Below are 49,248 nucleotides of genomic sequence, written 5' to 3'. Positions count from 1 at the left end.
GGGTGGTCCACCCGGAGGATGCCCATGTTGGCGCCCCGGCGGGTGCCGCCCTGCTTCACCGCCTCGGTGGCGGCGTTGAACACCTTCATGAAGGAGATGGGACCGCTGGCCACGCCGCCGGTGGAGTTGACGGTGGAGCCACGGGGACGCAGCCGGGAGAAGGAGAAGCCGGTGCCGCCGCCGGACTTGTGGATGAGGGCGGCGTTCTTGATGGCGTCAAAGATCTCCTCCATGGAGTCCCCCACGGGGAGGACAAAGCAGGCGGACAGCTGGCCCAGAGGGCGGCCGGCGTTCATCAGGGTGGGGGAGTTGGGCAGGAAATCCAGCCCGGTCATCATGTCGTAGAAGCACCGGGCGGTGGCGGCCACGTCGGCCTTGGGGTCAAAGGATGCGTCCGCCGCCGCGATGGCGTTGGCCACCCGGTGGAACAGCTCCTCCACCGTCTCGGTGGGCTCCCCCTTCTCGTCGCGGATCAGATATCGCTTCTCCAGCACGGCTCTTGCGTTCTCGGAAATCGCCATGTCGTTCTTCCTTTCTTCCGGTAGGTTTATAGGCCGCCGGGGCGTGGGCCCCTGTTTCCGGCCAAAGCAAGACCCGCTCTCACAGTGAGGCGGGTCGGATCGGTCACGCAATATATTGTATCATGATGACGGCTTCTGTCAACATGTTGTTCTTCCCATTCCGCGTAGAATTTTGGCCCTCATTCTTGTGGAAAAAAAGCGATTGACAGCCAACTGTCCGGAAGGGCGCGGGAATTTCGCCTTGACAGCATTGCCTCCCTGTCATACAATTTAGGATACCCATTGCCCCCTTTTTTCAACAGATGGGCAAAATCCGTCTTCACAGGAGGGATACAGTCATGCTTTTTCTGGGGTGCTCAGGCCGTTTTCCCTCCGGGGAGCGAATGTGAAGGGCCTCCCACCGGAGCGACGGCTCCCATCATACAAGCGGAAGGAGACTTCACCATGATCGAGATTCAGCATCTGCAAAAGACCTTCCCCACGCCGGACGGCACGTTCACCGCTCTGGAGGACGTGAACCTGACCATTCGGGACGGGGATATATTCGGCATTGTGGGCATGAGCGGCGCGGGCAAATCCACGCTGGTGCGCTGCATCAACCTGCTGGAGCGGCCCACCTCCGGCCATGTGATCATTGACGGGGAGGACATGACCGCCCTCTCCCCCAAGGCGCTGCGGGAAAAGCGGCGCTCCATCAGCATGATCTTCCAGCAGTTCAACCTGCTCATGCAGCGCACCTGTCTGGACAACATCTGCTTCCCCATGGAGATTGCGGGCGTGCCCAAGGCCAAGGCCCGGCTCAAGGCCAGGGAGCTGCTGGAGACCGTGGGCCTGCCCGACAAGGCCGACTCCTACCCCGCCCAGCTCTCCGGCGGCCAGAAGCAGCGCATCGCCATCGCCCGGGCCCTGGCCAGCAACCCCAAAATGCTCCTGTGCGACGAGGCCACCTCCGCCCTGGACCCCACCACCACCCGCTCCATCCTGCGGCTCATTCAGGACATCAACAGGCGGCTGGGCATCACGGTCATCGTCATCACCCACGAGATGGCGGTGGTGGAGGAGATCTGCTCCCATGTGGCGGTGCTGGAGCACGGCCATGTGATGGAGACCGGCACGGTGGAGGAGGTCTTCTCCAACCCCAAGAGCGAGGCCGGCCGGCGGCTGGTGTTCCCCGACGGGGTGGCCCTGGACCAGTTCCCCGTGGCCAAGGTGGTGCGGGTGGTGTTCAACGGCGGCTCCTCCTACGAGCCCCTGATCGCCTCCCTGGCCATCGACTGCGGCGTGAAGGTGAACATCCTGGGCGCCGACACCCGGAACATCGACGGCAAGGCCTTCGGCTCCATGCTGCTGGGCCTGCCCCAGGACAGCACCGAGGCCGCCAAGGCCATGAACTATCTGAAGAGTCAGCGTGATGTCACCGTAGAGGAGGTGCAGGACTACCATGGATAAGTTTCTTGCGGATCTGACCGACGCTTTCTCCAATCCTGCCCTGTGGGAGGAGTTCCGGGCGGGCACCTGGGAGACTCTGTACTCCACCGTCATCGCCACCTTCTTGGCCTGCGTCCTGGGCCTGGTGCTGGGCGTGCTGCTGGTGGTGGGCGAGAAGGACGGCGTCCGCCCCCTGCCCGCCCCGGTGATGAGCGCCCTCAATTTTGTCATCAATATCCTCCGCTCCGTGCCCTTCCTCATCCTGATGCTCATGGTGCTCCCCCTGAGCAAGGTGCTGCTGGGCACCCGCATCGGCACCCTGGCCTCCATCCCGCCCCTCATCATCGCCGCAGCGCCCTTTGTGGCCCGGCTGGTGGAGACCTCCCTGCGGGAGGTGGACAAGGGCGTCATTGAGGCCGCCCAGTCCATGGGCTGCTCCCCTTTCCAGATCATCTGGAAGGTCATCCTGCCCGAGAGCAAGCCCTCTCTCATCGCTGGCGCCACCACCGCCTTTATCACCATCCTCAGCTACGGCGCCATGGCAGGCGCCATCGGCGGCGGCGGCCTGGGCAAGATCGCCATCAACTACGGCTACAACAAGTATAACTACGCCGTCATGCTTATCGCGGTCATCTTCATCGTCATCCTGGTGCAGATCTTCCAGTCCCTGGGCACCTGGCTGGCGGTGCGCAGCGACAAGCGGCTCACCCACACCCGCCGCAGAAAAAAGTCCAAGCGCAAGTAATCCATCTTGCGCCCTCCGGCAGGCCGCCCCCATGGGGCGGCCTGCCTTGTTTTGTTTTTCACAAAGTCTGGACATTTTCCGCTTGAATCCCCGTTTTTTCTCCCCTTCCTCCGGCTTGCCAAAACTTTTTCACCGTCCTTTTGTGCAGAATACACAATTGACTTTCCCGCCGGAGCGGTATACACTAATCCCAAGTTCCAAGACAACTGAACAGGCTTACCCAAAGGCAAGGAAGAGGAGAGTAAGCTGGGAGATACGTCACAGAGAGCCCGGATTGGTGGAAACGGGTACGGAAGGCCTGGCCGAACATGGTCTCGGAGCCGCGCACCGAGTGTATCTGCATTAGGCTGCGACGGGAGCGCCCGTGACAGCGCAGGAGTATCGGAGTTTCTCCCGTACTTCATAAGGCCCGCATCCGTGAGGAGCGGGTGAAGCAAGGTGGTACCACGAAGCCAAAGGCTCTCGTCCTTGATGATGCATCAAGGGCGTTTTTTGTTGCCCAAAATGCCAAAAACAGCCTGAAATCGATGTCGGCTGCTCCGGCGGTACCCCGGGACAGTTTACATAACCCTAATCAATCCAACAGAAAAGGAGAAATACATCATGAAGAAGCTCACCTCTCTGCTCCTCACCGGCGCTCTGGCTCTGGGCCTGCTGGCCGGCTGCTCCAGCGCCCCCACCGGCGGCGACACCGGCACCCCCCAGTCCTCCGCCCCCGCTCAGTCCTCCGAGTCCGCCCAGCCCTCTGCGTCCACCCCCGCCGAGGGCACCACCATCACCGTGGCCGCCTCCCCCACGCCCCACGCCGAGATCCTGAAGGTAGCCAAGGAGGTCCTGGCCCAGCAGGGCATCACCCTGGAGATCAAGGAGTTCACCGACTACATCCAGCCCAACCTGGCCACCGAGGAGGGCGAGGTGGACGCCAACTACTTCCAGCACATCACCTACCTGAACAACTTCAACGAGGAGAACGGCACCCACCTGGTGAGCGCCGCTGAGATCCACTATGAGCCCTTCGGCATCTACGCCGGCACCACCGCCTCCCTGGACGACCTGCCCGACGGCGCCAAGGTGGGCGTGCCCAACGACCCCACCAACGAGGGCCGCGCCCTGCTCCTGCTCCAGCAGGAGGGCCTCATCACCCTGAAGGAGGGCGTAGGCCTGACCGCCACCAAGCTGGACATCGCTGAGAACCCCAAGAACCTGCAGATCGAGGAGCTGGAGGCCGCCCAGCTGCCCCGCTCCCTGGACAGCCTGGACCTGGCCGTCATCAACGGCAACTACGCCCTTCAGGCCGGTCTGAACGCCGCCGACGCCCTGGCTGTCGAGTCCACCGACGGCGAGGCCGCCCAGGCCTATGTGAACGTGCTGGCCGTCAAGGAGGGCCGGGAGAACGACCCCGCCATCCAGGCTCTGGTGGCCGCCCTCCAGTCCGACGAGGTCAAGGCCTTCATGGAGGAGACCTGGCCCGGCGCCGTGGTGCCCATGTTCTAATGGTTGACAACCGGCTGTCCCTCTGCTAAAATGTTGGAAAATGTCCCGGCAGGGCCGGGACATTTTCTCAAATTAATTTCATAGTATTCATACTGAATAAGGAGGAAATAAAATGAAGATCGCACACTCCCTCATTGACCTCATCGGCAACACCCCCCTGCTCCGTCTGGAGCGGTACGAATCCGCCAACCACCTGCCCGCCGCTCTGCTGGCCAAGCTGGAGTGCTTCAACCCTCTTTCCTCCGCCAAGGACCGGGCCGCCAAGTACATGATCGAGGACGCGGAGGCCAAGGGCCTGCTCAAGCCGGGCACCGTCATCGTAGAGCCCACCAGCGGCAACACCGGCGTGGGCCTGAGCTATATCGCCGCCATCAAGGGCTATCAGGTCATCCTCACCATGCCCGAGACCATGAGCCTGGAGCGGCGGAACCTGCTCTCCGCTCTGGGGGCCAGGCTGGAGCTGACCCCCGGCGCTCAGGGCATGAAGGGCGCCATCGCCAGGGCGGAGGAGCTGCTGCGCACCCTGCCCTCCGCCTGGATGCCCGGCCAATTCGACAACCCGGCCAACGCCAAGGCCCACTACGAGACCACTGGCCCTGAGATCTGGCGGGACACCGACGGTAAGGTGGACGTGCTGGTGGCGGGCGTGGGCTCCGGCGGCACCGTCACCGGCGCGGGCCGCTACCTGAAGGAGCAGAACCCCGCCATTGAGGTCGTCGCCGTGGAGCCCGCCGAGTCCCCGGTGCTCTCCGGCGGCCAGGCCGGGCCCCACAAGATCCAGGGCATCGGCGCGGGCTTTGTGCCCGCCGTGCTGGACCGCTCTGTGGTGGACCGGGTCATCCCCGTCCCCGGTGACGACGCCTTTGCCGCCAGCCGGGCTCTGGCTCAGACCGAGGGGCTGCTGGTGGGCATCTCCTCCGGCGCGGCCCTGTCCGCCGCCGCCTCCCTGGCCAAAGAGGTGGCCTATCAGGGCAGGAACATCGTGGTGGTGCTCCCCGACACCGGCGAGCGCTACCTGTCCACCGGCCTGTTCCAGAAGAGCGAATAAACAGCCATGGCGGTCCGCCGGATTTCCGGCGGGCCGCCATGGCTGTTTGCATCATATAAAAGACCATTCATGTACCTTTGCTATTCCGCCAGGCCGATACATTGTGACGCGCAGCCCTACCTCTTCGTGAATAATATAGAATTCACAACTTGTTATGGAGTCCTCCCCCTTCAGGTAGTAAAAGACGTTCAGGCATTCCGGGTCCTCCCCCTCAAAGAGCTGGAAGGAAAACGACTGCGGATCGGATTCCCCCGTAGGCTCTCGATCCGAAATGGACGTGAGGGGCGGATAAGGCTGAGCGAAGCGGTCGTAGTGGTCAATTCTGGTTCCGTGCTGGGCGTAAATGGTCAGGACATTGCGTTCCCAGTCAAAGGTACAGTTCAGAGGGAGATCACCCCCAGCGCGCTTCCAGGCGCGGTATGCGTCGGTGGCGGTTACAACGGTAAACACAAGGACGGGGAAGAGCAGGAGGAGAAAGAGCTTCCTGCGCTCCGCCGGAATGGCCCGCAGCTTTTGAAGGAGCGATAGCGCCCCGGCGCGTATCCGCTTCATTGCGGTCTCCCCCTCTCCGGGCAGCCGTACTTCTCTTCCGCCGGCCGCACCGAGCGGAACGGACCGGCGTTATATGGACACGGTGACTGCATATTCACACCCGCTGTTGATGTTGGCAACGCCGACACACATCTGGAAATAATCCCCCACCTTTGCAAGGTTGTAGGTGGACTGAAGCGCACAGCTGTAAACATAGATACTCTCTCCGGGACTGCTCAAAGGAAGCGTGTTCGTCAAAAAACCATTGCTGCTGGGTGTCAATGTAAGCGCTGTTTGCAGGAGAGAGTAGGCTGTCGCAATGGTCAGGGGGGAAACCGAGGAGGCAATCTGCTGTACCAGATAACCCACGGAGAGCAGCTTGCTCACATCGACAGAGCTGCCCGTACCTTTCCCCTTCACATAAAATGAGGTAAAGTAAGCTTTGGCACTGCCGGCGTTTACCATTTGAAGTTTAAGATCCGGCTTTGAAATGAACAGGGCTCCAACACTATCGGGATGAATTACAGCAAAATCACTGTATGTGATGACGGAATCCTGGATTTCAACGCCGTGAAAAAGTTCACTCGACCCATGCATTCCCGTATCCACACGATAAAGCGTCATATCCACATACTGGATGCCGTCCGCGGAATAGATATGGAACTTGCAGGAATAATACCCTTTAGTAATGCCGTTATTCAGATACTCTGTGACATCCTCTGAAATAGTATTGTTGCTGGGGTACTGCCCTTGTGCGCTCGCCTGATCAAATACATCCGTTGTGACGTATACGGTGCCCTCATCCGATACAAACTGATAACACGTTTTATTTTTATAGTTTGTGACAGGGGGCCGGCCCCGCTCAGACAGGGACGTTATCATAATTTTTGCTGCGATAGAAGGCATATTGAGCGAGGTATAGGGGCCGTAACTTGTGGCCGCCAAAGACGCGGGCATCGGACGGCTGCTGACGCATTCTTCCGGCGTAATCAGTCCCATCTCGACAAGCCCGGCCTCATCTCTGGGCAGCTGCTCCAGCAGCTCCTGAAAGATTTCCTCGTCCGTCGGCTCGGAAGCGTCGGGGCTGCTGCCGGCAGCTGACGCAGGAATTGCGAGAATAGAAACAAGCATTGCAAAAACAAGAGATAATGAAACAAATTTTTTGTACATAAGGCATCTCCTTTGCAATAGACCAGATGATTCCTTCTTCTCGAATATGCCGGGATACTGCTACTACATTACTGCATTGGCGTACTCCTTTCTTAAATGGCGGCGCGGAAGAAATTGTTTGTTTTGCATAAATAATATATCATAAGAAAAGGCAATCGTCAACGATATAGATAACTTCGGCGGGCCGTCTGTTTTCCCTTATTCTTCCCTCAACCGCACCCGAATCAGCTCAGGCAGGGCGTCCCGGTTGTCCTCTGTGACGGTGACAAGCGCCACGTTGGGATGAGTAGCGATGGCCTTTGTCCACCCGGGGAAGCCCTCCCGCACCACGCCCAGCACCGGCGTGTCCCCCTCCAGCTTTTCCAGAATAGCCTGCTGAAAGGACAGGGCGTCCCGCTCCAGGCGGCCGCACTCGTCCATCACCCACAGGGTGGGTGTCCCGGCCAGGCAGGCGGTACCCAGGGCGTCAAACCGGCCTGGAATGGCCTCCGGCGCACAGCCGTCGAAGAACCTGACCACCGCGTGGTCGGCGTCGTACCGGGCGGGCTCCGCCGCGCTCCACAGGTAGAGCAGCCGCTCCGGGCAGGCCCGGTCGGGGCCGAAGCCGGTGCGGAAGCCCCCTACGGCCCCCGTCCACCCCTCCAGCACCCGGGTGACAACGGTGCTCTTGCCGCACTGGACAGCGCCGGTTAGAAAAATATGTCTCATGCAAACCTCCAAAAATATTGACAACCAACCGCAAAAATAGTATGCTTTTGACAACAGGCCGGCGGGGCACCCTGTTCCGCCGGGTTTCTTGTGGTATCATACTCCGTTTTTTTCCGCAATTCAATATTCTCCGAGCCCCCGCGCCTAAGGCTTCGCTATGGCGCCCGGGCCGTGGACGCCGCAGAGGCGGCGTCCCTTCAGGGTCTGCGCCGGAAACGGCCTGGCCTTCCGTGTTTGAAAAGGAGAGGCTCCATCTGCCGTGCCGCACGCCATGCGGCATGGTTGCGCTGTTGTCGCCTCCGCTTTTCGCGGGGGCGATTTTCTTTTATTGGCAATAAACAGAGAGGAGACCTGTCCATGCAGTCCGCTTCCCCCCACGGGGCACGCAAAAAAGTCCTTGTCATCCTAGTGCTGCTGGTCCTGCTGGTGTGCACCGCCATCCTGTCCTTCGGCCTGGGCCGATACCCCATCACCCCCGCGGAGCTGGCGGGCATCGTGCTCTCCCGCTTCCTCCCCATCGAGCAGTTCTGGGCCGACACCATGGTGAACGTGTTCTTCAATGTCCGCCTGCCCCGCATCATCATGGCCTGCCTGGTGGGCTGCTGCCTGTCCGCCGCCGGCTGCGCCTACCAGGGCATCTTCCAGAACCCCATGGCCTCCCCCGACATCCTGGGCGCCACCAAGGGCTCCGCCTTCGGCGCCTCCGTGGCCATTATCGCCGGGTTTGGCGCCCAGCTCATCATGCTGATGGCCTTCGGCTTCGGCATCCTGACCGTGGTTCTGGTGTGGCTGGTGAGCAGCAAGGCCAAGGGCAAGCGGGTCATGAGCCTGATTTTGTCCGGCATTGTCATCAGCTCCCTCTTTGAGGCGGGCACCTCCTACATCAAGCTGGTGGCCGACCCCAACGAGGCCCTGCCCAAGATCACCTACTGGCTCATGGGCAGCCTGTCGGGCACCACCCGGGACAAGGTGTCCTTTGTGTTCCTGCCCATGCTGATCGGCCTTGTCATCCTGTTTCTGCTTCGGTGGCAGCTGGGCGTGCTCACCATGGGCGACGAGGAAGCCCGCACCATGGGCGTCAACGCCAAGGTGGTGCGGCCGCTGATCATCCTGGCCTCCACCCTCATCACCGCCGCGTCGGTGTCGGTGTGCGGCGCCATCGGCTGGGTGGGCCTGGTGATCCCCCACCTGTGCCGCCGCCTGGTGGGCAGCAACACCCGGTACCTGATGCCCGCCTCCATGGTGGGCGGGGCGCTGTTCCTGCTCATCGTGGACAATATCTCCCGCAACCTCTACGCCACCGAGCTGCCCATCGGCATCCTCACCGCCTTTGTGGGCGCGCCCTTCTTCCTCTATCTGATGATGAAGGGAGGCGATGTGACGTGAGCATTGAGGTCAAACATCTCTCCTTCTCCTACGGAAAGCGGCAGGTGCTCAAGGATGTCAGCTTCTCCGTGGGCAAGGGCCGGCTCCTCTCGGTGCTGGGCCCCAACGGCGTGGGCAAGAGCACCCTGTTCCGCTGCATTCTGGGCCTGCTCCACGGCTTCCAGGGCGAGATCACCGTGGACGGCGCGTCGGTCAGCAGCCTGGGCGCCCGGGACCTGGCCCGCCGGGTGGCCTACATCCCCCAGTCCAACTACCCCGCCTTCCAGTACAGCGTGTTCGACATGGTCCTCATGGGCACCACGGCCCAGAGCAAGGGCTTCTCGCCCCCCGGCCCCAAGCAGGAGGCCGCCGCCCGGGAGGCCCTGGAGCGGCTGGACATCGGCCACCTGGCCGAGCGGAGCTACACCCGCCTGTCCGGCGGCGAGCGGCAGCTGGTGCTCATCGCCCGCGCCCTGGCCCAGCAGTCCACCGTGCTGCTGATGGACGAGCCCACCGCCAACCTGGACTACGGCAACCAGATCCGGGTGCTCACCAAGGTGCGGGCTCTGGCCGACGCGGGATACACCGTCATCCAGTCCACCCACAACCCGGAGCAGTCCTATCTCTTCTCCCACCAGATCCTGGCCATGAAGGACGGCCAGGTCCTCTCCCACGGCACCCCCGACGAGGTGATGAACGAGGACCTGATCCGGGCCCTCTACGGCATCGACGCCGAGGTGGTGCCCCTACGGGACGGACGGATGCGGGTGTGCATCCCCCGGGACCTCCCCACGTTTCCCCCCTGCGAGCAGGTGGAACATACAGCCGCTTCAACACAGTAAGGAGGATTTTTATGAAACAGAAAGCCCTGTCTCTGCTGCTGGCCCTGGCCATGGTGGTCTCCCTGGCCGCCTGCACCCAGAGCACCCCCGCTTCCAGCCCGTCGGCCTCCGGCTCCCCCGAGCCCTCCGTCTCCCAGACCCCCAGCGCCCAGCCCTCTGAGGAGAACACCGCCGACACCGTCATGTTCACCGACTCCTGCGGCCGCACGGTGGAGCTCCCCGCCCAGATCGACCGCATCGCCCCCTCCGGCCCCATGGCCCAGATCGTGCTCTTCGCCCTGTGCCCCGACAAGTTCGTGGGCCTGGCCAGCGAGTGGGACCCGGGCGCTGAGCAGTTTATCGACGCCAAGTATTACAACCTGCCCGCCCTGGGCCAGCTCTACGGCTCCATCGCCGGTGAGCTGAACCTGGAGACCCTGGCCGCCGCCGATCCCCAGGTGATCATCGATATCGGCGAGCCCAAGGACTCCATCGTGGAGGACATGGACGCCATCACCGAGCAGCTGGGCATCCCCTCCGTCCACGTCGACGCCAACACCGCCACCATGGGCGACACCTACCGCATGCTGGGCCAGCTGCTGGGCATGGAGGAGGAGGCCGCCGTCATCGCCGACTACTGCGACGAGATCTACAACAACACCGTCTCCATGATGGAGGCCATCGGCGACAACAAGGCCAACATCCTCTACTGCCTGGGCGACCAGGGCCTGAACGTCATCGCCCAGAACTCCTACCACGCCGAGGTCATCGACCTGATGACCAACAACCTGGCCGTGGTGGACTCCCCCTCCTCCAAGGGCACCGGCAACGAGGTGGACATGGAGCAGCTCCTCCTCTGGAACCCGGACATCATCCTCTTCGCCCCCGACAGCTACTATGACCAGGTGGCCGACGACCCGGTGTGGCAGGACCTGACCGCCATCCAGAACGGCGACTACTACGAGGTGCCCTTCGGGCCCTACAACTGGATGGGCTTCCCCCCCTCCGTCAACCGCTATCTGGGCATGCTGTGGATGGGCGCCCTCCTCTACCCCGACCAGATCGACTATGACCTGTACACCGAGGTGGCCCGGTACTATGACATCTTCTACCACTGCGACCTGACCCAGGAGCAGTTCGACGCCCTCACCGCCAACTCCATCGGCAAGCTGGCGGGCTGAGCCTGAGCAAACCAAAAAGAGCTGCGGCGCATCTGCGCCGCAGCTCTTTTTTACTGGATTTATACCCTCTCTTCTGGTATGCTGGTGATAAGGAAGAGCGGCTTTTCGTACACGATAAGGAGGGACCCGGCATGAAACGGTTTTTCACTCTGCTCCTGTCCCTGGGCCTTGCCCTGGCGCTGGCCGCCTGCGGCCCTGTGGAGGAATCCCCCGCCCCCAGCGGCACCGCGCCATCTCCCGTTGGGAGCGTTCAGTCCACCCCGCCGCCGGAGGAGAGCCAGCCGTCGGAGACGCCTCCTGAACCCACGCCGCCCCAGGACAGCCGGCCGCCGGAGGAGACCCCTCCCGCTGAGACGGAGGAGCCGGAGCCGGTCGTCTCGGCGGACTACGCGGACCCGGACCTGCTCGCCCAGCCGGAGGACTACGACCTGCTGGTGCTGGACGAGAGCGAGTACCGGGTGGACGTGGCCATCACCGCCACTGAGACGGTCACCGACATCCAGGTGGTATCCATCCCTATGGACGATATGGGCTTCCGGCTGGGAGCGGTTCTGGGCACCCTGGACGCCATCACCCCTGGCCGGCCCTTTGTGGTGGCCATGGCCTTCCCCGGCGACATGCCCAATACCGCCCTGGTCTTTACCGATTCGGACGGCGCCGTCCATTATTGCGCCATCTCCATGAGCGGCAAGGACGGCTCCTTGCTGCTCACGCCCTTTGAGCCTGTCCAGGACTGAGCCTCACGCCTCGGGGCACTTCTCCCGGTAGCGCTTCACCAGGTCGGCCAGGGTGATGTTGTCCACCACATTGTCCACCGCGTCCTGGATCTGCTGCCACACCTCCAGGGTGACGCAGCGGTCCGCCCGGCCGCAGCAGGCCCCGCCGGACACGCAGCTCACCGGGGCCAGGTTGCCCTCCAGCTGGCGGAGGATCTCCCCCACGGTGTACTCCTCAGGCGCCCGGGTCAGCAGATAGCCGCCCCCCGCGCCCCGGACGCTGCGGACCAGGCCGCCCCGGGCCAGCTGGGTGACGATCTGTTCCAGATATTTATCGGAGATCTCCTGCCGCTCGGCCACGTCCCGCAGGGGGACGGCGGAGTCTCCAGGCTGGACCGCCAGGTCCAGCATCAAACGAAGGGCATAGCGGCCCTTGGTGGAAATTTTCATGTCAGTGGCTCCTCTTCATCAGGTAGTTATAACTATATTACCACGGGTTTGGTAGGAATTCAAGCAAAAAAAGCTCTTGACTTTAACAACAAAAAGTGTTAAAGTCACGGTATCAACAGGAGAGGAGCTCCACCATGGCGCTGTGCTTCGGCTATGCATACGGCTATTACCGCTATTACCGTAGCGGTCATTTTGCCTGCCCATAACCGGTTTGCCAGCTGGGAGCGCTCCCTCATCGGAGAACACACCGCGGCGGTCCGTTTTGGGCCGCCGCGTTTTCTTTTGCGCGGCGGCGGGAACCGCCGGAATGAGAAAGGATGAAATTGATATGGTCGTGATTTTAAAGCCTGATTTTACCGCGGAGCAGATGGACGAGGCCATCCGCGCCATGGAGGCCGGCGGGGTCAAGGTGATGGTGTCCAAGGGCACCGAGACCACCATCCTGGGCGCCGAGGGCGACACCAGCCGTCTGGACGAGGAGAAGCTGTCCCAGCTGCCCGGCGTGGAGCGGGTCATGCGGATCAGCGAGCCCTTCAAGAAGGCCAACCGGAAGTTCCACCCCGACGACTCGGTCATCGACCTGGGCGGCGGCGTGACGGTGGGCGGCAGCAAGCTGGCCGTCATCGCCGGGCCCTGCTCGGTGGAGAGTGAGGAGCAGATCGTGGGCGTGGCCAGGGCGGTGCAGGCCGCCGGGGCCGTGGCCCTCCGGGGCGGCGCCTACAAGCCCCGCACCTCCCCCTACGCCTTCCAGGGCATGGGCTCCCGGGGCATCGAGCTGCTGCGGGAGGCCAGAGAGGCCACCGGCCTGCCCATTGTCACCGAGCTGATGAGCGCCGACCAGATCCCCCTCTTTGAGGCCTGCGTGGATGTGATCCAGGTGGGGGCCCGGAACATGCAGAACTTCGACCTGCTCAAGAAGCTGGGCAAGGTCAACAAGCCCATTCTGCTCAAGCGGGGCCTCAGCTCCACCATTGAGGAGTGGATCATGTCCGCCGAGTACATCCTGGCCGGCGGCAATCCCAACGTGATCCTCTGCGAGCGGGGCATCCGCACCTTTGAGACCTACACCCGCAACACCCTGGACCTGTCCGCCGTGCTGGCGGCCAAGCAGATGACCCACCTGCCCGTGGTGGTGGACCCGTCCCACGCCTGCGGCAAGGCCTGGATGGTGGAGCGGATGAGTCTGGCCGCCGTGGCCGCCGGCGCCGACGGTCTGCTCATCGAGGTCCACAACGACCCCAAGAACGCCCTGTGCGACGGCGCCCAGTCCATCACCCCCGACCAGTTCAAGGACCTGATGGGCAAGATCCGCAGCGTGGCCGCCTGCGTGGGCCGCAGCGTGTAAAGGGAGGTCTTTTTCATGTCAAAAACCATTGCTGTCATCGGCCTGGGCCTGATCGGGGGCTCCATGGCCCTGGCTTTGAAGGGCTTTGAGGATTTTGAGATCGTGGGTGTGGACGTGTCGGAGCCCACCCTCCGCTTCGCCGCGGAGCACGGCGTGGGCGACCGCATCACCGCCGACGCCGGAGAGGTGGTGCCCCAGGCGGACATGACCATCCTGTGCCTCCACCCCAGGGGCATCACCCGGTTCCTGGAGGAGTACAAGGACCGGTTCAAGCCAGGCAGCCTGGTCACCGACGTGTGCGGCATCAAGACCGCCATCATGGCGGCGGCGGAGGTGCTGCCACCCGAGGTGGACTTCATTGGCTGCCACCCCATGGCGGGCACCGAGTTCTCCGGCATTGAGCACGCCTTTGGGGAGATGTTTCAGAAGTCCCACCTGATTCTCACCCCCCGGGAGAGCAGCAAGGCGGAGCACATCGCCCTGATGGAGCGTCTGGCCGACTACATCGGCTGCAAGGACGTGGTGCGCACCACCCCGGAGGAGCACGACGCCATCCTGGCCTACACCAGCCAGATGATGCACATCATCGCGGTCTCGGTGTGCGACGACCCCATGCTCTTCACCTGCAAGGGTTTTGAGGGCAGCTCCTTCCGGGGATGCACCCGGGTGGCTGCCCTGGACGTGGGGCTGTGGACCCAGCTCTTCTCCATGAACGCCCCCGCCCTGCTCACCGCCCTGGACCGGCTGGAGGAGAATCTCCACGCCTACCGGGAGGCCATCGCCTCGGGGGACACCAAGCTGCTGTCCGAAAAGCTGGCCTATTCCGCCGGACGGAAGCGGAAGATGAACCTGGAGGGCCCCGACCTGCTCAGCCTGGACTAAAGATCAGCGGCGCATCCCGAATATGGGATGCGCCGCTTGCTTTTACTCTTTTTCCGGCAGGAAGAAGAAGTCCTCCAGCCGGTCGTCCCGGCTGTCGAAGATCTCGTTGTACTGGAGCATCTGGTAGTCCAGCAGGCCCTCCTGGGCCGCCTGGCTCATGTCATCCGTCTGCTCGTGCCAGGTGCCGTCGGTGTCCTGGTAGCCCACCGCGTTGACCACCGGCACCGTCTCCCGCAGCCCGCTCAGGAAGGTCTGATACCCGGTCTTGGGCAGGTTGGCCGCATCCATCAGCAGCCCGGAGAGGTAGTTGAGGGACAGCTTCACGTCCTGCTGCTCCTCAATGTCGTAGTTGGCCCAGATGAGGAAGGGCACCTCCTGCTTCTTCTGGGCCTCCTCCACGGTGGGGTCGCTGCCCAGCAGGTCGGTGTAGAAGTTGGTGGCCACCTGGGGCTGGTGGTCGCCGAAGATCAGGATCATGGTGGGCTCCTCCACCTGGGAGAAGTAGTCGATCAGGTATTCAAAGGCCTTGTCGCTCTGGTAAATCAGGTTCAGGTACTGGTTCACCGTGTTGTACTTACCCTCCATCTCTCCGGTGAGCCACACCTCCTTGGGCAGGTTGGTCCAGGCCCCCGAGTAGGCGCTGTGGTTCTGCATGGTCACGTTGAAGATGAAGAGGGGCTCCCCCTCCTCCTTCTCCTCATAGACCCGGATCAGGTTCTCATAGTCGGTCTGGTCGGAGATGTACTCCCGGATGTAGTAGGGGTCCTCAAAGTCGCTCTGGAACAGCCAGCGGTCAAAGCCGAAGTCCCGGTACACGGGGATCCGGTTCCAGCCGGAGGAGTAGTAGGGGTGCATGGCCACGCTCTCATAGCCCAGGGCGTTCATCTGGGCCACCAGGGATTCCGAGCTCTCCTTCACATAGAGGTGGTAGGGCACGGTGCCCGCCGGGAGAAAGGCGGTGGTGTTGCCGGTGAGGAACTCGTACTCCGAGTTGGCGGTGGTGCCGCCGAACACGGAGGAGTAGGCCGTGCCCCGGATGGTATTCTCCGTCAGGGAGCGGAAGAAGGGCATGGGGTCCTGGTTGGTCTCCAGGTCAAAGGTGCCCGTCAGGTCGGAGAAGGACTCGTTCATGATGACGATCAGGTTGACCGGCTGCACTTTGTCGCCGCTGCCGGTGCCCGACGCCGGCACGGACTCCCCCTCCACCCCGGCGGCGATCTGGGCCAGGGTCTCCTGGGAGTAGCCCTCCGGTTCGGACACGGAGGAGTACCGCAGGCACACGGAGAAGTTTAGCACAAAGCCGTTGCCCCGGGTGGTCCACATGGAGGGTTCGATGCCAACGGCGGAGAGAAATCCGGTGCCGAAGAACACGGCCAGGAATGCGGCGCAGAGGACGGTCACTGGCAGGGCGGAGCGGAGACGGAGCCTGGCGCGGCCCTTCTGTCTGGGCAGGTCCAGCAGCAGAAGCAGGAAGAGGGCCAGGCCCAGGGCGGTGAGGGCCTGTTTGGTGTCAAAGGCGTAGTTGTAGTTGCCCGCCACGTTGACGGCAGTGCCCAGGGTGAGCAGGTCGCCGGGGAAGATGGTGCGGCCCCGGAAGGCGATGACGTAGTGGTTGGCCATGCCGATGAGCCAGAACAGGGCGGTGGAGATGCCGCAGGCCAGGTTGCGCCGCCCCACGATGAGCCATACCGCCAGGGCGATGATGTAGTAGAAGGCCAGGTTCAGGGCCACCTGGAGGGTGGAGAAGCTGGTGAAGGGGTTGTTCCAGTTGAGGATCTCCACCAGGGAGTACCCCACCACCGGGCCGGCAGCCCAGAACAGCCGGGACAGCCACACCGCCGCCCTGCCCTCCAGCTTGAGCCGCACCGGGATGGGCAGGGCCAGCCCCAGGGCCCACAGCAGGCTCTCCCACCAGGAGAAGCCGGACAGCAGCAGGCCCGCCAGCACCCCTGCAAAGACCAGCGCCGCCACGATCAGGCCCCAGCGCCGCATCTCCACCCATGTTCTCCCGGTGTGGACCGGTATTTTTGTCTCTGTCTTCATGGTCTCGCCTTACCTCGTATTCAAACTATACAGAATAATCTCCCGCACAAAAAACAGCCGCTCCGGAATGACCGGCGCGGCATATTGAGCGATATCCTTACCGTTGCATCAAAATCTTACACGGATTTTACAGAAAGAGCAAGATGAAAACACGAAAGATTTTATGAATTTTTTGCCGTTTCAGGACACCTGAAAGATCCACTGCTCCCGGATCAAGGCCTCCCGCATCTCCCGGTCGGGTGAGAAGATGAGGATGCCGGTGCCGCCGCCGGGCAGCCGGTAGAGCAGGTAGCGCTTGCTCCTGGGGTCCAGGAACAGGCAGGCCCGCACCGTCCGGCTGGCCTGCCGGGCGGAGAGCTGGCCGGGGAGGTAGACGCCGTAGGCCAGGATGTCCTCCGTGTCGATGATCTCCAGCACCGGGGGATTTTCCCCGCTGCCCTGGGAGATGACGAGGCGGCTGCCGTCGTACTCATAGGTGTACACCGCGCTGAAGTAGGGCACCGCCAGCACCACCGCCACACAGAAGGGCAGCAGCATCGCCTGATGGTAGCCCATGGTCCGGGCCAGGGCCATCAGCGCCAGGGCGCAGCAGAGGCACAGCGCGCCATAGCGCGCCAGCGCATACTTTCGATACAGCCGCTGCTTCCGATACATGTGCACCCCTCCCCCTCCGGAACGGTCCTTCTATTGATATAGACGTTTGACAGAGAGAATTTGTTACACACCCAGGCAAAATTTTTGAAAAAATTTTTATGTGCCTCTGCCGAGGACATTTCTGTTCCAATTGTTCCCCGGGTACTTGACCTTCCACCTGGTGAAAGGTGTATGTTTTTCTCGACCAGCGGCAGATTCTTAATCTTTTTTCATTTGACAGCAGAACAGGCCGGTGGGATAATTTTCTTACAGGCTCAGGGAACGAGCCGGGAAAGGATGAAGCAGCTATGTGGAAAAAACGACTGAGCGCCCTCGCGCTGACCGCAGTCATGGCGGTCAGTATCTCCGCGCCCGCACTGGCCGTTGAGGCGGAGCCCTCCGCTACCCGCGAGGCGTCCGCCGCCATGGCCGCCCAGTTCGCCGCCCAGTACGGCGGCGCCGTCAGCGTGCAGTACGCCGTATGGCAGGACGGGGAGATCGCCCTCTCCGGCCACGCCGGCGTGTACTCCAAGTCGGAGAACCGCGTCCTGCTGGACACCGACCTGTACGGCATCGGCTCGGTGAGCAAGATGTACGTGACAGCCGCTGTCATGCAGCTGGTGGACCAGGGCAAGCTGGACCTGGACACGCCGGTGACCAAGTACCTGCCCGAGTTCAAGATGGCCGATGCGCGGTATAAGGACATTACGGTCCGCATGCTGCTCAACCACTCCTCCGGCCTGATGAGCGCCACCCACGACATGCTGCTCTTTGCCGACGACGACCGCTCCGCCACCGAGGACCTGCTGGAAACCCTGTCCACCCAGCGGCTGGTTGCCGACCCCGGCGCGTACAGCGTGTACTGCAACACCGGTTTCACCCTGGCGGAGCTGGTGGTGGAGGCGGTGAGCGGCAAGACCTTCCCCGAGTACCTCCAGGAGGCCATCCTGACCCCCAACGGCCTGGAGAACACCTTCACTCCCCAGGACGAGTTTGACACCTCCCGCCTGGTGAAGACCTACCTGGGCGAAGACCCCCGGGCCCTGCCCCAGGACTGCCTGGGCACGGTGGGCACCGGCGGCATCTACGCCGATGCCGCCGACCTGGCCTCCTTCGGCGGCCTGCTCTGCTCGGATGACCTGCTCACCTCCGCCTCTCTGGACGCCATGGCCGCCCCCGAGTACAGCAACGGCATCTGGCCCGACGACACGGACGACGCCCTGGCCTTCGGCCTGGGCTGGGACAACGTGTCCCTGGCCCCCTTCCGCTATAACAACATCCAGGCCCTTGCCAAGGGCGGCGACACCCAGTACTACCACGCCGCGCTGGTGGTCCTCCCCGAGTACGACATGGCGGCGGCGGTGCTCACCTCCGGCGGCGTGTCCACCTACAACCAGATGGCCGCGGCCCGGATGCTCATCGACGCCCTGACGGAGCAGGGCGTGACGGTGGACGAGACCATCCCCGCCCTGCCCGCCGCCAGCCCCAGCCAGACCATGCCCGCCCAGCTGATGGACTGCTCCGGCTACTACGCCTCCACCCTCCAGCAGTTCAAGGTGGACATCTCCGCCGACGGCGTGCTCACCATCCAGTCCCTCACCGTGCCCAGCGCCCCGGCCCAGACCTTCTACTACTTTGACGACGGCTCCTTCCGGGACCAGACCGGCGCCGCCGCCATGGTCAAGCCGGTGGTGGAGGACAACGGGGAGACCTACCTGTGGCAGAAGGCCTATGCCTTCCTCCCCGGCCTGACCGTGCTGCCCACCTCCAACTACGTGGGCCAGAAGGTGGAGCCCGCCCAGCTCTCCGCCGACGTCCAGGCCGCCTGGGACAAGTGGAATTCCACCAGCGTCCTGCCTCTGAATGAGAAGTACACCTCCCAGGTGTGGCTGTCCCTGGGCTCCGCCGCCGCTGCCGAGCTGCCTGAGTACATCCCCGGCTACGTAGGGGCCCAGAAGATTGTGGACGCCAATCACACCCAGTTTGCCGTGCAGCTGCCCGGCAACGGCGGCCGGGACGGCTCGGACACCACCATCACCGAGCAGGACGGCCACATCTGGATGGACGCCCAGGGCATCCTCTACGTAGACGCCTCCATCGCCCAGCCCATCTACTGCGGCGCGGGCGCCTACTCCACCATCCAGCCCGACGGCTATGCCCGGTGGTACACCGTGGGCAGCGCCGCCGGCCTGACCATCCGGGTGGACATCGAGGGCAACGGCGGGTTCTACGTCTATGACGGCACCGGCGCGCTGGCCGCCTCCTCCGTGGTGTGGGGGGACAGCACCGTCACCCTGACGGAGAACAGCGCCATCGCCTTTGCCGGCGACGCCGGCACCCGGTTCCATATCTCCGTGGTGCCCGCCGTCTGATCCCCGTAAGCGCAAAAGCCCGGACCGCCTCATTGCGGTCCGGGCTTTTGTTTTTTTACACATGTGGAGCTGGTTTTGTGGATAATTTTGATCAGTGGGTCAGCAGCCGCACCCGGAGGACGCCCTCCAGGGCCCGGATCTCGTCCACCACGTCGTCCCGGATCTTGGTGTTGATGTCCACCACGGTGTAGGCGTAGTCCTTCTTGGACTTGTTGGTCATGTTCTCCACGTTCACGTTGTCGTCGGAGAGGACCTTGGTGATGGCGGCGATGGCGCCGGGGATGTTCCGGTGGATGATGCACAGCCGGGCGATGCCGCTCCAGGGCTGCTCCAGGGCGGGCAGGTTCACGCTGTTGCGGATGTTGCCGTTCTCCAGGTAGTCCCGCAGCTGCTGGGCGGCCATGACGGCGCAGTTCTCCTCGCTCTCGGGGGTGGAGGCGCCCAGGTGGGGGATGGCCACCACGTTGCGCCCCTGGATGATCTTGTTGTTGGGGAAGTCGGTGACATAGCAGGCCACCTTGCCGCTCTCCAGGGCCTGGAGCAGGTCGTCGTCGGTGACCAGGCCGCCCCGGGCCAGGTTGATCAGCCGCACGCCGCCCTTCATCATCTGGAGGGCGCTGGCGTCAATCATGCCCTTGGTGTCCCCGTTGAGGGGCAGGTGGAGAGTAATGTAGTCGCAGTTTTTGTAGATGGTCTCCAGGTCGTTGGCCCGCTGGACCATACGGGAGAGGGACAGCGCCGCGTCCACGGACAGGAAGGGATCGTAGCCCCACACGGTCATGCCCAGCTTGGTGGCGATGTTGGCCACCTGGACGCCGATGGCGCCCAGGCCCACCACGCCCAGGGTCTTGCCCTGGATCTCCGGGCCCACAAACTGGCTCTTGCCCTTCTCCACCACTTTTTCCACGTCTTCGCCTGCGGCGGCCTGCTCCTTGACCCAGGCCGCGCCGCCCACCACATTCCGGGAGGCCAGCAGCATGGCACAGATGACCAGTTCCTTGACGGCGTTGGCGTTGGCGCCGGGGGTGTTGAACACCGCGATGCCCGCCTCGGAGCAGCGGTCGATGGGGATATTGTTGGTCCCCGCGCCCGCTCGGGCGATGGCCCGCAGGTTCTCGGGGAATACGTACTCGTGCATGTCCGCCGAGCGGACCAGGATGCCGTCCTCGTTCTCCACGTCGGGGCTGACGGCAAAGCGGCTCTGATCCAGCACGGACAGGCCGGCGGGGGAAATTTTATTCAACGCTTTGATGCGGTACATGTTTGGTTCGCCCCTTCTCAATTGTTTTTGTCGAAGGCTTTAATAAAGTCGCACAGCTTTTCCCCCCAGAAAAGGCTGCGCCTTTCCCGGGGACCCCTGATTTTACCTCCTCGGGCGGAGTGAATCCGCCCTGCGGCAAGATTTTGGCCTCCGGCCAAAATGCTTGAACGCGGCTCAGCCGCGCCCCGCCTTGCGGGACCCCGTGGAGAAGCTGTGCTCCCGGGTTCAGTTGCTCTTGTCGAAGGCTTTAATAAAGTCGCACAGCTTTCCCCCAGAAAAGGCTGCGCCTTTCCCGGGGACCCCTGATTTTACCTCCTCGGGCGGAGTGAATCCGCCCTGCGGCAAGATTTTGGCCTCCGGCCAAAATGCTTGAACGCGGCTTAGCCGCGCCCCGCCTTGCGGGACCCCGTGGAGAAGCTGTGCTCCCGGGTTCAGTTGTTCTTGTCGAAGGCCTTGATGAAGTCGCACAGCTTCTCCACGCCCTCTACCGGCATGGCGTTGTAAATGGAGGCCCGCATACCGCCCACGGAGCGATGCCCCTTCAGGTTGGTAAAGCCGGCGGCGGTGGACTCCTTGACGAACTTGGCGTCCAGCTCGTCGTTGCCGGTGCGGAAGACCACGTTCATGTCGGAGCGGGAGTCCTTTTCCACGGCGCAGGTGAACAGGCGGGAGTTGTCGATGACGTCGTAGAGCATGGCCGCCTTGCCGTGCTTGATGGCCTCCATGCCGGGCACGCCGCCCTGGCCCTCCAGCCACTCCAGCACCAGACCCAGCATGTAGATGCACCAGCAGGGGGGCGTGTTGTACATGGAGTCCTTGTCGATCATGGTCTTGTAGTTCATCATCAGCGGGGTGTAGGGCAGCTCATGGCCGGCCAGATCCTCCCGCACAATGGCCACGGTCAGGCCGGCGGGGGCCATGTTCTTCTGGGCGCCGGCGAAGATGATGCCGTACTTGCTCACGTCCACCGGGCGGGAGAGGATGTCGGAGGACATGTCGCACACCAGAGGCACGTCGCCGGTTTCAGGCACGTACTGCCACTCGGTGCCGTAGATGGTGTTGTTGGCGCAGTAGTAGAAGTAGCTGGCCTCCGGGTCCAGCTTCAGCTGGTCCTGGGCGGGGATGTAGGTGTGGTTCTTGTCGGCGGAGGAGGCGGCCAGGCTGATCTGGCCGTACTTCTGGGCCTCCTTATAGGCGATGTTGGCGAAGTTGCCGGTGACGGCATAGTCGGCCTTTCCGGTCTTGCCGATCAGGTTCAGGGGCACCATGGAGAACTGGGTGGAGGCGCCGCCCTGGAGGAAGAGGATCTTGTAGTTGTCGGGCACCTGAAACAGCTTGCGGAAGCGGGCCTGGGTGTCCTCAAAAATCTTCAGGAAAACCTTAGATCGGTGACTCATCTCCATCACTGACATGCCTGATCCCTGATAGTTGGTGATTTCGGCACCGGCGCGCTGAAGCACTTCCAGCGGCAGCATGGACGGACCTGCGGAAAAGTTGTACACGCGATCTGACATTGGACACCCTCCTAAAATGTGTTTTGCCGTCCGCCCACCGGGCACACGGCATACTCAAAGGACGAAAAACGGCCGCAGAAGACCGCGGCCCTTCTGTGGGCCACGGCACTCCGTGGCCGTTGCTTTAGTCCTGTAAAGTATTAAAACTATTATAGCCGAGTGCAGCGTCTCTGTCAATGATACAAACGTCCAAATCAGGCGGACACGCTCTGCGGCTCTTTGTGAATTTTACAACATTGCTTTCGCTTTTTTGCCCATCATGTTATAATGTTTGAAGATCATTTTCTGTCACTCTGCCTACTATGGCTTAGAACGGAGGCTCGCCTATGAAACTCAGTACCATCAGGGAGATTCTGGACGCCACAGTGCTCTCCGGTGAAGAACACCTGGACCGGGAGGTCCTGGCCGCCTGCGGAAGCGACTTTATGAGCGACGTGCTGGCCTATGTCAAGGACCAGGCCCTGCTGCTCACCGGCCTGGTGAACCCCCAGGTGGTGCGCACGGCCGAGATGCTGGACATGAAGTGCATCGTCTTTGTCCGGGGCAAGATGCCGGACGAGTCCATCCTGAGGCTGGCTCAGGCCCGGGACATTGTGGTCATGCGCTCGCCCAGGCGGATGTACGACGCCTGCGGGCTGCTCTATCTCAACGGACTGAGGGGGGACTGACGCTGTGGAGCCCATCAAACTGACCTATCACGTGGAGGGCGGCGATCTGATCAGCGCCGGCGAGGCCTCCAGCAAGATGAAAATGGCCCTCAAGAAGCTGGACCTGCCCCAGGAGACCATCCGCCGGGCGGCCATCTGCATGTACGAGGGCGAGATCAACATGGTCATCCACGCCGACGGCGGCCGGGCCGAGGTGGAGATCGCCATGGACCACATCACCATCCGTATGATCGACTCCGGCCCGGGCATCCCCGACGTGGACCAGGCCATGGAGGAGGGCTTCTCCACCGCCGGCGAGATCGCCCGGGACCTGGGCTTTGGCGCGGGCATGGGCCTGCCCAACATGAAGCGCTACTCCGACGAGATGAAGATCGACACCACCCTGGGCGTGGGCACCACCGTGACCATGCGGTTCAACCTGTAATGAGGAAACATGATGTGGAAAAAAGTATATAATTTCCTGCACATCGCCCTGTGGGCTTTTGTGGGCGTGTTCATCGGCAGCAGCCTCTGGCGCTGCTATGAGTACTACGCCTATCGCGACCTGTTCGCCGTACAGTCCGCCCCCTGGTACCTCTCCATTGTGGTGAACGGGCTGTTTACGGCGGTTATCGTTCTCGTCCTTCTCGTCCTCCGGCGGCTGGTCAAGCGGAAGCTGACATGACTGCCGCCCGCCGGGGAGCCTGTCTCCCCAACCTTCGGAGGTGAATGAATTGAAGCACTCTGTTGTCCTGGAGTACAAGCGCTGCCGTGGCTGCACCACCTGCATCAAGAGCTGCCCCACCGAGGCCATCCGGGTGCGCAACGGCAAGGCCGCCATCCTCAACGCCCGCTGCATCGACTGCGGCGTGTGCATCCAGGTGTGCCCCCACAAGGCCATCAAGTCCATCAGCGACCCGCTGGACATGCTGAAGAAATTCCGCTACTGCGTGGCCCTGCCGGAGCCGGCCCTGTACGGCCAGTTCCACAACATGGACGACATCGACATCATTCTCAACGGCCTGCTGGAGATCGGCTTTCACGACGTGTACGAGGTCTCCAAGGCCGCCGAGCTCATCAGCGACTACCAGCGCCAGTGCATCACCGGCGGCGTGGAGCGGGTCATGCCCCAGATCAGCTCCGCCTGTCCCACGGTGCTGCGCCTCATCCGCATGCGCTTCCCCAAGCTCATCCCCAACATCGCGCCGGTGATCACGCCGGTGGAGCTGGCCGCCATTCTGGCCCGCCGGGAGGCGGTGGAGAAGACCGGCCTGAAGCCGGAGGAGATCGGGGTGTTCTCCATCGTGCCCTGCTCCTCCAAGGTCACCGCCGCCCTCACCCCCGACGGGCTCAATCACCCTGTGCTGGACGGGGCCTTTGCCATCCGGGACGTGTACCTGCGCCTCCTGAGCGCTATGAAGAAGCTGCGGGGCAAGGAACTGCGGCCCCTGTCCTCCTCGGGCATCATGGGCGTGGGCTGGTCCTACTGCGGCGGCGAGTCCGCCGCCCGGATGGGCGAGCGGTATGTGGCGGTGGACGGCATCTCCAACGTGATCCGCATGTTGGAGGAGATCGAGGACGGCCGTCTGCCTGAGGCCGACTTCATCGAGCTCAACGCCTGCGTCCAGGGGTGCGTGGGGGGCTGTCTGACGGTGGAGAACCCCTACGGCGCCCGGATGCGCATCAAAAAGCTGATGAAGGGTCTGCCTGTGTCCCGCAACCGGTTCACCTTCAAGGGCGAGGACCGGGACGTGGTAAAGTTTGACTACGAGTTGCAGTATGTCCCCGTGTTCGTGCTGGACCAGGACCGGGCGGCCGCCATGGATAAGCTGGCCAAGATCGAGGCTCTGGAGCAGCAGCTGCCCGGGCTCCACTGCGGCTCCTGCGGCGCCCCCTCCTGCCGGGCCTTTGCCGAGGACGTGGTGCTGGGCCGGGCCAGCGAGGAGGACTGCATCTTCAAGATGCGGGAGCGGATGCAGTACATGGCCGGTTCCTCCGACGCCGACGAGTACCTGCCCGCCCCCTTCCGCCACAAGAAGGACTCGCCGCCCCACGGACACAAGAAGTGACCCCTCACCTATTCTATGCCAGGAAGCGAGGTTGTTCCCATGACCGTAAAAGAGCTGTCCGCTGCCCTGTCCCTGACGGAATTCGCCCTCCCCGCCCCCGACGCGCCGGTCACCGGCGGCTACGCCGGCGACCTGCTCAGCTGGGTCATGGGCCGGGCCACTGCCGGGGACTGCTGGATCACCATCATGTCCAATCAGAACGTGGCCGCCGTGGCCCTGATGGCCGACGTGGCCTGTGTCATCCTGTCTGAAGGCGTCACCCCCGACCAGGCCCTCCTGTCCCGGGCAAAAGAGCAGGAAGTCAACCTGCTGGGCTCCGACAAGGGCACCTTTGCCCTGGCCGCGGCGGTAAACGGCCTGCTGTGACGGCAGGCCACCGCTGTCCGGCTGCTGAAAGGCGGTGAGTTTTATCCCAAATCTTACCTTTGACCTCCACCTGCACTCCTGCCTCTCCCCCTGTGGCTCTGAAGATAATACCCCCGCCAATCTGGCGGGCATGTGCGCCCTGGCGGGCATTGAGGCCGCCGCCCTCACCGACCACAACACAGTGGGCAACTGCGCCGCCTTCTGTGAGGCCGCCGAGCGGTACGGCATCATCGCCCTGCCCGGCATGGAGCTGACCACTGCCGAGGAGGTCCATGTGGTGTGCGTGTTCGGCAATCTGGACGCCGCCCGGGCCTTTGAGGCGGAGGTGTTCCGCCGCCTGCCGCCGCTGGAGAACGACTCCCGGGTCTTCGGTCCCCAAATAAGGATGGACAGCGAGGACACGGTGCTGGGGGAGGAGCGTCGGATGCTCTCCACTGCCACCGGCATCGGCATCTATGAGGTGCCCGGCCTGGTGGCGGCTCTGGGCGGAGCCTGCTGGCCCGCCCACATCGACCGCCCCTCCTTTTCCCTGATCTCCAACCTGGGCCTGTGGGACCCGGGGCTGGGCTTCCCCTTTGCGGAGGTCTCCCGGGCCTGCCCCCCTGATTTCCTGGACCGGCCCGATCTGAAGGGCCTGCCGGTGATCACCGCCTCGGACGCCCACTACCTGGATCAGATCATGGACGCCTGCCAGCAGGTGGAGTTGGCCGAAAAAAATTCTTCCGCCCTGCTGGAATGGCTGAAACGCCCTGATTTCAATGCTTTCAGCCCTCTGCCATCCTAAAATTTCTACCCCTTTGCGGCATAATTTTGACATTTGTCCGCATTTCCTATTGCGCCCTTCAAAAAAGTTAGATATAATGAACAAATGTTAGGTCAGAATACAGCCTCACATTGAGAACATATACGAAAAAGGAGGACACCTACATGCCAAACTGCAAGACCGTTGTGCCTTACAACGGAACACCTGAGCAGGAGGAACGGCTGCGTCAGGTCATCGCCGAGCACAAGGGTCAGCCCGGCTCCACCATGCCCGTGCTCCAGGCCGCTCAGGAGATCTTCGGCTACCTGCCCGAAGAGGTCCAGATCATGATCGCGGAGGGGCTGGACATTCCCCTCTCCGAGGTCTACGGCGTCGCTTCGTTTTACGCGCAGTTCTCCATGAACCCCAAAGGCCGGCATCAGATCTCCGTCTGCCTGGGCACCGCCTGCTACGTCAAGGGCGCGGCGGACATCCTTGCCGCGGTGGAGAAAAAGCTGGGCATCCGTCCCGGCTCCATCACCCCCGACGGAAAATTCTCTCTGGACGCCTGCCGCTGTGTGGGCGCCTGCGGCCTGGCCCCGGTCATGATGGTGGGGTCCGACGTGTACGGCCGCCTCACCCCCGACCAGGTTGGGCCGATTCTGGACAAATACGAGTGAGAAGCGCTGAGCCGCCGAGCAGGGGAGCCTGGACCGGAGCGAGGGCGAGCAGCGGGCCGCACAGCGGCCCGGAGACCAGCCCGAGCCGCAGGGAAGGCGACCCGACCGCGAGGCGTGGGAAGCGTGACAAATAAGCCAGCCCCAGGGAGGGCGGAATTATGAAAGAGCTTTCCCTTCATATTCTGGACATTGCCCAGAACTCCATCTCCGCCGGTTGTACCCGGCTGGAGCTGTCCCTGACCGAGGGGGAGGGCCAGCTCGTTCTGGTCATCGGAGACAACGGCCGGGGCATGTCGCCCGAATTCCTGGCCTCCGTCACCGACCCCTTTACCACCACCCGTACCACCCGCAAGGTGGGGCTGGGGCTGCCCCTTCTCCGCCTGACGGCGGAACAGACCGGCGGCAGCCTGACCATTGAGAGCACGGTGGGGGTGGGTACCACGGTGACCGCCCGTTTTTGCAGCGGCCACATCGACTGTCCGCCCCTGGGCGATATGGCGGGCACGGTGGCCCTGCTGGTGCAGGGCGCGCCGGAGGTGGACACCATCTACACCCACACCACGGACCGGGGTTCCTTCACCTTTGACACCCGGGAGATCCGCTCTGTGCTGGGGGAGGGCATCTCCCTGGCCGAGCCGGAGGTGGCCATGTGGATGCGTGGCTATCTGGAGGAGCTGGAGCAGTCCGTTTGATCACAGCGCGGGAGGTTGCCTCCCGCTGACAGGGCCGCGGCGGGGTCTCCCCGTGCCGGCGGCAGCCCGGGGGATGCCCCAGGGCGGAAACCAACTTGTTTGAATGGGGGATGAATTCGTGAAAAGCCTGGAAGAACTGAAGGCCATCCGGGACCGGATGCAGAAGCAGGTCGGTCTGCGGGAGTCCGATGAAAATACCATCCGCGTCGTGGTGGGCATGGCCACCTGCGGCATCGCCGCCGGCGCCCGGCCCGTTCTGGAGGCCTTCCTGGAGGAGGTCAACAAGCGGGAGCTGAAGAACGTCACCGTCACCCAGACCGGCTGCATCGGCGTGTGCCGCCTGGAGCCCATCGCCGAGGTGTACGTCCCCGGCGAAGAGAAAGTCACCTACGTCAAGCTCAAGCCCGAGATGGTGCCCAAGATCGTGGCCGACCATCTGGTCAACCGCCAGGTGGTGACCGAGTACACCATCGGCGCTGCGGAATAAAGGAGGGTATGCGGCATGAATCTGGTTCGATCCCACATCCTGGTCTGTACCGGCACCGGCTGCACCTCCTCCAACAGTCTGAAGATCATCGAGGCCTTCGAGCGTGAGCTGGAGGCCCAGGGCATGGCCAAGGAGGCCCAGGTGGTCAAGACCGGCTGCTTCGGCCTGTGCGCCATGGGCCCCATCGTCATGATCTACCCCGAGGGCGCCTGCTACACCAAGGTCACCCCGGCCGACGTGCCCGAGATTGTCTCCGAGCACATTGTCAAGGGCCGTATCGTCCAGCGGCTGCTCCACATGGAGAGCGACGAGGGCGGCACCGCCACCAGCCTGTCCGAGACCACCTTCTACAAGCACCAGCTGCGCATCGCCCTGCGCAACTGCGGCGTCATCAACCCGGAGAATATCGACGAGTACATCGGCGTGGACGGCTACGCCGCCCTGGGCCGCATTGTCACCGAGAAGATCCCGCCCCAGCAGATCATCGACGAGATCCTGGCCTCCGGCCTCCGGGGCCGGGGCGGCGCCGGCTTCCCCACGGGCCGGAAGTGGCAGTTCACCCACGACGCCGTGTCCCCCGACGGGGTGAAGTTCGTCTGCTGCAACGCCGACGAGGGCGACCCCGGCGCCTTCATGGACCGCTCCGTGCTGGAGGGCGACCCCCACAGCGTCATCGAGGCCATGGCCATCGCCGGCTACTGCATCGGCGCCCAGCAGGGCTACATCTATGTCCGCGCCGAGTACCCCATCGCCGTCAAGCGGCTGGAGATCGCCATCAAGCAGGCCAAGGAGTACGGCCTGCTGGGCGACAACATCTTCGGCTCCGATTTCTCCTTCAACCTGGAGCTGCGCCTGGGCGCGGGCGCCTTTGTCTGCGGCGAGGAGACCGCCCTCATGACCTCCATCGAGGGCAAGCGCGGCGAGCCCCACCCCCGTCCTCCCTTCCCCGCCAACAAGGGCCTGTTCCAGCGGCCCACCCTGCTCAACAACGTTGAGACCTACGCCAACATCACCTGGATCCTCAACAACGGCGCGGACAAGTTCGCCGCCATCGGCACGCCCAAGTCCACCGGCACCAAGGTCTTCGCCCTGGGCGGCAAGATCACCAACACCGGCCTGGTGGAGATCCCCATGGGCACCCCCCTGCGCACCATCATCGAGGACATCGGCGGCGGCTGTCCCAACGGCAAGAAGTTCAAGGCCGCCCAGACCGGCGGCCCCTCCGGCGGCTGCATCCCCGCCAGCCTCATCGACACCCCCATGGACTACGACTCCCTGGGCGCCATCGGCTCCATGATGGGCTCCGGCGGCCTCATCGTCATGGATGAGGACAACTGCATGGTGGACATCGCCAAGTTCTTCCTGGAGTTCATTGTGGACGAGAGCTGCGGCAAGTGCTCCGTGTGCCGTATCGGCACCAAGCGCCTGCTGGGCCTGCTGACCAAGATCACCGAGGGCAAGGGCACCCTGGAGGACCTGGACACCATCGAGGAGCTGTGCTACCACCTGAAGTCCAGCGCCCTGTGCGGCCTGGGCCAGACCGCCCCCAACCCGGTGCTGTCCACGCTGAAGCACTTCCGGGACGAGTACGTGGCCCACGTGGTGGAGAAGCGGTGCCCCGCCGGCGTGTGCAAGAACCTGCTGCGGTACACCATTGATCCCCAGTTGTGCAAGGGCTGCACCCTGTGCGCCAAGAACTGCCCGGCGGGCGCCATCTCCGGCGCGGTGCGGGCGCCCCACGTGGTGGATCAGAGCAAGTGTATCAAGTGCGGCGTGTGTATGGACAACTGCCGCTTCGGCGCCATTCACAAGGGCTAAAGGAGGGGAAAGAAGATGGAACAGAAAATGGTCAATCTGAAAATCGACAATATCCCGGTCTCCGTGCCCGCCGGCACCACCGTGCTGGAGGCGGCCCGAAACGCGGGTATCAAGATCCCCTCCCTTTGCTTTCTGAAGGACATCAACGAGATCGGCGCCTGCCGTATCTGCGTGGTGGAGGTCAAGGGCGCCAAGAGCCTGGTGGCCTCCTGCGTGTACCCGGTCAGCGAGGGGATGGAGGTCTTCACCAACACGGAAAAGGTCCGCCACTCCCGTCAGCTCACCCTGGAGCTGATTCTGTCCAACCACCGGATGGACTGCCTCACCTGCGCCCGCAGCGGCCGCTGCGAGCTCCAGGATCTGGCCCGGGATCTGGGCATTGACGCCGTGCGGTACGCCGCCGACGGCCTGGTCCCCCAGATCGAGGACTCCGCCCCCCACCTGATCCGGGACAACTCCAAGTGCGTCCTGTGCCGCCGGTGCACCGCCGTGTGCCGCAAGACCCAGGAGGTGGGCGTCATCGGCTGCAACGACCGGGGCTTTGCCACCCACGTGGGCTGCGCCTTTGACCGGGACCTGAACGAGGTGGACTGCGTGTCCTGCGGCCAGTGCATCGTGGCCTGCCCCACCGGCGCCCTCCAGGAGAAGGACGACACCGCCAAGGTCTGGGCCGCCCTCAACGACCCCACCAAGCACGTGGTGGTGGGTCCCGCCCCCTCCATCCGTGTCACCCTGGGCGAGTGCTTCGGCATGCCCATCGGCACCAACGTGGAGGGCAAGATGGTCACCGCCCTGCGCCGCCTGGGCTTCGACAAGGTCTTTGACGTGGACAACGCCGCCGACTTCACCATCATGGAGGAGGGCACCGAGTTCCTCCACCGCCTCCAGGAGGGCGGCACCCTGCCCCTCATCACCTCCTGCTCCCCCGGCTGGATCCGGTTCTGCGAGCAGCACTACCCCGAGATGATCCCCAACCTGTCCACCTGCAAGTCCCCCCAGCAGATGTTCGGCTCCCTGGTCAAGAGCTACTATGCCGAGAAAATGGGCATCAACCCCCGGGACATCGTGGTGGTGTCCGTCATGCCCTGTACCGCCAAGAAGTACGAGGTCCGGCGGGAGGAGATGCGTCAGCACGGCTGGCTGCCCGTGGACATCTCCCTCACCACCCGTGAGCTGGGCCGCATGATCACCCGGGCCGGCCTGCTGTTCCAGAACCTGCCCGACGGCGAGTTTGACGAGATGCTGGGCCTGTCCACCGGCGCGGCCACCATCTTCGGCGCCTCCGGCGGCGTGATGGAGGCCGCCCTGCGCACCGTGGTGGAGATCGTCACCAACGGCGAGATGAAGCCCCTGGACTTCACCGAGGTCCGCGGCATGACCGGCATCAAGGAGGCCACCTACGAGCTGCCCGGCAAGACCGTCCGGGTGTGCGCGGTCTCCGGCCTGGCCAACGCCAAGAAGGTGCTGGACGGCGTCAAGTCCGGCGAGATGCAGTACGACTTCATCGAGATCATGGCCTGCCCCGGCGGCTGTATCAACGGCGGCGGCCAGCCCATCCAGCACGCCGACGTGCGCAACTGGACCGATATCCGCTCCCTGCGGGCCAAGGCCCTCTACACCCAGGACGCCGGCATGACCTACCGCCGCAGCCATGAGAACCCGGTGCTCCAGCAGGTCTACAAGGAGTACCTGGGCGAGCCGGGCGGCCACCGGGCCCACGAGCTGCTCCACACCACCTATATCCCCCAGAAGCGGTACCGCACAGAGTGATCCGTTTTCAGCCGGGGCGCGTCGTCTGACGCGCCCCGGCTTTTTCATTCGAAATCCGGCCTCAAATCCTTCTGCTTCGAATTAATTGAGCCAGTTGGGGTTTTTTTCTCCGCTTGCCGCTGATATAATAATTTTAGAGAAAAAACCTGTTTTTTGTTCCTTAAATTGTAAGTTATATACATAGGAGGCTGCTCTATGACTCTGGACAACCTGTGCGCGCGGTACCCCGCCCTGGCCCTCCAGCTCCGGCAGCTCCCGCCCCGCCTGCTGGAGATCTCCACACTGGTACAGTTCACCTCCGGTCAGAAGGTGGTGGTGCGGGACGAGCCGGTGGAATACGTCTACTACGTTCTCTCCGGCGAACTTCTGGTCTGCAACGAGACCATGGAGGGCAAATTCTCCGCCTGGATGACCATGCACGCCCCCACCCTGATCTCCGAGCTGGAGATCCTGGCCGGCATCGGCACCTATGCCGCCAGCGTCTCCGCCGCGGCCCGGTGCATCGCCCTGCGGTCCTCCGCCGAGGAGTTTGCCCAGCTGCTCCGCAGCGACGTGGACTTTCTCTGGTCCGTGGCCCAGGTTGTGAGCCGGAAGAACTTCGCCCTGTCCCACAGCCGGGGCAACGCCGCCTTCCGCTCCAGCCTGGACAAGACCGCACTCTTCCTGCTCCAGCACTGCGTCCTCGCCCCGCCGGGAGACCGGGAGTCCGTGGTGCTCAAGACCCGCTCCCGCATCGCCAGCGAGGTCATCATCAGCCAGAAGACCCTGGACCGCTGCCTGATGCGCCTGCGGGACGAGGGCTACCTGTCCATCGTGCGGGGCAAGGTCCGAATCAGCGCGTCACAGCATCAGCGGCTGTTGGATACCTGGGGTCCCTCCTGCTGAGGCTGTTTTGCGGCATTATCAGCCCGTGAAAGAAGGAGGCAAACAAACGTGAAACGCGCCATGAGCATCCTGACAGCAGCCGCTCTGCTGCTGTCCCTGACTGTATCCGCCCTGGCCGCGGAGACAGAATCCCTCCCCTGGTACGCAGAAGCACAGGCCTATGTGATGAAAGAAGGCATTATGACCGCCGTGGATGGAGATTTTCAGCCCAGCGGCCCGGTGACCCGTGGGGTGGTGTTCCAGACCCTCTACCGTATGGCCGGCACGCCGGTGGCCCCGACCGCCAGCTTTACCGACACGGCGGGCACCTGGTACGCCGACGCGGCGGGCTGGGCGGAGTACACCGGCCTGGCCGCCGTGCCTGACAGCAAGCTCTTTGACGGCGACCGGCTCATCACCCGGGGCGAGCTGGCAGCCATCTTCTACCGTTACGGCCAGCAGGTGGCCCTGCTCACCTCCCCCGAGGGCGGCCCCGACCTGACTGCCGCCCCTGACTGCGCCGACGTGGGCAGCTGGGCGGCGGAGGGGATGAAGTGGTGTCTGGCCACCGGGGTGCTGTCCGGCAAGCCGGGCGGCCTGCTGGACCCCAACGGCACCGCCGTCCGGGCAGAGCTGGCCCAGATGCTGTTCAAACTCTCCCAGGTGGAGCCCCTCTATCCCGACGCCAAGCAGGTCCGCCTGCTGGCCACCAGCGATCTCCACGGCTGGTTCGTCCCCTGGGACTTCGCCCTGGATCAGGCAAACACCTCCGGCAGCCTGACCTACCTGGCCACCCGGTTCGGCCAGGAGCGGGCCAAGAACAAAAATGTGGTGCTGGTGGACTGCGGCGACGCGGTGCAGGCCAACTACGTGGAGTACTTCATCGACCACGACTCCAACCCCATGATCGCCGCCATGAATGCCCTGGACTACGACCTGTGGACCTGGGGCAACCACGAGTACAACTTCGACCTTGCCCGCCGGGCCAAGCTGGCGGCCCAGTTTGACGGCGCGGTCCTGTCGGGCAACGTGTACCTGAAGGGCACGGACAAGCGCTATATGCCCGCCACCACCGTGGTGGAGCGGGACGGGGTCCGGCTGGGCTTCATCGGCCTGACCACCCCCCTCATCCAGGAGTTTGAGGCGGGCAAGGGCACCCTGGACCAGGTGGACGTCCACAACCCCATCGGGGAGACCAAGCTGGCCATCCAGGAGCTGAAGGCCCAGAACGTGGACGCCATCATCGGCGTGTTCCACATGGGTCTGGACCGGGAGAACGACGTGGAGGGCTCCAGCGTCAGCGACATCGCCAACGCCTTCCCCGAGCTGGACGTGATCGTGGCGGGCCACGCCCACCAGCTGGTGCCCAGCCGGACGGTCAACGGCGTGCTCATCACCGAGCCCCAGAACTACGCCAAGGTCTACTCCGCCGTGGATCTGACCCTGGCCCCCGACGGGGACGGCTATAAGGTGGTATCCAAGCGGGCCTGCGCCATCCCCGCCGGCCACGAGGAGGACCAGGCCATGGTGGAGCGGATGGCCCCCTACAAGACCGAGCTGAGCGGCTATGTCAACACCCCCATCGGCACCCTCATCAACAGCGACCTGAACGGCACCGACAAGATCAAGGGCATCTCCGCCGGGTACACCGAGGCCACCGGCATCTGGAACCTGCTCTTCTCCGCCGCCATGCACTATTCCGGCGCCCAGGCGGTCATCCTCAACACCGACTATGAGAACGCCGGCTTCCCTGTGGGCGACGTGAGCATCAAGAGCATCTCCTCCAGCTACTCCTACTCCGGCGGTGAGATCACCGTCTACAAGGTGACCGGTAGGGACCTGAAGGCCCTGCTGGAGTACAGCGCCCAGTACTTCAATCAGATCAAGCCCGGCGACCTGACGGTGAGCTACAATCCGGAGCGCCGCCAGTCCAAGTACAGCACCAACAACATCGGCGGCGGCATCACATACTGCCTGGACCTGACCCAGGAGGCGGGCAGCCGGGTGAAGGACCTTTGCCTCATCACCGACTACCACGAGGACGGCACCCCTGTGCTGGACGACAAGGGCATGCCCAAGACCACCCCCATCACCGACGACATGGAGATCCTGCTGGGCACCAACTCGTACAGCATGAACAAGTGGCTGGGCGAGGGCGGCTGTCTGGCGGGCCGCCAGCTGGAAATCGTGTTCAGCTCCTCGGAGAAATGGGGGGACGACGGCACGGTCCGCGCCCTGGCCATCCGCTACATCAAGGAGGCCCTGAAGGGCACCGTGGACGGCGACGCCTTCAACTATGACAACTGGCATCTCTACACCGGCATTGACGAGACCTCTCCCGCCTACCTGAAGGCAGTGGAGCTCATCAACAACGGCACCCTCACCCTTCCCGCCCTGGAGAACGGCCGAACCAACGTCCGCTCCATCACCGAGGCGGATGTGGCGCCCTATCTGTAACCGCGCACCCGCACCCAGGCGGGGCGACCTCTGCGGCACCATCTGCCACACGCAGGAAAAAGGGGACCTTTCAGGGTCCCCTTTTCCTTATTCTCCACGTTTTTTGCTAAAAGCGGCCTATTCTCTCCTCCATTTTCCCATTTTAGCCAATTGTCCAATTCCATGTTGCTTTTTTTACCGCGATTATGTAAAATAAAAAACAGAACTCTCTGACTTCACTCTTCTGGAGGCGTCACATATGGATCTCACCAGCTATCGCGAGAGCAGCAAGAAAGTCGCGGAATTTCTCAATAAGGTCCCCCCTGTTCTGCTGGACAGCGGCACTCTGGTCCGGGTCCCCGCCGGACAGGTGGTGGTGCGGCAGGAGGAGCCGGTGAAGTACGCCTGGTTCCTGCTCATGGGCGAGCTGCTCACCTTCAGCGAGACGGAGGACGGCAAGAAGTCCAGCTTCATCACCCTGGACGCCCCCAGCATGCTCTCCGACCTGGAGCTGCTGGCCGACATGCCGGTCTACGCCTCCAACGTCATGGCCAACACCGACTGCGACATGATCCGCTGCGACGCCGCCCTGGTCTCTCGCTGGCTGGACAACGACCTGCCCTTCCTGCGGATGGTGTCCGCCCTGTGCAACCGCAAGACCTATGACAACTCCTACTACCGGGGCAAGTCCGCCTTCCGCTCCAGCCTGGACAAGGTGGCCATCTACCTGCTGCGGTACTGCTCCCTGACCCCGCCCACCGCCGTCCGGGAGACCGTGGTCACCAAGACCCGGCAGACCATGTCCAGCGAGCTCATCATGAGCGCCAAAACCGTGGACCGCTGCCTGCAGCAGCTCCAGGACGGCAACTACCTCTCCATCGTCCGGGGCAAGGTCCACATCACCGCGGACCAGTACGCCCGCCTGACGGAAAACTGGGGCAGGACCGACTGACCGCCTTCCTCTGCCGTCCCCTCCGCCCGCTGTCCCGCCAAATGAGGACAGCGGGCGTTTTTCTGCCGTTTTTCCCAATTTGGAAGGAAGTTTTACCCTGCTTTTCTCCGAGAACAGCCGTGTGTCCGTTGCTTTTTTCCCGTCTCTGGTGTAAAATACCTCTGACTTGCCGCATACTATGGCCTGAACGCTGAAAAAGGAGGTTCCTGGGTATGGATGAACGTGTGAGAGAGCTGCTGGATCGGGTGAGAGGCACCGCCCTGTCCGTAGGTGAGGCGGCGGGCACCACTGCCCGTTATGCCGCCAAATGCGCCGGGCAGACTGTGGATATCGCCAAGCTGAACATGAAGATCTTTGACCTGAAGACCGACATCAACAACCTGCTGCGGGAAGTAGGCCAGACGGTCTATGATACCCATCTGGGCCGCACCGCCGACCAGTCCGCACTGGACGGCATGCTGAGCCAGATCGACGAGAAGAATCGCGCCATCGACGAGCTGAAGGACCGCATCGCCGCCCTGAAGCACGCCAAGGAGTGCCCCGACTGCGGCGCCTCCTGCGGCCGGGACGACAAGTTCTGCAAGAACTGTGGCCGGCCCTTCTGACGTCGGGCGGATTTGACCCCTTCCACTCCATTCACGCCGGGCGGCCCCTCCGCCCGGCTCCACCCACTACAAAGGAGGACAAGCGTATGAACTATACCTTTGCCCAGTACCAGGAGAGTGCGGAATACATCCGCTCCAAGATCGGCGACTTTACCCCCAAGGCTGCTATGGTGCTGGGCTCCGGCCTGGGCTTCATGGGCGACGTGGTGAAGGACCCCATCGTGGTGCCCTACAGGGAGATCCCCCACTTCAAGGCCTCCACCGCCCCCGGCCATAAGGGCCAGCTGGTGTTCGGCTACCTGGAGGACAAGCCCGTGGCCGTGATGCAGGGCCGCATGCACCACTACGAGGGCTACTCCTATGAGGAGGTGTCCTACGCCGTGCGGGTGCTGCGCCTGCTGGGGGCCGACACCCTCATCGTCACCAACGCCGCCGGCTGCGTCCGCACCGACTGGAAGGCCGGCGACCTGATGCTCATCACCGACCACATCAAGATGTTCTCCGAGTCCCCCCTCCGGGGCGAGAACCTGCCCGAGTTCGGCGTCCGCTTCCCCGACGCCTCCAAGCTCTACACCCCCGCCCTCCAGGACCTGGCCCGCGAGGCCGCCGGCGAGCTGGGCATCCAGCTGCGTGAGGGCGTCTACTTCTACTGCTACGGCCCCCAGTACGAGACCCCCGCCGAGGTGCGGGCGGTCCGCATCCTGGGCGGCGACGCGGTGGGCATGTCCACCGCCCCCGAGGTCATCGTGGCCGGCCACTGCGGCATGCAGGTGCTGGGCTTCACCCTGCTGAGCAACATGGCCGCCGGCATCCTGGACCAGCCCCTCAGCGAGCAGGAGGTGCTGGACGCCGCCGAGGCCTGCAAGGACAAGTTCTCCCGGCTGGTGCTGGCCTGTCTGAAGAAGCTGTAAGATAACCGCTCCCTGGGAGACGGCGCCGGACTCCGGCGTCCGTCTCCGCGGTTTTTTCCCGACTGAATTCTGAGATAAGGGGGTTTTCCCATGTCTGTTCTGTTTGAAAACGCCACCGCCGTGCTGATGGACGAGAAAAACACGGTGCTGGAGGGCGCTTTTGTGGCCGTGGAAGGGGATAAGATCTCCTATGTGGGCGCCCAGCGGCCCCAGGGGACCTTTGACGAGGTCATCGACGCCGCCGGCAAGGTGCTCATGCCCGGCCTGGTCAACGCCCACACCCATGTGCCCATGACCCTCATGCGGGGGTACGGCGACGGCAATAATCTCCAGGACTGGCTGACCAAGTTCATCTTCCCGGTGGAGGACAAGTGGGACGGCCGGGCCATCCGCTCCGCCGCCGCCCTGGGCCTGGCGGAGATGATCATGTCCGGCACCACCTGCCTGGCCGACATGTACATGTTCTGCGACGAGATCTGCCAGGAGGTGGCCGCCGCGGGCATCAACGCCAATATCGCCCGGGGCGTCACCGCCTTTGACGCCGCCGCCGACTTCGCCACCTGGACCTCCTGCGTGGAGACCCGGGAGCTGGTGGACAAGTGGCACGGGTACAACAACGGCCAGATCCTCATCGACGCCTGCATCCACGGCGAGTACACCTCCTGCGCCGCCCCTCAGATCTGGGACAGCGTGGCCCAGTACGCCAGGGACAAGGGCCTGGGCATGCACATCCACATCTCCGAGACCAAATCGGAGCACGAGGAGTGCCTGGGCCGCTGGGGCATGACCCCGGTACAGGTGATGGAGAAGCACGGCCTGTGGGATGTGCGGGCCATCGCCGCCCACTGCGTGTGGACCACGCCCGACGACTGGGCCATCATGGCCGAGCACGGCGTGTCCGCCATCCACAACCCCTGCTCCAACCTGAAGCTGGGCAGCGGCGTGGCTCCGGTGATCGGCATGCGGAAGGCCGGGGTCAACGTGGCCATGGGCACCGACGGCGTGTCCTCCAACAACACCACCGACCTGTTTGAGGACATGAAGATCGCCGCCATGCTCCAGAACGGCGTGGAGCACGACCCCCTGGCCCTGCTGCCCTCCGACGCCCTGCGGATGGCCACCGTCAACGGCGCCAAGGCCCTGGGCCGGAACACCGGCCGCATCGCCGTGGGGTGCGACGCCGACCTCATCCTGGTGAACTTCAACCACATCAACCTGGTGCCCCGGCACGACGTGATCTCCAATCTGGTCTACGCCGCCCACGGCTGCGACGTGGCCATGAATATGTGCCGCGGCAAGGTCATATACAAGGATGGGGTGTTCCTCACTATCGACATCGACCGGGTCAAGCGCGAGGTGGAGGAGTACGCCCTGCCCCTGCTCTTCGGCTGAGCCGCCGCAACCAACACAGCCGCCCGGCGGCTGTCCGCTGAAAGGAATGTAGCCCTTGTCAAACGCAGAAAAGAAAAGTACCTTTTTCGGCGGCGCGGCCATTCTGGCCGTCAGCGCCATTCTGGTGAAGGTCATCGGCGCCATCTACCGCATCCCGCTGGGGAACATCCTCTCCGATGAGGTGATGGGCGACTACAACAGCGCCTACAACATCTATAACTTCTTCCTCACCATCTCCACCGCCGGCCTGCCCGTGGCCCTGTCCAAGACCATCTCCGAGGCCAATGCCCTGGGCCGCCACAACCAGGTCCAGCGCACCTTCCGGGTGGCCTTCTTCACCTTCCTCACCCTGGGTCTCATCAGCTTCTTCTGTATGACCGTGCTGGCCGCCCCTATGGCCCAGGTGGTCATCAGCAACCCCAAGGCGGTGTACTGCGTCATGGCCCTGGCCCCGTCGGTGCTGTGCGTGTGCGTCATGTCCGCCTTCCGCGGCTACTTCCAGGGCCACTTCAACATGATGCCCACCGGCATCTCCCAGGTCATTGAGGCCTTCTTCAAGCTGGTGGTGGGCCTGGCCCTGGCCCTGTTCCTGGTCAAGGTGGCCCTGAAGCCCGAATTTGGCAGCGTGGGCGCCATCATCGGCGTGTCCTGCGGCAGCGTGGTGGCCCTGGTCTATATCCTGTTCCTCTTCTTCCGGGACCGGAGCCGGCGCCGCCGCCTCCACGCCACCGACAAGCCCGACAGCTCCGGCCGCATCCTGGCCACCCTGCTGAAGCTGGCCATCCCCATCACCCTGGGCTCCGCCGCCACCTCCCTGGTCACCCTCATCGACACCAAGCTGGTCATGAGCCAGCTCCAGAGCGTGTACCAGACCGTGGACGGCCTGGACAAGGCCGCCGCCCTGGACGCCGCCCGCGGCCTCTACGGCATCTACTCCAAGACCATGTCCATCTACAACCTGCCCTTCTCCATGATGGTGCCCCTCACCGCCTGCATCATCCCCGCCGTGTCAGCCAGCCTGGCCCGGCATGACCACCTGGGCGCCCAGAAGGTCAGCGAGTCCGCCCTGCGGGTGGGCCTGCTGCTGGCCCTGCCCATGGGTATGGGCCTGTTCGCCCTGGGCGGCCCCATCATGGGCCTGCTGTTCCCCTCCATCGACGTGTCCGTAGCCGGCCCCCTGCTGTCCATGCTGGGCCTGGCCTCCATCTTCGTGGCCCTCCAGCTGCTGTGCAACTCCATCCTCCAGGCCAACGGCATGGTCAACCTGCCCATCCTGGCGGTGATCATCGGCGGCGTGGTGAAGGTTGTGGTCAACTTCATCCTGGTGGGCAACCCGGACATCCGCATCAACGGCGCCCCGGTGGGCACCCTGTGCTGCTTCATCGTCATCAGCGCCCTGGAGATCTTCATCATCCGCCGGTCCATCCCCGCGCCCCCCAGCTTCCTGCGGGCCTTCCTCAAGCCCTTTGTGCCCTCGGCCATCATGGCCGCCGCCGCCTGGGCCACCTACGGCCTGCTCACCAACTTCCTCCACTTCGGCAACGCCCTGGCCACCCTGGGCGGCATCGGCGTGGGCGTGGTGGTGTACCTGGTGCTGGTGCTGGCCCTGCGGGTCATCTCCCGGGAGGATCTGGCCCTCATGCCCAAGGGCGACAAGATCGCCAAGATCCTGCGCATCAAATGACCCGGCGCACTGCGCCGTCCCTGTGTCAGCCGCCCCGCACCATGGCGGGACGGCTGACCTCTTTCCCGTTCATTTTCCGTCACGAAGGATAAAAAAAGGCAAAAAGCGCTTGCAGGAGTGTACAAAGTATGGTAGATTTTCAGTACAAGGATTCCTATGATGTGAACGATTTGGTGGAAATTGTGCGGATCCTCCGCTCCCCCGGCGGCTGCCCCTGGGACGCGGAACAGACCCACGAGAGTATCCGGCGGGACTTCCTTGAGGAGGCCTACGAGGCCGTTGAGGCCATTGACGAGGGCAGCACCGAGCACCTGAAAGAGGAGTTGGGCGACGTGCTCCTCCAGGTGGCGCTCCACGCCCGGATGGAGGAGGAGCAGGGCTCCTTTGACCTGAACGGCGTGGCCGACGGGGTCTGCAAAAAGCTCATCTACCGCCATCCCCACGTGTTCGGCGACGTGGCCGTCTCGGGCACCGGGGAGGTCCTCACCAACTGGGAGGCCCTCAAGCGGAAGGAGAAGCACCAGGCCACCCACACCGACGCCCTCAACTCCGTGGCCCGCTCCCTGCCCGCCCTGTGGCGGGCCGAGAAGGTACAAAAAAAGGCGAAAAAGGCCGGCTTCGACTGGCCGGATGTGTCCGGCGCGGTGGACAAGCTGTCCGAGGAGCTCAGCGAGTTCAAGGCCGCCGTGGCTGAGAACAGCAACGTGGAGGAGGAGCTGGGAGACCTGCTCTTCTCCGCCGTCAACGCCGCCCGCTTTGTGAAGGTGGACCCGGAGGCTGCCCTCCAGAAGGCCACGGAGAAGTTCATCGCCCGGTTTCGCCGGGTGGAGGAGCTGGCGGGCGACCGCCCCATGGAGGACATGGATCTGGCGGAATTGGACAAGCTATGGGAGCAGGCCAAGCACCAGGCTTAACAGCGGAGACGCTTTAAGTGATAAACGCGGCGGAGAACCGCTGCCAGAATGTAGGAGGAATTTTTACCATGAATAAAGCCGAACTCATCAACGCCGCCGCTGAAAAGGCCGGCCTTTCCAAAAAGGACACCGAGAACGCCCTCAACGCCGCCCTGGATGTGATCGCCGCCGCTCTGGCCGAGAACGACAAGATCCAGCTGGTGGGCTTCGGCTCTTTTGAGGTGAAGAGCCGCGCCGCCCGCATCGGCCGCAACCCCAAGACCAAGGAGAGCATCGAGATCCCCGCCTCCAAGGTGCCCGTATTCAAGCCCGGCAAGGCCCTGAAGGACGCCGTGGCCCAGTAAATTCGTCCCACATGGAGCGGCTCCGGGATGCCCGGAGCCGCTTTTTTCAGAGAGGAGTTTTCCCATGCGACTTGATAAATGGCTCAAAGTCTCCCGCCTCATCAAACGCCGTACCGTGGCCAATGAGGCCTGCGACAACGCCCGGGTCACTGCCAACGGCCGCCCGGTCAAGGCCTCCTACGACGTGAAGGAGGGAGACGTGCTGGAGATCCGCTTCGGTGAGAAGGCCGTGCGGGTGGAGGTGCTGGCCGTGTCCGAGGCCGTGAAGAAGAACGACGCCCCCGCCATGTACCGGGAGCTGGCATAACAGCTTTCTTTGCTGCCCCATAATAACAGCAAAGCATCCCCTTCCCCTGTTCTGTAAGCAGGGGAAGGGGATGCTTTAAAACATTATGTAGCCAGCAGGTCAGACAGGTCCGCAATCACGTCCTCTGAGAGCTTACACTCCTTGTCGCCCATCCAGGCCCACCCGGACGACAAATTCAAATCATACCTTGTCTGGTCAAGGCCGACAACGGTATACTCCGGGAGACCGTCGCAGGTCTCTTTGTCATAGCTGAGACCGCTGAGCAGCGTCAGAAGTTCCCGCGCCGGATTCCCACTCAGTTGATAGGTGTCTCCGCTCAGGTCTATGCTGCATGTAACTGTGAGTGTGGGGGTGCATACGCCTTCCCCGATGCCGCCCGTCTCGGGCTCGGGCGTGCTCTGTTGGATGGCGGAGTCTTCCGCCGTCTCCAGGGGCTGGGTCTCTCCGCAAATCCATCTGTTTTCGCTTTCCTTTCCAACATCTGCACCTTCTTCAGCGCACCCGCCCACAGACAGGGCAATCGCCAGCGCAAAGCACAGGATTACGAATTTTTTCATTGAGCCTGCCTCCCATTTTTTATCATTTTAGACGTAAAAAACATGGGAATGTTCCAACCTTCAATATGCCATACAGCACAAAAGAGCCGTGCGCACCTTCCAGTGCACACGGCTCTTTTCGTCTTTTCCTTACTCGATGGCCCCGAAGTCCTCAAAGGGCAGCACCACAAAGATCGCCCGGCCGATGACATACCGCTCGTCAATGACTCCCAGCCGCACGTCCCGGCTGTCGTTGGAGTGGTTGCGGTTGTCGCCCATGACAAAGATGCAGCCCTCTGGCACGGTCACCGATGTGATGCTCATATTGGGGTCGCTGGGCTGGCGCATGGGCTCGCCCAAGTAGCTGTCGTCCACCTTCTCCCCGTCCACGTAGACGCAGGAGGCGTTGTAATCGATCTCCACGGTCTGGCCCTCGGTGGCGATGACACGCTTCACAATGGGTCCTTCGGCGATCTCAGAGGGCTTGGTGAGCACCACCACGTCTCCCTGCTTGGGGGTGTAGCCCAGCTCCTGGATGACCATCATGTCCTTGTCGTACAGGGTGGGCTCCATGGAGTGGCCCGACACATAGATGAACCGGCCCACAAAGGTAAAGATGAGGATGATGCACACCAGCGCCATGACCAGGGCCTGGAGCCAGTCGTACAGCGCCTGGGGCAGGGCAGGGCCCTGCTCCTCCTCTGTCTCAGGTTGCTTTTCTTCCGCCATTGGTTATGCCTCCTAATGGATTGTTTTCAGGTGCCCCAGCGGCAGCAGCACCGCCTTGGCCTCCCCCAGCACACAGCGCAGGTCCACCGTGCCCAGATCGGGATGGCGGCTGTCCGAGGAGTGGTTCCGGTTGTCCCCCATGACAAAGATCTCCCCTTCGGGCACTGTCACGGTCTCCACCGGGTCGGAGAAGTAGGGCTGGGCCATGACCTCCACCACATAGGGCTCCTCCAGCTGCACCCCGTCCACGCTGACGCTGTTTTCCGTATAGTCGATGACAACGGTCTGCCCCTCGGTGGCGATGACCCGCTTCACAATGGGCTCGGCGAGGAAGGATTCCTGGGTCAGCACCACGATATCCCCCTGCTCCACACCGGCCGAACCGCTGCGCAGCAGCAGCATGTCCCCGTTGCGGAGGGTGGGCTCCATGGAACTGCCTGACACGGTGACCACCCGCCCCACATAGGCGAAGCACAGCACCACTGCCACGGAGATGAGCACAAAGGCCTGGAGCCAGAGGTAGAGATCCCCCTTGACGGCGTCGATCCCCTTCAGGCTCAGAATTTCGGGTTTCAGCTCACGCTTTCCCCGGGCCATGCCCTCATCTCCCATTCCATAGATATATTATTATACCGCGCCCGCCCCCGCATTGCAAGAAACAGCCTGCCGAAAAACCAATTCCGGCAGGCTGTGGTCTGTTTCTTTTCCGGCCTCTCACTGTCCGCCGGAGAGGGTGAGCACCTTCACGTCCTCCGCGCCCCTGAGGCACTCCGCCTCCCGGCCGTGGCAGGTGAAGAGCAGGATCTGCCGCTCCTCCCCCAGCTCCCGCAGCAGGTCCAGGGCCAGGGCCATACGGCTGTCGTCAAAGGCGTCCAGGGCGTCGTCCAGCACGATGGGCGCCGGGTCCTCGGCGGGCAGGGCCAGGCGGCACACCGCCAGCCGCACCGCCAGATAGACCTGCTCCGCCGTGCCCTGGGACAGCAGCAGGGTCCGCCGGGGCAGGGGGCTGTCCGCCTCCTCGGCGGAGGCCTCCAGCTCCCGGGTCAGGGTGACCTTGCTGTACTTGCCGCCGGTGAGCCGGGAGAGCAGCGCTCCCGCCCTGGCGTTGAGGGCCGGGGAGAACCGGGACCGGAGCTGGCTGTTGGCCTCCGCCAGTCCCTCCAGGGCCAGGTTCAGGGCGGCGTACTCCTCCCGGCGGCGGGACAGCTCCTCGGTTAGCTCCTCCCGCCGGGACTGGAACAGCACCGGGTCTCCCAGGGTGTTCATCTCCCCCTGGGCCATGGCCTGGAGACTGCGCAGCCGGGACAGCTCCCCCTCGGCGGAGGAGAGGGCGGCGGCGGCCTCCTGGGGGTCGAAGTGCTCGGGGAGCGCCCCGTCCGGGTCCCCCTCCACCTCAACAGCCTGGGGCTTGGGCAGGCTGGCGGCCAGCTTCTGGGCCCCGGCCAGCCGCACCCGGGCGGTGGACAGCCGTTCCTCCAGGTTCAGCGCCCGGGAGATGGCGGCGGACACGCCGAAAAAGTCCCGCACCGCGGGCTCAAAGGTGTGGACCAGGTCCATCAAATCCCCGGTCAGCTGATCCCGCTGGGCCATGAGCCGGCGGCGGGTGTCCGCCACCGCCTCGGCGTTCCGTCTGGCCTCCTGGGCGGCCACCCACTTCTCCCGGAAGGCGTTGGCCCGGGCCATGATATCGTCGGGATACTCGGCGGCGTACCGGCTGAGCAGCTCCTCGGCCTGGGCGGTCAGGCTGCCCGCCCTGCCCCGGCTCACCGCCAGGGACACCGCCGCGCCGATGACCAGCACCGCCGCCCCGGCGATGGGCAGAATGTACCCGGTCTGGGGCAGCAGGAACCAGCCGGCGGCGGCCAGGGCCGCGCCCACAGCCGCGGAGGCCGCCGCACCGGCCCATCCGGCCCGGGAGACCCGGGCGGCCTGAGCGCGGCACTGGGTGACCTGGGCGCTGTGGCCCGAGGCCTGCTGCCAGGCCTGGTCGGCGGTCATGTCCGGGAAGAGCTGGTCGGCGGTGGCCTCCTGGGCCGCCCGGGCCTTCTCCTCCGCCTCCTGGACCTGGCTCTCGGCCAGCTTCAGGTTGGCGTTTACCGTCTTCAGATAGGCCAGGTCTTCCTGTGCCTTGCGGAGAGTGTCCCTGTCCGGGGGCGCGCCGTGGCGGTTCTGGTCCGCCTCCAGGGAGGCAACCTCCTTCCGGGCCTTCTCCAGCTCGGCGGCGGCCTCATCCCACATGCGCCGCCGCTCCCGGTTCTCCCGGCTCTGCCAGGTGGCCAGGGCGGCCTTCAGGCTGTCCCTCCAGCCGGTCAGCTCCTCCATGTCCCGGCGGGCCTCCTCCGCCTGGCGGGCAGCCTGCTTCTGCCGGGCCAGGGTGTCGTCCAGAAGGGCCCGCTCGCTCTCCAGCCTGGGGATCTGGCCGCTCTTGTTGTACTTTCTCCGCCGGAGCCACTCCTTCAGCGTGTCCTCCACCTGGGAGTAGGACACGTCCTCCTCCCCCGAGGACACCAGGGCGGCGATGCGCCGCTCCAGCTCCCCGTCGGCGGAGATGGCCGCGCCCCCCTGGCCCACAAAGGCGGACTTCTCAAACACGGACCGGGACACCCCCAGGATGGTCTCCCCGCAGTTGGCGGCTGTGAGGCCGGGGACGCTCTCGCCGGTGTCGCTGTACACGGCGGAAAAGGCGCCGAAGGGGGTGGTCCCCTTGGGACCCCGCCGGATGGTGATCTGTTTTCCCTGCCACTCCAGCTCCAGGGCGCCCTCCATGGCGCTGCCCGACCAGGGCTGGTAGCGGTTCTTCTCGGCGATATAGTCCTGCCGGTCCCGCTCCCGGGTGGGAATGCCGTAGAGCATGGAGCGCAGGAAGGCGCACCATGTGGACTTTCCGCTCTCGTTGGGGGCCTGGATCAGATTCAGGCCCGGGCCGGGCTCCAGCACGGCGTGGTTGAGGCGGCCAAAGGTGGCCGTCATCCTGATGATTCTCATGGACAGCAGTCCTCCCCGTTTTCCAGTGCCGCCAGGCCGAAGCGGACGGCTTTTTCCACCAGGGCCCTGTCCTCGTCGGTGTCCGCCTGGGCCAGCCTGGCCTGCATCTGCCGCAGGAACAGCCCGGTGAGGGTGTCCTCCTCGGCCCGGCTCCACAGGTCCCGGCGGACCCGGGTCCGGTCCCGGAGGGTGACGCTGTAGAAGCAGGGCTGGGCCACCGCCTCCAACGCCTCCAGGTCCAGGCCCTCCACGCCGCTCTCCCCGGTGAGGATGATGCGGTAAATGTCGTTCTCCCCGTCCCTGGGCAGGGCGGCGGCCAGGGTCTCCGCCGGGTCCTCTCCGCCGGACAGGTCCACGGTGAGGACCTGATAGCGCCGGCGGCACAAGGGCACGAAGCGGGCGGAGACATTGCCCTTCTCCGCCTCCACCACCAGCACGCCCTTGTCCCCCAGCTCGTCAAAGCCCCGGCCCTCGGTACAGCCGGGGTAGGCCCACCAGGTGTTCCCCTCCTTCTGGAGGCCGGAACAGGCGTGGACGTGGCCCAGGGCCAGGTAGTCCAGGCCGCTCCCGGCGATGTCCGCCCGGTCAATGGCGCCGTACCGCCCCTTGCCGTCCACGTCGCCGTGGAGGACCATCAGATGGAGCTTCCCGTCCTCAGGGGTGGAAAAGCCCTTCAGCGGGGACTGGTCGCAGGTGGGGGCGGTGAAGGCCGCGCCGTGGACGGCGCAGTTCAGCCCGGGCACTTCCACCGTCTCCACGGTGGAGCGGGAAAAGATGTGTACGTTCTCCGGCCAGGACCCGGCGCTCCAGATGGAGCGCTGGGCGTAAAAGTCGTGGTTGCCCGGGGCGATGAACACAGGGACCTTCATCTCCCCCAGGGCCCGGGCCAGGGCCTGGACGGTCTCATAGCGGGCCAGGCCGCTGTCCAGCAGATCGCCGGACAGCAGCACCAGATCGGCCCGCTCCGTCTCGGCCAGCTCGGCCAGACGGGTGAGGAGCTGCCGCTGCTCCTCCCGCCGCTCCGCCGCCCGCTCGGGGGGCAGAGAGGCAAAGGGCGCGTCCAGATGCATATCAGCGGCATGGATCAGTTTCAGCATGTTTGTCTCCTCCGGCTTTTTCTTCCGGTCAGTCCCGGATGTCCACCCGCTCCACGGACACGCACCGCCTGGTCTCCGTGTCGATGGAGAAGAGCACGCTCTCCAGCTTGCAGTCTCCCCCCGCCGACTCGTACCGCTGGGGCAGGCCCCCCAGGAAGCGGTTGATGGACTGCTGGGGCTTGATGCCCAGTACGGAGCGGACCGGGCCGGTCATGCCCAGGTCGGTGACAAAGCCGGTGCCCTTGGGCAGGATCTGGGCGTCGGCGGTGGGCACGTGGGTGTGGGTGCCCCACACCGCCTGGACCCGGCCGTCCAGATAGTAGCCCATGGCCCCCTTCTCGCTGGTGGCCTCGGCGTGGAAGTCCACCACCGCGATGTCGGCGCCGCCCTCCTTCAGCAGGCGGTCGGCCACGGTGAAGGGGTTGTCGAAGTTGGAGTCCATCTCGCACCGGCCGATCAGGTTCATCACCCCGATGCGAACCCCCCTGGGGCCCTCATACACCCCCCAGCCCCGGCCGGGCACCCGGCTGGTGTAGTTGGCGGGACGGAGAATGTACTGGTTCTCGTCCAGGAAGGGGGCGATCTGGATGCGGTTCCAGGTGTGGTTGCCCAGGGTGATGACGTCGGCTCCGGCATCAAAGATGTCCTGGGCCTGCCGGGGCAGGATGCCCACGCCGGAGGCGTTCTCCCCGTTGACCACGGTGAAGTGGACGTCGTGGAGGCGCTTTACCTGGCGCAGGTGCTTGGAGAGATAGTTCAGGCCGTCGTCGGAGGTGACGTCCCCCACGGCCAGCAGATTGAGTATCATGGCTGTTCCTCCTGCCGGATGACCAGCTCGTCGTAGCCGGTCTCCGGGTCAAATTCTGTGTCAAAGCGGACATCGGGCAGCTCCAGTACCACGATCTCCGCCGTTGTGTTGACGATGCACCCCGCCATCAGGTGGCCCCCCAGGGTGGTGAGGTCCTCCCGGGACAGGGAGATGTGCAGATGGGTCCGCCGCTCGGACAGGGTGCCCATCAGGGAGACGATCTCCAGGGGCTCGTCCAGGGTGCGTACGGTGACGCCCGAGGCGTCCCGTATCCGGGCCCTGGTGACGCAGCCCACGCCGGACACCACCGCGGCCGCCGGGATGCGGCGCTCTCTGGCGAATTCCTCCAGCTTTTCCAGCAGGTCGTCCCCCCGCCGGAGCCGGAAACAGTAGGTCTTCATGGCGCAGACCTCCCTTCTCGCCGCCTCTCCGCCGGGGAGAGGTGGGACTTCTATTATATGCGATTTTTCCAGCCAGGGCAATGCGCTTTCTGTCAGGGCGGCGTTTTTCATTTGCCTCCCGGGGCAGGATGGGGTACAATGGTGCGGGATGTCCGGCGGCCTTGGACATCTTAAAAAGTTCTTAAACCTTTCCGTTCTTGCCGCTTAAAGTTTTCATGCTAGTATCATTTCAGACATGGGGTGAACAAGTTGTACAACATTCTCATCTGTGACGACGACAGGGACATTGTCTCCGCCCTGGATATCTACCTCACCAGCGAGGGGTACAAGACCTACAAGGCCTACGACGGCCTGGAGGCGCTGAAGATGGTGGACCAGTACGACATCCAGCTGGTGCTGCTGGACGTGATGATGCCCGGACTGGACGGCATCCGCACCACCGCCAAGCTGCGGGAGAGCAAGAACATCCCCATCATCCTGCTCACCGCCAAGAGCGAGGACTCGGACAAGATTCTGGGCCTGAACATCGGCGCCGACGACTACATCACCAAGCCCTTCAACCCCATCGAGGTCATCGCCCGGGTGAAGAGCCAGCTGCGGCGATACACCACCCTGGGCGGCCGGGAGAAGACCGAGGACCATGTGATCCGCAACGGCGGCATCGCCCTGGACGACGGGGCCAAAGCGGTGACCGTGGACGGGGAGGCCGTGTCCCTCACCCCCATTGAGTACAACATCCTCAAGCTGCTGCTCAAGAGCCCCGGCCGGGTGTACTCCACCAGCC

The 49,248-nt window shown here is 63.8% G+C and carries 49 protein-coding genes, 1 riboswitch and 1 other annotated feature; of the genes, 33 read left to right on the top strand and 16 right to left on the bottom strand.

Going from position 1 to position 49,248, the window contains the following annotated elements; genetic code table 11:
* Window positions 1-521 (bottom strand): ribonucleotide reductase N-terminal alpha domain-containing protein (locus tag Q0K23_RS07170; protein ID WP_294519869.1); only part of this gene is annotated, 521 nt, incomplete at its 3' end.
* Window positions 522-965: 444 nt separating this feature from the next.
* On the opposite strand from Q0K23_RS07170, the gene Q0K23_RS07165 reads away from it, so the two are divergent.
* From Q0K23_RS07165 to cysK, 4 genes are all read left to right on the top strand, one after another.
* Window positions 966-1,970 (top strand): methionine ABC transporter ATP-binding protein, encoded by a 1,005-nt coding sequence (locus Q0K23_RS07165; RefSeq protein ID WP_294519866.1) that lies wholly within the window; start codon window positions 966-968, stop codon window positions 1,968-1,970.
* Window positions 1,963-2,694: a methionine ABC transporter permease gene (locus Q0K23_RS07160; protein ID WP_294519863.1), complete on the top strand. Its 732-nt coding sequence runs from the start codon at window positions 1,963-1,965 to the stop codon at window positions 2,692-2,694. Before Q0K23_RS07165 ends, Q0K23_RS07160 begins: the two co-directional genes overlap by 8 nt.
* A 220-nt stretch (window positions 2,695-2,914) precedes the next feature.
* Window positions 2,915-3,167 (top strand) — a binding site (T-box leader).
* A gap of 130 nt (window positions 3,168-3,297) precedes the next feature.
* Window positions 3,298-4,188, top strand: a complete 891-nt coding sequence (locus tag Q0K23_RS07155; RefSeq protein ID WP_294519858.1) for a MetQ/NlpA family ABC transporter substrate-binding protein — start codon at window positions 3,298-3,300, stop codon at window positions 4,186-4,188.
* Window positions 4,189-4,300: 112 nt separating this feature from the next.
* A complete protein-coding gene (cysK, locus tag Q0K23_RS07150; RefSeq protein WP_294519854.1) occupies window positions 4,301-5,236 on the top strand; it encodes a cysteine synthase A in 936 nt (311 codons plus the stop codon).
* A gap of 51 nt (window positions 5,237-5,287) precedes the next feature.
* Here the strand turns inward: cysK and Q0K23_RS07145 are convergent, their stop codons facing one another.
* The 3 genes from Q0K23_RS07145 to Q0K23_RS07135 all read right to left on the bottom strand — a co-directional run bounded on the left by Q0K23_RS07145 (window position 5,288) and on the right by Q0K23_RS07135 (window position 7,645).
* Window positions 5,288-5,788 (bottom strand): hypothetical protein, encoded by a 501-nt coding sequence (locus Q0K23_RS07145; protein WP_294519851.1) that lies wholly within the window; start codon window positions 5,786-5,788, stop codon window positions 5,288-5,290.
* A gap of 69 nt (window positions 5,789-5,857) precedes the next feature.
* Window positions 5,858-6,937, bottom strand: a complete 1,080-nt coding sequence (locus Q0K23_RS07140; protein ID WP_294519848.1) for a hypothetical protein — start codon at window positions 6,935-6,937, stop codon at window positions 5,858-5,860.
* A 198-nt stretch (window positions 6,938-7,135) separates the two neighbouring features.
* Window positions 7,136-7,645, bottom strand: coding sequence for a nucleoside-triphosphatase (locus Q0K23_RS07135; RefSeq protein ID WP_294519845.1), 510 nt, complete (start codon window positions 7,643-7,645; stop codon window positions 7,136-7,138).
* Window positions 7,646-7,761: 116 nt separating this feature from the next.
* Window positions 7,762-7,906: riboswitch (molybdenum cofactor riboswitch) on the top strand.
* 96 nt (window positions 7,907-8,002) lie between these two features.
* Here Q0K23_RS07135 and Q0K23_RS07130 point away from each other — a divergent pair.
* The 4 genes from Q0K23_RS07130 to Q0K23_RS07115 all read left to right on the top strand — a co-directional run bounded on the left by Q0K23_RS07130 (window position 8,003) and on the right by Q0K23_RS07115 (window position 11,749).
* Window positions 8,003-9,031 (top strand): iron ABC transporter permease, encoded by a 1,029-nt coding sequence (locus tag Q0K23_RS07130; RefSeq protein WP_294519842.1) that lies wholly within the window; start codon window positions 8,003-8,005, stop codon window positions 9,029-9,031.
* Window positions 9,028-9,852 (top strand): ABC transporter ATP-binding protein, encoded by an 825-nt coding sequence (locus Q0K23_RS07125; protein WP_294519838.1) that lies wholly within the window; start codon window positions 9,028-9,030, stop codon window positions 9,850-9,852. Before Q0K23_RS07130 ends, Q0K23_RS07125 begins: the two co-directional genes overlap by 4 nt.
* A gap of 11 nt (window positions 9,853-9,863) precedes the next feature.
* Window positions 9,864-11,012, top strand: a complete 1,149-nt coding sequence (locus Q0K23_RS07120; protein WP_294519835.1) for an ABC transporter substrate-binding protein — start codon at window positions 9,864-9,866, stop codon at window positions 11,010-11,012.
* A 131-nt stretch (window positions 11,013-11,143) separates the two neighbouring features.
* Complete coding sequence (locus Q0K23_RS07115; protein ID WP_294519833.1) at window positions 11,144-11,749, top strand: hypothetical protein; 606 nt, start codon at window positions 11,144-11,146, stop codon at window positions 11,747-11,749.
* A 3-nt stretch (window positions 11,750-11,752) separates the two neighbouring features.
* Here the strand turns inward: Q0K23_RS07115 and Q0K23_RS07110 are convergent, their stop codons facing one another.
* A complete protein-coding gene (locus Q0K23_RS07110; RefSeq protein WP_294519829.1) occupies window positions 11,753-12,178 on the bottom strand; it encodes an Rrf2 family transcriptional regulator in 426 nt (141 codons plus the stop codon).
* 328 nt (window positions 12,179-12,506) lie between these two features.
* On the opposite strand from Q0K23_RS07110, the gene aroF reads away from it, so the two are divergent.
* Complete coding sequence (aroF, locus tag Q0K23_RS07105; RefSeq protein WP_294519826.1) at window positions 12,507-13,523, top strand: 3-deoxy-7-phosphoheptulonate synthase; 1,017 nt, start codon at window positions 12,507-12,509, stop codon at window positions 13,521-13,523.
* A gap of 15 nt (window positions 13,524-13,538) precedes the next feature.
* Window positions 13,539-14,405 carry a prephenate dehydrogenase gene (locus tag Q0K23_RS07100; RefSeq protein WP_294519823.1) on the top strand — a complete coding sequence of 289 codons (867 nt, stop codon included), beginning with the start codon at window positions 13,539-13,541 and terminating at the stop codon, window positions 14,403-14,405.
* A gap of 42 nt (window positions 14,406-14,447) precedes the next feature.
* Here the strand turns inward: Q0K23_RS07100 and Q0K23_RS07095 are convergent, their stop codons facing one another.
* Window positions 14,448-16,448, bottom strand: a complete 2,001-nt coding sequence (locus Q0K23_RS07095; RefSeq protein ID WP_294519819.1) for an LTA synthase family protein — start codon at window positions 16,446-16,448, stop codon at window positions 14,448-14,450.
* Between the two features lie 180 nt (window positions 16,449-16,628).
* Complete coding sequence (locus Q0K23_RS07090) at window positions 16,629-17,102, bottom strand: hypothetical protein (RefSeq protein WP_294519816.1); 474 nt, start codon at window positions 17,100-17,102, stop codon at window positions 16,629-16,631.
* Between the two features lie 287 nt (window positions 17,103-17,389).
* Here Q0K23_RS07090 and Q0K23_RS07085 point away from each other — a divergent pair, with 287 nt between their 5' ends.
* Window positions 17,390-19,453, top strand: a complete 2,064-nt coding sequence (locus Q0K23_RS07085; RefSeq protein WP_294519814.1) for a serine hydrolase — start codon at window positions 17,390-17,392, stop codon at window positions 19,451-19,453.
* 91 nt (window positions 19,454-19,544) lie between these two features.
* On the opposite strand, the gene Q0K23_RS07080 is transcribed toward Q0K23_RS07085, so the two are convergent.
* Both Q0K23_RS07080 and serC read right to left on the bottom strand, forming a co-directional pair.
* Entirely contained in the window at window positions 19,545-20,714 is a 1,170-nt protein-coding gene (locus tag Q0K23_RS07080; protein ID WP_294519811.1) for a phosphoglycerate dehydrogenase, read from the bottom strand.
* A gap of 431 nt (window positions 20,715-21,145) precedes the next feature.
* Window positions 21,146-22,228 (bottom strand): 3-phosphoserine/phosphohydroxythreonine transaminase, encoded by a 1,083-nt coding sequence (gene serC / locus Q0K23_RS07075; RefSeq protein WP_294519808.1) that lies wholly within the window; start codon window positions 22,226-22,228, stop codon window positions 21,146-21,148.
* 326 nt (window positions 22,229-22,554) lie between these two features.
* Here serC and Q0K23_RS07070 point away from each other — a divergent pair, with 326 nt between their 5' ends.
* From Q0K23_RS07070 to Q0K23_RS06970, 21 genes are all read left to right on the top strand, one after another.
* A complete protein-coding gene (locus Q0K23_RS07070; protein WP_294519805.1) occupies window positions 22,555-22,896 on the top strand; it encodes a DRTGG domain-containing protein in 342 nt (113 codons plus the stop codon).
* 4 nt (window positions 22,897-22,900) lie between these two features.
* On the top strand, window positions 22,901-23,320 hold the full coding sequence (locus Q0K23_RS07065; protein ID WP_294519803.1) for an ATP-binding protein: 420 nt from the start codon (window positions 22,901-22,903) through the stop codon (window positions 23,318-23,320).
* 12 nt (window positions 23,321-23,332) lie between these two features.
* Complete coding sequence (locus Q0K23_RS07060) at window positions 23,333-23,560, top strand: hypothetical protein (RefSeq protein WP_294519800.1); 228 nt, start codon at window positions 23,333-23,335, stop codon at window positions 23,558-23,560.
* A gap of 40 nt (window positions 23,561-23,600) precedes the next feature.
* Entirely contained in the window at window positions 23,601-24,944 is a 1,344-nt protein-coding gene (locus tag Q0K23_RS07055) for a [Fe-Fe] hydrogenase large subunit C-terminal domain-containing protein (protein ID WP_294519797.1), read from the top strand.
* A 39-nt stretch (window positions 24,945-24,983) separates the two neighbouring features.
* Window positions 24,984-25,310, top strand: a complete 327-nt coding sequence (locus Q0K23_RS07050; RefSeq protein WP_294519794.1) for a DRTGG domain-containing protein — start codon at window positions 24,984-24,986, stop codon at window positions 25,308-25,310.
* A 34-nt stretch (window positions 25,311-25,344) separates the two neighbouring features.
* On the top strand, window positions 25,345-26,094 hold the full coding sequence (locus tag Q0K23_RS07045; RefSeq protein ID WP_294519790.1) for a PHP domain-containing protein: 750 nt from the start codon (window positions 25,345-25,347) through the stop codon (window positions 26,092-26,094).
* 143 nt (window positions 26,095-26,237) lie between these two features.
* Window positions 26,238-26,732, top strand: a complete 495-nt coding sequence (nuoE, locus tag Q0K23_RS07040; RefSeq protein ID WP_294519788.1) for an NADH-quinone oxidoreductase subunit NuoE — start codon at window positions 26,238-26,240, stop codon at window positions 26,730-26,732.
* A 158-nt stretch (window positions 26,733-26,890) separates the two neighbouring features.
* The gene (locus tag Q0K23_RS07035) at window positions 26,891-27,424 is read left to right on the top strand and encodes an ATP-binding protein (protein WP_294519785.1); all 534 of its coding nucleotides are present in this window, start codon (window positions 26,891-26,893) and stop codon (window positions 27,422-27,424) included.
* A 118-nt stretch (window positions 27,425-27,542) separates the two neighbouring features.
* Window positions 27,543-27,911, top strand: coding sequence for a ferredoxin (locus tag Q0K23_RS07030; protein WP_294519783.1), 369 nt, complete (start codon window positions 27,543-27,545; stop codon window positions 27,909-27,911).
* 15 nt (window positions 27,912-27,926) lie between these two features.
* Entirely contained in the window at window positions 27,927-29,729 is a 1,803-nt protein-coding gene (locus Q0K23_RS07025; RefSeq protein ID WP_294519781.1) for an NADH-quinone oxidoreductase subunit NuoF, read from the top strand.
* Window positions 29,730-29,744: 15 nt separating this feature from the next.
* Window positions 29,745-31,499 (top strand): NADH-dependent [FeFe] hydrogenase, group A6, encoded by a 1,755-nt coding sequence (locus Q0K23_RS07020; RefSeq protein ID WP_294519778.1) that lies wholly within the window; start codon window positions 29,745-29,747, stop codon window positions 31,497-31,499.
* Between the two features lie 195 nt (window positions 31,500-31,694).
* Window positions 31,695-32,384 (top strand): Crp/Fnr family transcriptional regulator, encoded by a 690-nt coding sequence (locus Q0K23_RS07015; RefSeq protein ID WP_294519776.1) that lies wholly within the window; start codon window positions 31,695-31,697, stop codon window positions 32,382-32,384.
* A gap of 48 nt (window positions 32,385-32,432) precedes the next feature.
* The gene (locus Q0K23_RS07010; RefSeq protein ID WP_294519773.1) at window positions 32,433-34,820 is read left to right on the top strand and encodes a bifunctional UDP-sugar hydrolase/5'-nucleotidase; all 2,388 of its coding nucleotides are present in this window, start codon (window positions 32,433-32,435) and stop codon (window positions 34,818-34,820) included.
* 238 nt (window positions 34,821-35,058) lie between these two features.
* A complete protein-coding gene (locus Q0K23_RS07005; RefSeq protein WP_294519770.1) occupies window positions 35,059-35,751 on the top strand; it encodes a Crp/Fnr family transcriptional regulator in 693 nt (230 codons plus the stop codon).
* Window positions 35,752-35,963: 212 nt separating this feature from the next.
* Complete coding sequence (locus Q0K23_RS07000; protein ID WP_294519768.1) at window positions 35,964-36,356, top strand: zinc ribbon domain-containing protein; 393 nt, start codon at window positions 35,964-35,966, stop codon at window positions 36,354-36,356.
* Window positions 36,357-36,442: 86 nt separating this feature from the next.
* Entirely contained in the window at window positions 36,443-37,267 is an 825-nt protein-coding gene (locus Q0K23_RS06995; protein ID WP_294519764.1) for a purine-nucleoside phosphorylase, read from the top strand.
* Window positions 37,268-37,357: 90 nt separating this feature from the next.
* Entirely contained in the window at window positions 37,358-38,659 is a 1,302-nt protein-coding gene (locus Q0K23_RS06990; RefSeq protein ID WP_294519762.1) for an amidohydrolase, read from the top strand.
* A 55-nt stretch (window positions 38,660-38,714) separates the two neighbouring features.
* Window positions 38,715-40,343, top strand: coding sequence for a polysaccharide biosynthesis protein (locus Q0K23_RS06985; protein ID WP_294519759.1), 1,629 nt, complete (start codon window positions 38,715-38,717; stop codon window positions 40,341-40,343).
* A gap of 128 nt (window positions 40,344-40,471) precedes the next feature.
* A complete protein-coding gene (gene mazG, locus Q0K23_RS06980; protein ID WP_294519756.1) occupies window positions 40,472-41,257 on the top strand; it encodes a nucleoside triphosphate pyrophosphohydrolase in 786 nt (261 codons plus the stop codon).
* Window positions 41,258-41,325: 68 nt separating this feature from the next.
* A complete protein-coding gene (locus tag Q0K23_RS06975) occupies window positions 41,326-41,601 on the top strand; it encodes an HU family DNA-binding protein (protein ID WP_294519753.1) in 276 nt (91 codons plus the stop codon).
* Between the two features lie 64 nt (window positions 41,602-41,665).
* A complete protein-coding gene (locus Q0K23_RS06970) occupies window positions 41,666-41,908 on the top strand; it encodes an RNA-binding S4 domain-containing protein (protein WP_006573264.1) in 243 nt (80 codons plus the stop codon).
* A gap of 83 nt (window positions 41,909-41,991) precedes the next feature.
* On the opposite strand, the gene Q0K23_RS06965 is transcribed toward Q0K23_RS06970, so the two are convergent.
* From Q0K23_RS06965 to Q0K23_RS06935, 7 genes are all read right to left on the bottom strand, one after another.
* On the bottom strand, window positions 41,992-42,465 hold the full coding sequence (locus tag Q0K23_RS06965; protein WP_294519745.1) for a hypothetical protein: 474 nt from the start codon (window positions 42,463-42,465) through the stop codon (window positions 41,992-41,994).
* Window positions 42,466-42,594: 129 nt separating this feature from the next.
* On the bottom strand, window positions 42,595-43,173 hold the full coding sequence (gene lepB / locus Q0K23_RS06960; protein WP_294519742.1) for a signal peptidase I: 579 nt from the start codon (window positions 43,171-43,173) through the stop codon (window positions 42,595-42,597).
* Window positions 43,174-43,185: 12 nt separating this feature from the next.
* Entirely contained in the window at window positions 43,186-43,770 is a 585-nt protein-coding gene (gene lepB / locus Q0K23_RS06955) for a signal peptidase I (RefSeq protein ID WP_294519740.1), read from the bottom strand.
* 117 nt (window positions 43,771-43,887) lie between these two features.
* Window positions 43,888-46,158, bottom strand: coding sequence for an ATP-binding protein (locus Q0K23_RS06950; RefSeq protein WP_294519737.1), 2,271 nt, complete (start codon window positions 46,156-46,158; stop codon window positions 43,888-43,890).
* Window positions 46,155-47,255: a metallophosphoesterase gene (locus Q0K23_RS06945; protein ID WP_294519734.1), complete on the bottom strand. Its 1,101-nt coding sequence runs from the start codon at window positions 47,253-47,255 to the stop codon at window positions 46,155-46,157. The genes Q0K23_RS06950 and Q0K23_RS06945 overlap by 4 nt, the downstream gene beginning before the upstream one ends.
* A 28-nt stretch (window positions 47,256-47,283) precedes the next feature.
* Window positions 47,284-48,063: a TIGR00282 family metallophosphoesterase gene (locus Q0K23_RS06940; protein ID WP_294519731.1), complete on the bottom strand. Its 780-nt coding sequence runs from the start codon at window positions 48,061-48,063 to the stop codon at window positions 47,284-47,286.
* Entirely contained in the window at window positions 48,060-48,464 is a 405-nt protein-coding gene (locus tag Q0K23_RS06935) for a PPC domain-containing DNA-binding protein (protein ID WP_294519729.1), read from the bottom strand. Before Q0K23_RS06935 ends, Q0K23_RS06940 begins: the two co-directional genes overlap by 4 nt.
* Window positions 48,465-48,713: 249 nt before the next feature.
* Here Q0K23_RS06935 and Q0K23_RS06930 point away from each other — a divergent pair.
* Window positions 48,714-49,248 (top strand): response regulator transcription factor (locus tag Q0K23_RS06930; protein ID WP_294519726.1); only part of this gene is annotated, 535 nt, incomplete at its 3' end.

The organism is uncultured Pseudoflavonifractor sp. (genome assembly GCF_944387275.1).
Classification (GTDB): Bacteria; Bacillota; Clostridia; order Oscillospirales; family Oscillospiraceae; genus Pseudoflavonifractor; species Pseudoflavonifractor intestinihominis.
Note: the sequence above shows the minus strand (reverse complement) of the source record. Positions and strands in the feature narration are given on the sequence as shown.

What these genes read in the sequence shown, in the direction of transcription:
- Q0K23_RS07165 (WP_294519866.1), top strand. Translation starts at nt 966, where the DNA reads ATGATCGAGATTCAGCATCTGCAAAAGACCTTCCCCACGCCGGACGGC.
- Q0K23_RS07160 (WP_294519863.1), top strand. Translation starts at nt 1,963, where the DNA reads ATGGATAAGTTTCTTGCGGATCTGACCGACGCTTTCTCCAATCCTGCC.
- Q0K23_RS07155 (WP_294519858.1), top strand. Translation starts at nt 3,298, where the DNA reads ATGAAGAAGCTCACCTCTCTGCTCCTCACCGGCGCTCTGGCTCTGGGC.
- cysK (WP_294519854.1), top strand. Translation starts at nt 4,301, where the DNA reads ATGAAGATCGCACACTCCCTCATTGACCTCATCGGCAACACCCCCCTG.
- Q0K23_RS07145 (WP_294519851.1), bottom strand. Translation starts at nt 5,788, where the DNA reads ATGAAGCGGATACGCGCCGGGGCGCTATCGCTCCTTCAAAAGCTGCGG.
- Q0K23_RS07140 (WP_294519848.1), bottom strand. Translation starts at nt 6,937, where the DNA reads ATGTACAAAAAATTTGTTTCATTATCTCTTGTTTTTGCAATGCTTGTT.
- Q0K23_RS07135 (WP_294519845.1), bottom strand. Translation starts at nt 7,645, where the DNA reads ATGAGACATATTTTTCTAACCGGCGCTGTCCAGTGCGGCAAGAGCACC.
- Q0K23_RS07130 (WP_294519842.1), top strand. Translation starts at nt 8,003, where the DNA reads ATGCAGTCCGCTTCCCCCCACGGGGCACGCAAAAAAGTCCTTGTCATC.
- Q0K23_RS07120 (WP_294519835.1), top strand. Translation starts at nt 9,864, where the DNA reads ATGAAACAGAAAGCCCTGTCTCTGCTGCTGGCCCTGGCCATGGTGGTC.
- Q0K23_RS07115 (WP_294519833.1), top strand. Translation starts at nt 11,144, where the DNA reads ATGAAACGGTTTTTCACTCTGCTCCTGTCCCTGGGCCTTGCCCTGGCG.
- Q0K23_RS07110 (WP_294519829.1), bottom strand. Translation starts at nt 12,178, where the DNA reads ATGAAAATTTCCACCAAGGGCCGCTATGCCCTTCGTTTGATGCTGGAC.
- aroF (WP_294519826.1), top strand. Translation starts at nt 12,507, where the DNA reads ATGGTCGTGATTTTAAAGCCTGATTTTACCGCGGAGCAGATGGACGAG.
- Q0K23_RS07100 (WP_294519823.1), top strand. Translation starts at nt 13,539, where the DNA reads ATGTCAAAAACCATTGCTGTCATCGGCCTGGGCCTGATCGGGGGCTCC.
- Q0K23_RS07095 (WP_294519819.1), bottom strand. Translation starts at nt 16,448, where the DNA reads ATGAAGACAGAGACAAAAATACCGGTCCACACCGGGAGAACATGGGTG.
- Q0K23_RS07090 (WP_294519816.1), bottom strand. Translation starts at nt 17,102, where the DNA reads ATGTATCGGAAGCAGCGGCTGTATCGAAAGTATGCGCTGGCGCGCTAT.
- Q0K23_RS07085 (WP_294519814.1), top strand. Translation starts at nt 17,390, where the DNA reads ATGTGGAAAAAACGACTGAGCGCCCTCGCGCTGACCGCAGTCATGGCG.
- Q0K23_RS07080 (WP_294519811.1), bottom strand. Translation starts at nt 20,714, where the DNA reads ATGTACCGCATCAAAGCGTTGAATAAAATTTCCCCCGCCGGCCTGTCC.
- serC (WP_294519808.1), bottom strand. Translation starts at nt 22,228, where the DNA reads ATGTCAGATCGCGTGTACAACTTTTCCGCAGGTCCGTCCATGCTGCCG.
- Q0K23_RS07070 (WP_294519805.1), top strand. Translation starts at nt 22,555, where the DNA reads ATGAAACTCAGTACCATCAGGGAGATTCTGGACGCCACAGTGCTCTCC.
- Q0K23_RS07060 (WP_294519800.1), top strand. Translation starts at nt 23,333, where the DNA reads ATGTGGAAAAAAGTATATAATTTCCTGCACATCGCCCTGTGGGCTTTT.
- Q0K23_RS07050 (WP_294519794.1), top strand. Translation starts at nt 24,984, where the DNA reads ATGACCGTAAAAGAGCTGTCCGCTGCCCTGTCCCTGACGGAATTCGCC.
- nuoE (WP_294519788.1), top strand. Translation starts at nt 26,238, where the DNA reads ATGCCAAACTGCAAGACCGTTGTGCCTTACAACGGAACACCTGAGCAG.
- Q0K23_RS07035 (WP_294519785.1), top strand. Translation starts at nt 26,891, where the DNA reads ATGAAAGAGCTTTCCCTTCATATTCTGGACATTGCCCAGAACTCCATC.
- Q0K23_RS07025 (WP_294519781.1), top strand. Translation starts at nt 27,927, where the DNA reads ATGAATCTGGTTCGATCCCACATCCTGGTCTGTACCGGCACCGGCTGC.
- Q0K23_RS07020 (WP_294519778.1), top strand. Translation starts at nt 29,745, where the DNA reads ATGGAACAGAAAATGGTCAATCTGAAAATCGACAATATCCCGGTCTCC.
- Q0K23_RS07015 (WP_294519776.1), top strand. Translation starts at nt 31,695, where the DNA reads ATGACTCTGGACAACCTGTGCGCGCGGTACCCCGCCCTGGCCCTCCAG.
- Q0K23_RS07005 (WP_294519770.1), top strand. Translation starts at nt 35,059, where the DNA reads ATGGATCTCACCAGCTATCGCGAGAGCAGCAAGAAAGTCGCGGAATTT.
- Q0K23_RS07000 (WP_294519768.1), top strand. Translation starts at nt 35,964, where the DNA reads ATGGATGAACGTGTGAGAGAGCTGCTGGATCGGGTGAGAGGCACCGCC.
- Q0K23_RS06995 (WP_294519764.1), top strand. Translation starts at nt 36,443, where the DNA reads ATGAACTATACCTTTGCCCAGTACCAGGAGAGTGCGGAATACATCCGC.
- Q0K23_RS06990 (WP_294519762.1), top strand. Translation starts at nt 37,358, where the DNA reads ATGTCTGTTCTGTTTGAAAACGCCACCGCCGTGCTGATGGACGAGAAA.
- mazG (WP_294519756.1), top strand. Translation starts at nt 40,472, where the DNA reads ATGGTAGATTTTCAGTACAAGGATTCCTATGATGTGAACGATTTGGTG.
- Q0K23_RS06975 (WP_294519753.1), top strand. Translation starts at nt 41,326, where the DNA reads ATGAATAAAGCCGAACTCATCAACGCCGCCGCTGAAAAGGCCGGCCTT.
- Q0K23_RS06970 (WP_006573264.1), top strand. Translation starts at nt 41,666, where the DNA reads ATGCGACTTGATAAATGGCTCAAAGTCTCCCGCCTCATCAAACGCCGT.
- Q0K23_RS06965 (WP_294519745.1), bottom strand. Translation starts at nt 42,465, where the DNA reads ATGAAAAAATTCGTAATCCTGTGCTTTGCGCTGGCGATTGCCCTGTCT.
- lepB (WP_294519742.1), bottom strand. Translation starts at nt 43,173, where the DNA reads ATGGCGGAAGAAAAGCAACCTGAGACAGAGGAGGAGCAGGGCCCTGCC.
- lepB (WP_294519740.1), bottom strand. Translation starts at nt 43,770, where the DNA reads ATGGCCCGGGGAAAGCGTGAGCTGAAACCCGAAATTCTGAGCCTGAAG.
- Q0K23_RS06950 (WP_294519737.1), bottom strand. Translation starts at nt 46,158, where the DNA reads ATGAGAATCATCAGGATGACGGCCACCTTTGGCCGCCTCAACCACGCC.
- Q0K23_RS06945 (WP_294519734.1), bottom strand. Translation starts at nt 47,255, where the DNA reads ATGCTGAAACTGATCCATGCCGCTGATATGCATCTGGACGCGCCCTTT.
- Q0K23_RS06940 (WP_294519731.1), bottom strand. Translation starts at nt 48,063, where the DNA reads ATGATACTCAATCTGCTGGCCGTGGGGGACGTCACCTCCGACGACGGC.
- Q0K23_RS06935 (WP_294519729.1), bottom strand. Translation starts at nt 48,464, where the DNA reads ATGAAGACCTACTGTTTCCGGCTCCGGCGGGGGGACGACCTGCTGGAA.